The organism is Enterococcus sp. 9E7_DIV0242, assembly GCF_002140975.2.
Taxonomy (GTDB): domain Bacteria; phylum Bacillota; class Bacilli; order Lactobacillales; family Enterococcaceae; genus Enterococcus_L; species Enterococcus_L clewellii.
Genome location: NZ_CP147247.1, coordinates 4,565,001 through 4,608,232 on the forward strand (window position 1 = coordinate 4,565,001; position 43,232 = coordinate 4,608,232).

A 43,232-nucleotide genomic window follows, 5' to 3' on the forward strand; every position below is an offset into this window, starting at 1 on the left:
GCATGCTGATATGGAAGTAATTGAATACTTGGGTGATACATTTGATTTTGGCATTTCTTCACCGCGGAAAGAATTTATGGATGAAAAGATCGATTCAAGAAAACCAGGAGCTGTTCAGCACATTGCTTTTAAAGCTGAAAGCAAAGAAGAGATTGATGAAATATTCCCTAAAGTAAAAGCATTAGATGTAAAGATTCTTCATGGAAAACCCAAAGAATACAAAGAACGGATTGCGCCTAATTATTATGCGTTGTTTTTTGAAAGTCCGGAAGGTATCCGTTTTGAGCTATTTTATTACCCAGAATAAATGGAAAATTTACTAAGAATGTGAAGTCAATGCAAGAGTAGAAAAATTGTTTTAGATACTCCTTATAAAGTAGACACTAGACAAAATTTAGTGTCCACTATAAGGAGTATTTTTTTAACGATTCAACGTACATTGCTCGCCCTATTTTTAGACTGATAGATGTTATCGGAATAAATAGTTTCATTCTCTACGGAAGAAGGTGACTCCTCATTTATGACTAACAATTTTGACTGAAGAAAAATGAAGAGTCGTTTGAATTTCATCCTTTTGGTTGATATTGTTTCTATTCTCCTTTGTCTATACTTAAGGCAGAGGAGATGAGAACTATGACAAACTTAATCGAAGTTAAGCATTTAGAAAAAAGTTATCAAAAAAAGGTGATTCATGATATCAGTTTTTCAATTAAAAAAGGAGAAATTTTGTGTCTTCTTGGCCCGAATGGGGCAGCGAAGAGTACAACAATCAACATTTTGTGTGGAGCATTAAACTATGATCAGGGAGAAATTTTATATCATGATGAAAAAATAGAGAAAAATCTTTCAAATTACAAAGAACACTTAGGAATCGTACCTCAGGAATTAGCTCTTTATGAAGATCTATCTGCAGAAAATAATATTCAATTCTTTGCTTCTTTATACGGGCTAAAAGGACAACGTTTAAAAGAAGGAGTTGATTTTGCCTTAAAATCAGTAGGCTTAATAGGACATCGTAAAGAAAAGGTAGCAACTTTTTCTGGAGGCATGAAACGTCGCTTGAATATTGCTTGTGCCATTGCTCATGAACCGGAACTTTTAATCATGGATGAACCAACTGTCGGTATAGATCCTCAATCGCGTAACCACATTTTAGAAGCTATACAGAAGATGCGGCAACAGGGAATGACTATTTTATATACCACGCATTATATGGAAGAGGTTGAAGAAATCTCTACTCGTATTATCATTATGGATCACGGTAAAATCATCGCAGAAGGGACGAAGGAGAGCCTAAAAGATCGAAAGGAAGAAAAGGAAATTACCATTCAACTTGCCGACAGTTCAACGCTATCTCTGAGCGAACTCTATCAAGTTGAAGGAATAACGAAGATTCGATGCGAGGAGAAAGAATTAGTGATAACTGTAATTAAGGGTGTTGAGAATTTAGATGCTGTGATTACTAAACTTATACAACAAGATCAGAAAATCCAAAATGTGATGATCGAAGCAGACAACTTGGAAACAGTATTTCTTGATTTGACTGGTCGTTCTTTGAGAGATGTGAGGTGAGGACATGTATCGTTTTATGAGTATACTAAAAAGAGATACGCTTAATTTGTTTCTCAATCCCATGTGGGTCATTTTATGTATTGCCTTTCCTTTTTTATTCGCTACTATCTTAGGTATACTTACGGAAGGGCTTTATGGGTCGAGCGTTTCTAGCTATGATTATTATGGTATTACGATGTTAGTATTTAGCTCGCTTTACGCTGGGACCTATTCAGCCAATAGTTTTCTTGAGGAGCGAATCAAACAACCCAATTTGCGAATCATTTTTTCTCCTATCCCATCTTTGTTTATTCCTATAGCCAAAATAATCGCTACGTTTCTTTTCACTGGTATTTTCTTTACCTTTTCAGGTGGGTTAGCCTATTTGTTTTTCAATGTGAATTTTGGCGGGGAAATGGTGCTATATGTGTGGGTATTGATTTTAGCATTAGATTTTCTCTTTAGCTGTGTGGGTGTGTTAATGTGCTGCCTTTTTAAAAGTGAAGGAGTAGCCAATCAAGTATTGAGCATTCTAACTGCTTTTTTGGGCTTACTTTCAGGCTTATTCTTTCCGGTAGCAAGCCTAGGTAAAGCAATGGTTACTATCAGTAACTTTTCTCCCGTAACAAAAGTGTTAGATGCTGTTCTTATGCTGATTTATGATCAGAATTCCACTCAGTTTTTCCCTATGCTAGTCCTATTATTGACCCTATCGCTAGCAACTATAGTACTGATTGGATTTCTATTTAATGGGGAGGACTATGTATGATTGCTTTATTAAAAAATAATGGACGAAGACTTATTCAAAAACGTCAAAGAGTGATAATGATGCTTGTGCTTATGACTGTTTCTGTAATAGTTGCTGTGTATGTGAGTGGTCAAGAAAAGGCGCCTCTACGTGTTGCTATTGTTGGAGATGTGCAACATGAATTGATTTCCAATCAAAGGGTAACAGTTTCTCATGTAACGGAAGAGCCATCTATGCTTCAACTGCTCAAAGGAGAGTACGATGCAGCTATAACAAAAGAAAAAAATCATTTAACTGTATCCTCTATAAAAAATGAAGCGTTTGAAGAAGAAGTAAAACAAGCTCTACTAGACCCTCAAGATGTTTCCTTGTTACAACGTGATTCAAAAACTGGAAGTCGAATTATTGGATTTTTGTTAATGTTTTTATTGATGTCAGCAGTTGTAAATATGTATATTTTCAGTGAAGACAAAGAAAAACGAATCATGGAACGGATTGTTGCTGCGCCTTTATCTTTTTGGAAGTTACTACTTTCGTATAGTCTGGTCACTTTTGGATTACTAGTGTGTCCGGCATTAATAATACTAGCTGCAGTGAACACGATCGTTGGTGTTTCGATTGGTTTCTCATTTTTGCAGTACTTGTTTTTACTTTGTTTGATTTCATTATTTGGCACAGCGTATTCTCTGTTTATCGCTGCATTCATTTCAAATGGGGATCAAGCAAATATGGTCGGTTCGATGCTAATCATGCTTACAACGATTTTATCAGGAAGCTTCTTTTCTTTTGAAGGAGGGAATCGTTGGATAGATGGACTAATCAAATGGTTGCCACAAAAAAACTATTTGAAAATCGTTGAAGCAATTGAATCAGGCAGCAACTTGAGAGGAGTCTCTTTTGAATTGTTTTATCTTTTGGCGTTCACGGTGCTGTTTTTCTTTTTGGCTGTAGTAAAAACGAGAAAAGAGTATATCCGTAAGTAATTAACCTGATATACTAGAGAAAGAAACTCTTAAGGGGGAGCAAAATGTGGAAAAGAACATTGCTAGTATAAGACTTCGCTTACCAGAAATTCGAAGAGATGTTATAGAGAGAAAAGACTTATTACAAAAAATAGAATACGGCAGCTCAAAGAAAATCATGGTTTTAGAAGCAGGTGCTGGTAAGGGAAAAACGACAGCAATTTGTACTTTTTTAGCAAAAAAATCTCCCGAAAAAGTAAAATGGATTAGCTTAGCTTCAGACTGCAATAGTTTATCTGCTTTCTGGAGCTATTTAATCGAAGCTTTTCAAGACAAATTAGGTAGTATAAAACAAGAGTTTTTGGCTTTTTTTCAAACTACTTGTAATAGAGAAACGATAGAGAGTCTGATCACTTATTTTGTAAATAGTTTAATTGAAGAGACAAATGAAGAGCTTTTTTTGATTTTGGATGATATCCATTTAGTAGAAGACCCTGTTGTTATCCATTCCTTAGAACAGTTTTTAAAGCAATTACCTAGTTTTATCCACGTTGTTTTATTGACTAGGTATACATTACCTCTGTATTTAAGTCAATTTGAGATGGACAATGAGTTAGCCTATATCGATGAATCCTCATTTGTTTTATCTGATGAAGAAGCGAAAACATTCATTCAACGCACGACAGGTGAACAATTAGCTTCAACAGAGATGGAAGAAATGCTAGAGATTGCTAAGGGGTGGATAGGTGGGTTACAAATGTTGACGGCGGCAAAGCTGAGGAATAATTTATCTGCGGTAAAGCTCATGCAACAGGAGAATCAATTGTTATCGGACTATTTGACACAGGAAATCTTTCAACAGCTTACAGAAGAAGAGCGGTCATTCTTAATTGAAACATCGTATTTTCCTTATGCGACAGAAAACTTGACGAGGGCATTGGAGATAACGGTTGATTTTAGGTCAATATTACCAAGACTAGTCCAAAAGAATCTATTGATCACCTGTATGGATAATCAGCAACAGGTGTACCAATACCATCCGATTTTTAAAGAATATTTAGTGAGACGTTTTCAGCAATTATCCATTGAAAAGCAAGTAAATTTAAAGCGAAAAGCAGCAAACTTTTATATTGAGGAAGAGGATCTGTCTCAGGGTTTTTCCTTGTTGTTAGAGTTGGAGGATTATGAGCAGTTGATGAACTTACTTTTGCAGCATCAAGAATCACTTCGAACGCTCTATTTCATTGAAAAAATACCCATAGAAATAGCTATAAGTAATATAGATTTTTCTTACCAAAAACTCTTTTATCATTACTCAAATTTGGACTATAAAAGTTGTTTACTTCTTCTTGATGAATTAGGTGAAAAATATCCACGATCTGAAGAAGTTCAAGCTCTCGAGGGGGTTCGCCTGCTTTTCGATGATACCTTTTCACCATTTCATCAAAAGATCACTCATTTAGAAGAAATTCAAAAGTTGAAATTGAATGATTCTTCTAAAGCATTTATTTTATTGAAAAATGCTCTTTTTTATTTTTATCAAGATGATTTTCATGCAGCTGCTGAGTTTGCCTTGGCTGCTTTGAAACTGAATAAAAATTGGAATAATCCGTTTCTGCAATTTTTTGGACGAACACTACTTGCTCAGAATTTTGAGGAACTTGGGGAATTAAACAAGAGCATTCAAATGATGGAAGAAGCAAATCATACATTGGAGTCGCTTAAGATAAGCTCTGAAATGAGGCAAGGCTACCTGTTGACCTTTTATATGACGATTACAGGTGTTTATCTAAAACAATTCAAATTACTAGAAGCAAAACAAATGTTAACAGCAATCAAAGACAACAATCAGCATCTCAATAATCCTTCTTATTATTATAATTATGCTGAATACTTGTATTTATCAGATGAAATTGAGTTAGCCTATGCTGCCGTGAAACAGTTAGAACAGAACTCATCTTCAAGTTCAATTGGACCATTGACCAAAGCTGGTATTTTGAGATATAGCTTAAAGTATCAGCAATTGACTGAGGTAGAAAAAGATAATTTTCTTGTTCAATTTCATCAGTATCCTGACTACCAAAATCTCAGCAATCGATTGTTTTATGCCATGATTTTATTAGATAAAAAGAATTACGAGGAGACGCTTTCTATGGTGGACGAAATTTTGGCAGAAAGTAGAGAACACAAAATATATTTTAAAATAATTGATGCTAGTTTACTAAAAATCAAACTTTTTTGCCATTGGGGGAATGGCAACCCACGTACTTTAAAAAATCTGTATCACGAAAGTCTCTATTATGCAGCAACAAATGAAGTATTGGGTATTTTCTATTATTATAAAGAAGAGCTTTCTCAACTCTTTGAGAAATATTCAGAGATTATAACTGCTGATTTGGGAGCAAAAGAACAAAAATTTCATAAGCAGGTTTTAAAGATATGCTTAAAGAATAGTAATAGTGAACTTTTAACTGAGCGAGAATTAGATGTGCTTAGAGAAATCGCTAATGGCAGAAGCAACAAAGAAATCGGGGAAACACTTTTCATTTCATTAGCAACGGTAAAGACACATGTGTTGAATATCTATCGGAAGTTAGAAGTAAATTCACGAATTTTAGCAGTTGAAAAAGCGCGAGAACTCACAATTTTATAAGTAGCTCTATTCAGATTATTTGGATAAAGGGCTTCAAATTAGAGTGGAGCAAGAATAGACCAAAGGAGGAACAAACAATGAGCAAGTATGGAGATTTATGGAAAGCATTAGAAGCTGATGGAAGAAAAAATTTATATTTAAGTTTTCAAGAGATAGAAGCTATTTTAAGGTTCCCAATCGATCATTCTTTCCTGACGTATAAAAAAGAAGCGAAGAATTATGGCTATGAAGTTGGTAAAATTTCAATGAAAGAGAGAAGGATAAACTTTAAAAAAATATAAGCCAATTTATTCTCAAATAAGGATCAAGGGAATCTCTTAAAAGAGAAATAGGCAATAAGTGAAGAACATTATCAACTAATTATAAATAGAATCTTTACCCGGGGATGAATAGCAGGCACCTATGACACATAGTATGCTTATTAGTAGGAATTAATGCTGTTTTTCGAGAAAATAATATTCTTGAATACCTGATACATACCAATAGAATAGGCAATAACTACTCTGAAAATCAAGTAATCTATCCTCCACAGGAATACTCGATGAATTCTTGTAGGGAATAGATTGTGATAAAGATGGTTCAGTAATTAACGTTTATGAGAATGTGTGAGTGCAACAGGAGAATGTAATTTCGCAATAATTATCGGAGCATTTATCTAAATTCACCGACTCAATAAAATGTCCATCCCAATAGATGCCATTATCTGTAAACCAATTACCAATAACCTGTGACATCAAAATTCTAATACGAGTTACACCTGAATCATTCAAAGGATGTAAACCAATGTATTCAAAGTTGGCCCACTGACCACTTGCAAACTGCCAATCAACAAGAGTGCAGTTATTCGCTTTCTTCTGTACAAGATAGTGCTGGCTAAATTCCCCCGGCGATAAATTTCTACATGCAGCTGTGTATGTTGTAGATGTACAACCCTCAATGCCTTCCAGTAAACTTTTGCCAAATAATAAATTTTCAAGGGTATGGTAGCATTTTAACTCACCAGATAGGGTAAACGCCGGACGAACCAACAGTTTTGCTTCGCCAACCATTCCGTCTGCTGAAACAGTAAAACGCTCTAAGGTTGGAACTTCAACAATCTCTATGCTGACACCATGTTTACGAAAGCGTGCGGGAGTAATGCCATAGCAATCCTTGAAAGCACGAATATAAGACTGTTCATATTGAAAGCCGCAATCTAATGCTACTGAAAGGATACTCTCCCCTGCCAACAACTGAGGCAGATTGCTCGCTAATCTGCGTGCGCGAATATAGGCTTTAGGTGTCATACCTATAAAGCGGTCAAATAAGCGAATCAACTGAAAAACGCTTAAATTGGTAGTTAAGGATAACTGTTCGAGCGAAATAGGATTTTGTAGGTTTTCTTCTATATATTCAAATGTCTTATTGATTTGGCTGACTATGGACAATGAAATACCCCGCAATCTGGATTCATTTTTTTGTTTTTATTTCTGTTAAAATTGTATCATATTTTTAAGAAAGATAGATAAGTCTTGGTGGAAAGGTCGAGGAATGATGATGAGTTATCCTGTAAATAATAGTATCTTTTTTAATGGCTCAGTAGACCGTTCGCAGGCTCCGCTTGTTCCTCATAGAAATGCTTTTCCAGCAGCTATGATGTCACTAGGCGTATTAATGGGATTAACACATGATACGAGTTTGATCGATGCTCATGGAAGAATGTGGCGAATGGATCACGATCACAACCTGCATATGGGGATTTCCGGTGAGGCATTTCGATTTATGTTTGACACGGCAGAGTACTTCAGCTTCTCTATGTCAGACGGTGCAATGCCAGTGAGAGATTGTTTTTCAGCGATTGGGTTATCTTGTGAATTATATGCCACAAAAACTGTTAATGGGATCGATGGTGTATATACGGACGATACTGAGATAAAGAAACTTATTTTGAAGAACCTGTGTGCTGGCTTTCCTGTGTTGCTTGTGGGAGATAGGAGAATGGATAGGGTAATTTTGGCTATAGGTTATGAAGAAGCTGGAGAGACATTGATTGGATGGACGTTTTCAACTGGAAATGATATTCCCAATAAATGTTTTTCACCCCAAGATTGTCAGTATATTACAAAATGGTATCAAGATATTGGCGCTGCTGTACTTGTTAAAGGGAAATCTACACGTCCTTCAAATGAACAGTTAGTCACTATTTGTCGACGGGCTCTTGAGCGAAATGAACGATTTTTACGCGGGGCCCGTAATGCATCTTACGGTTTAGATATCAATTACTATGATAACTGGATTGAAGTTTTAAAAGATGATAGCTTTTGGGCGCCAACTATAAATGGTTTTCCTTATATATATCCTGAAATTTTTGATTTGGCCGAACGCCGTATGTATGGTGCTGAATTCCTAAAAAGGGTTGGCTATATGCTTGATACGGATAAACTTCTACCGGCTGTAGATGCAGGTAATGAAATTCACAGCTTAATGTGGTCTGTTCATTCAATTATCAATGAAACTGAAAAGGGAAACAACGCGTTGTATGATCGGTTAGTGCGAAAAAAAATAGGTGAAACGCTTCATAAATGTCGTGCATTGGACAAGATAATAGCCGATTGTATAGTTGAGGTATTGAAATGATACGATTCAACTGACTACAAATAATATCTTTAAGGAGAGTATAGCTTATGTATGAAAGATTATTGGAAAAAGCACTTTCTCCAACATTTACTGACTTACTTAAGTATAGCGGAGCTTGTAGTGATTTATGGCTAGTATTGGATGATTATTTACAAAAGGAGTTCTCAGCAGAACGGCAAATACGTTTTCCATATGGAAACAATTATGGCTGGAGTACAAAGTATAGTTTGAAGAATAGGCATATTTGTGATGTATTTGCAGAGAATGGTGCATTTGCTGTACATTTTCGTGTGAGTAACGATTGTCTGAATACTATTTATACCGATCTTTCAGATTATGCTAAGGAAATATGTGATGCAAAGTATCCTTGTGGTGAAGGCGGCTGGTTGACCTACAGGGTATTGTCGCAAGAGCATCTTGTTAAACGCAACTGAAAAAGGGGCCACTGGATGATTCAAAAAGGGGCCAAAAATTAGTTTAGCCATTTCTTTGTATCTTCTACACGAAAAGATGGACCACTGAGATCCAACACATGAGCCCGATGGGCCAAACGGTCCACCATTGCTGCTGTAAGCATTGGATCTTTAAAGGTTTCTTCCCAGCGATCGAAGGACAGGTTCGTCGTGATGATCATCGAGCCGGCAGTCGTTCGATTCGAGAGAAGATTAAAGAGAATCTCGCTTCCTATTTGATCAAATGACACATAACCTAATTCATCTAGAATAACTAAGTCGTATTTGCCAAACCGGCGCTTATAAAAATTCAACTGGTTCGCACTCATGGATTCTTTTAGTTCGATGACCAAGTTAGGGATATTCGTAAAGAGGACACTTTTTCCGGAAAGACAGGCTTCCATTCCGAGAACAGTTGCTAAATGGGTTTTCCCAACGCCAGGATTGCCCATTAAAATAAGATTCTCTTTTTGATCGATGAATCGTAATGTTTTCAACTCTTTGATTTGTTTCTTCATTTTCACTTCTAAATGACTGTCCATGTAGTCATCGAACGTCACTTTACTTGGCAATTTTGATTGACGAATCAGTGTTTGAATCCGATTGTTTTGCCGCTGTTCAATCTCTAACGTAAGCAGCTGTGTAAGAAACTCCTCAAAATTTTGATCCAGGTCGATCGCTTGCTGGAGTAAAGTGGAATAGTTTTTCTTCAGATAAGGTAATTTTAATTGCTTGGCATATGCTTCGATCATTTATTGGCCGCCTTTCTCACTTGGTGGATCAGATTATATTCCTGCAGTTGGTTTCTCGCTTCATTTACCGCTCGACTAGGTGGTGTTTTAGAGACCTTATGGTCTTTCAACGCTTCTTCTTCTAACTGGATGATCAATTGATCCAAAGAGATACTTAAATGATTTTCAATAAATTGAAGAAATCTACGCGGGGTCTTTTGATAATACTGAAGAAAACAATGCCGCAACTTAGGTGTCTTCTTCAAAACAAGCGAGTGTTCCAATGACTTAGGCTTCCGTAAAAAAGTCGTTAAATAATGACGAATATCGATCGAGTATTGCTTTTCTCCCTTCTGAATAAGGTGTGTCGCGATAATCTGGCTGGAACCGACAATTTTCAGTTCATTGAGATAACGTTTCACGATGACTTTCTGACCAACCAGATAATCTGGAACGGAATAGTAGTTGCCATTCACATGGACAAAACTATATTTATCTACGGTTTGCTTTGTAGTGATACCGTAGTCATAAAATCCTCGGAGCGGCTGTAATTGTGCCTGTTCCACAGCGATCGTCGAGTCTAAGTTTAATTCAAGTATAGCTTGATCTAAATGTTTTTGGGCATGTCCAATCGATTCAAACTCATACTGTTTTGTGAACGCTTTTCGGCGTAAAACCTGCACACTTTTCTCTACGTGTCCCTTTTCATGGCCGCTGAAGGGATTGGTCACCACTGGCTCAAAGCGATAATAAAGAGCCATTTTCACTAACTCGTCATTGAGTTCCTTCTCATGTCGGCCGACAAAGCGTTTCACTACGTTTCGCATATTGTCATAAACAACCGTAGAGTAAACACCCTGAAGCTGTTCAAAGAAACAAATATGGGCATCCAAGAAAACCTGTTGGTTGGCAGATTCATAGAGCTTTCCCCAGCGGTAACCAGAAGCTGGGCAAGAGAATACCGCGATCGTCAATGTTCTCTTTTGTTGGTTGATCAGACATTTTACTTCACCAAAATCAAACTCGGTTCGATAACCCAATGGGTAAAGCTGCTTGATATACGCCTCTTTTTTTGCTTGAAGTTTTTCTCGAATATATGGACGTAATGTACTCTGTCCAATATCAAACCCTTCTGATACCAACATTTCGTGAATCGCTACAGTGGTCAATCGTTGTTTATGAGGACCAAGCTGTTTGGCTTTTAATTGATCAAATGCGAGAATTTCTTCGACCCGTTGGTCGATTTCAGGTGTATATTTTCTAGGTTGCCTATTCTCTGTTTGATAAGTTGGTGGAGCCGTTAACTGCTCTTTTTTTATCGGATTGGCAGGATCTTGTTCCAATGATCGTTGTGCTGCTTGATACTGCCGCCAGTAACGACCAACAGTTTTTCGATTGAGACCCAGTTCTTTCGCAACAGAACGTTGAGAACGGCCACCTTCCAGCAGACGAATGATTGTTAATTTATCCATAAAAGTTATCACTCCAAGACCTCCAATAAGTAAATTGATTCTTTACTTATTGTGAGTTAGTAGTGGTCCCTTTTTCAACCATCGTTTCTATGAAAAGTGGCCCCTTTTTAAACTAGCATAAACACATCTTACTGATGTGAAAAAAATACTCTGTGCAAAAATAAGTTTATCGATACTTAAAGGCCGGAAGGAATAAGAATACTTTGAGGTATCCAACATGATATTTAGTGGGTTAAGGTGGATAGTGGATTTTTGTACAATCGTCAGGAAATAAACAATTATTGGAGGGGACTTATGGAGATTCAGTCAATCACTAAACTATTTCCTTTCGAGAACCGTCTGCGTTTTTTTTCATTACCTGAAGTGCGTTTAATTGGAAAATCTTTACGACATATCAATGGACCCAGTTACATCCATTCCTCTTTTTTGGTAGGAGTATTTCGCTCGCTATTACAAGAGTATCGAGGCTTTACCACAGGTGATTCCCACTACCGTAGCGTGGTTTGGTGAGCATGCTTACAGGGACTTACACGTATATGATCGGTTCTATTTGTCCTGTGTCCTGTAGGTACACCAGCCCCATCAGGGCTTGAATACTGGGATATACCTTCTCAGTTATTGGCCCACGGACAAACTAGTGATTTTCCACCAGCAGCTCATAACATTAGCCGATTTGCGAAAGTAGTTGATGACTGTGGATTTGTTCAAGGACAGGTGCGCAGTGAGTTCTATCCTTATGATGCTAAAAATTCTGATATATGTTGTACACTTTTTAGCGTACATCCTAAAAGTGAAGAGGGTGATTAAACTGGGACGCTGTTTATCAGTCAGTTCCACAATTCTAATAAAGATGTGTTGGAGGATAAGTAATAGAGGATACGTCCCTAGTAGTATTGGTATGTCTATGTTAAAAAAGGATGGTGAATAGAATGTTTACATTTGATACAAATAAACTGGCATGGATTAGAGAGCCTAAAACGATGGTTGTACAACCAGAAAAAATAGCAATCACTACGGAGCCGTATACTGATTTATGGCAACAAACTTATTATGGTTTTCAAAATGATAATGCACCTATTCTGTACTTGGAAACAGATGAAGAGTTTTTTTCCTTTTCTGTCAAAACTGCTTTTGACAGTCAACATAGGTTTGATCAATGCGGGATTGTGGTCTATCAAAACAGTGAAAATTGGTTAAAGGCTTCTGTTGAGTATGAAAATGAAAGCTATCAGCGGCTTGGCAGTGTGGTTACGAATAGCGGTTATTCTGACTGGGCAACGACAGATGTTTCGGTTGACATAAAGGTTTTATATTACCGCTTGAGCCGTAGGAAGGCTGACTTTCTTATCGAGAGTTCAGTAGATGGAATCGAATACAAGCAGATGCGCATTTGCCACCTGAGTAGTGCGGAAAACAATATTCGTTTTGGCATTTACGCTTGTAGTCCTGAAGCGTCTTCATTTGAAGCGGTGTTTACAGAAATGGCTGTCACACCTTGTCAGTGGCCAAGTCACTCAATTGAGTAATTGAACTTATGAGGGGGAGGAAGAGATGAATAATAATCCGATCATTTCAAACTATTCTAGCTTTGATGAAGATCAAAGAGCCTTTGAAAGTAGAGCTGCTCAGATAGAATTTATCTACACTAAACGGCTCCTTGATCAATACATTGATTCAGAAAAAACAGTTATTGAATTGGGATGTGGGACAGGATACTACGGTCTTTATTTATCCGATAAGTGTAAGTATTATCATGGCATTGACCTTGTTCCCAAGCACATAGAACAGTTTCAGTCTAAAATTATCGAACAGGATTTACACCATATTAGTGCATCGCTAGGAGATGCAACGCATTTACCTGAAATACAAGATAATTCTTATGATGTTGTTTTGGTTTTAGGACCTATGTATCACTTGCCGCATGATGAGCGTCAAAAAGTTATCATGGAGAGCAGGCGGATTTGTAAAATTGGTGGTGTAATCATGTTTGCCTATATAAATAAAATTGGCGCTTATCTACGAGCATGTATTGATGAAAACTTAAAAGCGGATTACCCAAATGAAGCTGCGAATAATTCTGTTTTCGTAAACGGAGTTGACGATAAACTGTCAGAAGTCTTTTATTTTACTATGCCGGAAGAAATGGAGCATGATGTGACGCAAAAGGGGCTGTCAATCGTTCGAAATGCTGGCGTAGACTTTTCATTTAGTCCCACTGATATAAACCGAATGAGCGATGAGCAATATGTAGCTTGGACAGAGATTATGGATTATATGTTCGCTAGTCCATCCTGTACGGGTACCAGTAGCCATGCTGTTTTAGTATGCTGTAAGTAGCATTTATAGATATTTTTTTATGAAGTAATGAAAGGGAATGATGCAAAAAAGTAATTCTAAATATGCCAGTATTAATATAGTCTTTTTCATGGACTTTCTTGAAGCATCTGGCTTACAGTTGCATGATATAAACATATCTAAATTACTAGAGAACTTCGAAACATAGTAACAACAACTTATAGAATTTTTTCAGGAGTAGAACATGCGCTTGAAATATGAAATTGTCTACACAAGGAGGGAATAATTATATGGATTTTTGTGTGGAATCGATGGATGCATTTCAGCTTTTAGGTAAAGCAGAACGACAATTTATCAATATTGTTCAAGCAAATAAATTTTGGGATTTATGCAAACAAGATGGTACATTAGAAAGATTAACGAGGTATTCAACTTCATTAGACAAAGAGTATATTGGTATAGCAGATTCTTCGTCCTACGATGGAAAAAGTTATTTGTATTACATTGCCACTCCTTTTGATGGGAACGCCATTCCCGATGGTTTTATGACGATCCATCTCCCAGCATCTCTGTGGATCAAATTTACGTGTTCAAGTTTTGTTTTGGATACTGCAAACAAGGATATTTGGGCATACATTTATTCAGAGTTTTTCCCTGCATCAGAATATAAACCAACCGAATATCAGTTGGAAGTGTATCCTTGCGGTGATGGAAGCTATTCAGAAAACAAAGCAGAGATTTGGATTTCTGTAAAAACTAAAGCGTAAAAATGTTTGTTATGTCTAAAGTGAAACTATAAAATGAATGAAAACGCATGTCCATAAATTAGACATGCGTTTTCATTCATTTTGAAGAATTATTCCAAGTTTTAAAGGACTCGGATATATAGATTTTTTAGAAATGTTTTAGGAAACGCTTTGAACAATCGCCCTTCTGACTACTTCTACACAAGCGGTCGATAAAGCGAGGAAATTACTTTCTAGCTCACCACTTGCTAATGCAAAAATAGTGTCACCGTCGAATGCTGTATGGACGGGATTGATTGCTAAGGCAAGGCCATCATGCGCAATATCAGCCAGCTTATTTGTTTGTTCTTTTGTAAGAGCTGCATTTGTTAGAATACAGCCAATTGTTGTGTTTTGACCAGACATATCAGTGTGTGTTCCAGCCAGTAACAGCTCCTTCGCTGTTTTCTTTTCAGGGTGTTGAATACCGGCAATCCATTCATTTTTTTCATTATAAATGTCGCCAAAGGCATTTACAGCAATGACCGCAGTAATTTCTACGCCATTATCCAGTCGGATCGTTGAAACACCTAATCCGCCTTTAGACGATGAGGAAGGTCCCAATAGTTTACCGATGGTTGCACCAGTTCCGGCACCGATATTTCCATGCAAAGTATTGTTAGGAATTGCTGACTGACAGGCTTGATAGCCAAGTGCTTTGTCTGGGAATGCAAACTCCTTATAGTCTAAGTCAAACAATACTGCGCCTGCAACTATGGGCACTCGATGTTTTCCTGCTTGATACCCGATATTTTTCTCATGAAGATAGTCCATAACGCCACAGCTAGCTTCAAGGCCAAAGGCACTACCGCCACTTAATATAATTGCGTTCGCTTTTTGCACACTATTCATCGGTCGCAATAAGTCGGTTTCACGAGTCCCTGGTGCAGCACCTCGAATCGATACTCCGCCAACTGCTCCTTCTGGTGATAAGATGACAGTCACTCCAGTTCCCTTCGTTTCATCCTGTGCATGTCCAATTAAAAATTTATTTGTCATAGTCAAATCCTTTCTTGATTTTTGTCAGTATGACAAGAAATAGCTATAAATAGAATTTTAGCGTGCATTTCAGGCAACTGCAATCTTTCTTTTGCTTTCTTTTTCCTAATTTTTCTTTGTGGGATAGAATATCTGATTGGATAAAGAAAGAGTGAATAGTGAAACATAAGGGGCAAGAGATAATTTTGTTGTCGTCTTCGTGTATAATAGAAGTAAGAGTATAGATTCAAGGAAGGGGCGAGCTGTATGGAATTGAGAGTACTGAGGTATTTTTGGACAATTGCTGAGGAAGGTAGTATTTCTAAAGCTGCAAGCCTTCTACATATCACTCAACCTACATTGAGTCGGCAATTGATGAACCTTGAAGAGGAGTTAGGTGTACAGCTGTTTATTCGTGAAAAAAAACGGTTGATCCTGACTGAAGCGGGGATGTATTTGAAGGATCGAGCACAGGAAATCATATCTTTGACGGATAAAACTGAACAAGATTTTGAAGATCAAAAGAAACAACTGTTTAGTGGCACGCTATCGATTGGCTGTGTCGAGGCAAATAATTCCAAGGTACTGGCAGATTTTTTAAAGAAGTTTCTTTTGGCGTACCCTCAAGTCAATTTTAATTTGTTTAGCGGTACAGGGGATGACATTTCCGAAAAGCTGGATAAGGGCTTGCTAGACATAGGGATTTTAGTAGAGCCAGTTCAGACTGAGAAGTATGAATGTTTAGTATTTCCCGAAAAAGAACGGTGGGGTATCCTAGTAGAAAAGAGTTTTCCGCTTGCACAAAAACAGGCAGTCAGTCCCAAAGAATTGCGAGAGCTTCCTTTAATGTGTTCGGCTAGACCTGAGGTTCAACGATTGCTGGAACAATGGTCGGGCGTTCCTAGCGGTGACATGACGATTGTTGGCACGTATAATTTGATTTTTAATGTGATTTCATTAGTGGAGAATCGAGTCGGCGCTGCATTGATGATCGAGGGAGCTGCTTCTTATTTGAAAAGTGAACACACCCGATTCATTCCTCTTTCTCCTGAGGTCAGTACAAGTTGTGTGGTTGTTTGGAAACGAAATCGTACGCTGTCTCCTGTAACACACGAATTTATAAGGAAATTAACTCATGCTTTTCAGGCATGAATGTTATTGATGTAAGTATTAGACGAATAGAATATTCTGCTGTACTATGTAGGTGTAAAAGACATAGTACAGCTTTTTTGTGATGAGTATCATACTCTTTCATATCAAAGGAGGCTTTTGAAGGCAATAGGAAGTTAGCTTAGGCATAGCATCTCGTTTTTTTGCCAAAAGTTCGTGAAAGATAAACAAGGAATGGGAGGAAACAGTTATGGTAAAACATGAAGAACTAAAGGACAGTATAATTTTTCCACTAGGGGAAAGTGTAGAAGAGTTTAAACCGTATTTTACTGGGACGAGCTACCTGAATATGCTGGTAACTGATCCACAATTCAATTGTCCGATAGGCAATGTGACCTTTGAACCAGGCTGTCGAAATAATTGGCATAGCCATGATGGAGGGCAGATTCTTTTGGTGACAGGAGGAGAAGGCTGGTATCAGGAAGAGAATAAGGCGCCTAGAAAATTAAAAGCGGGTGATGTTGTTACTATCCCTGCTCACGTGAAGCATTGGCACGGCGCGACCGCGGACAGCTGGTTTGTCCATCTGGCAATTACGACCAACCCACAGGCGGGTGGTACAGATTGGTTGGAGCCTGTGACCGATGAAGAGTATGCAAAGCTGGAAAAGTAGATAAGGATACAAAAAATAATTGGATTGATTTCAATAAAAAGAGGGAGCGGTATTGAAATGGCTAAGAAGCAAACAGCAGGAAGAGATGTATTAGGTGAGTTTGCACCAAAATTTGCAGAGCTGAATGATGATGTGTTGTTTGGTGAAGTATGGTCGAGAGAAACAGAGCTTTCACCAAGGGATCGTAGCCTGATCACATGTTCCAGTCTGATGACACAAGGTGCACCTCAATTAGAAGCCCATTTAAATATTGCTAAAGAGAACGGCGTTACCAAAGAGGAGATTGTTGAACTGATTACTCATCTGGCTTTTTATGCAGGCTGGCCGAAAGCATGGACGGCGTTTACTTTAGCGAAAGAAATTTATGGAGAATCAAATGAAGCGTAATAACAGCAACAATTAGTTCATTGCTCTCAATGATTAGAATAAGAGGGAAGGGGCCTGAGAAAATTCAGGGTCCTTTTTTATTGGGGAGAATGCAATTTATGAAGAATTTTTCATCATAAAATAGTTGACCGATCTTGTTTTAATGGGTAGGCTAATAATCAGGAGGGGATCAATAATGGCAGAAATCCGCATTTTATTAGTAGAGGATGAAGAAGGCTTGGCAAGCTTCATTTTCGAAGAGCTGACGTTTGAAGGGTATCAAGTGGTTCATGCGAAAGATGGTGCAGAAGCACTAAAGATATTTGACGAGCAGCAAGAACAATTAACGATGATTTTACTGGATTGGATGCTCCCAGAATACGATGGCATCACTGTTGCCAGAAGAATTCGTAGAAATAGCACGATCCCGATTATTATGATGACTGCCAGAGATCAGTTGACAGACAAAGTCACTGGTTTGGATGTAGGGGCAGATGACTATATTACGAAACCCTTTGATATAGAAGAGTTACTTGCGCGAATTCGAGTGATTTTGCGCAGAGTAGAGCAGTTGGAGCAGATGAAGGAAAAACCGTTGATCTATAAATATCAGGATCTTTCATTAGATGTGCCAAAGCAGATGGTAGAGCGGTTTGGCGAGCCGATCCAGCTGACTCAAAAGGAGTTCGGACTTCTTTTAGAGTTGATGAAACGACCGGAAGAGGTATTGACCAGAGATGAGTTACTGAATGTGGTGTGGGGGTATGATTATTTCGGTCAAACGAACGTAGTTGATGTCTACATTCGTTCATTGAGAAACAAGATGGATACTGATCCTGACAAGCGTCTGATTCAAACTGTCCGTGGGGCTGGCTATACTTTAAGGAGTAATTATGAAAGCAAATGAGGAGTCAAAAACTCAGTGGCGGAACAGCACACATTATCGTTTGTCGGTTCGTTTCATACTTATTCTTGCCTGTTCGATTTTAATATTGAGTCTTTCGATCATCAGCATTACGATTGTGGAACTATATGATTCGACAAAGGAACAAAGTCGCTTGCTTGTGGAAACTATGCAAAAAGCAGATACAGAATCACAGGAAGAATGGATCGATTTTCTGGAGACCTATACTTCCGGAGAAAGCTCCCCATATTATGTCCGTACAGCACTTGATTCAGGAGAGGTCATTTATTCGCATGAGGCCAAAGCGTTGTTTGCCGATTTTTCACAATTTAGACAGTTCTTTCTTTTTAATGACATTCTTTGGACGGAAGATTTTGAACCCTATTATTATATGACGGCTGACAAAGGAGAGGCGAAAGTCGCCATATTAGTTGAGATGGACGAAAAGTTTGAGCTTGTGGAAGGTATCATTTCACTTACAGGGACATTGACAGTGCTAATTTTAATTTTGGGCTCAGTAATCATCTATCGCTTTGCTCGAAACTTCAGTAAGCCATTGGTACAGATGGATCAGGAAATCAGTTTGTTGAGTCTGGAGGATAGTCAAAGTGGTCAATTGTCTGTGCCGGAAAGTCCTCAAGAAGTACGAACAGTGTCCAAATCGTTCAATCAGCTACTTGAAAAACAGCAGGAATCCTTAGAAAGAGAGAAACAATTTGTGACAGATGCGTCTCATGAATTGAGAACACCTTTGGCAGCAATCAGAGGGCATGTTAATCTGATCAATCGTAGAGGGGAGCAGCATCCGGAGGTCATCCCAACTTCTATTGCATTTATTGACAGAGAGTCCAAACGAATGGAAATTATGGTGGAGCAGTTGTTGACTTTGGGTAGAACTGAAAATGAGCGAACGAAAATCGATTTTTCTCGGCTGGTTGTTCAGACGATCGAAGAGTTTCAAGTGATGATGCCGCAGAAACTTGATCTGGAAATAGAGGAAGGGCAGTCTATTCTAGCTAACCAGGAGCACGTCTATCAGATCGTTCGAAATTTGATTGAAAATACAGTGAAGTATACAGAAAAGGACGGAACGATCACTATTCGTTTGAAGAAGCAGGATGCCCATGTATATTTTGAAGTGGCGGATACTGGAATAGGGATAGCTGATACTGAAAAACAACGGGTATTTGATCGCTTTTATCGGGCGGATCAGTCACGTTCCAGCAAAATAGCTGGTTCAGGTATTGGTCTTTCTATCGTTCGAACCTTGACGCTTCTCTATGATGGAACGATTCGTGTGGAAGACAACAAACCAAAAGGAACCCGTTTTATCCTCCATTTTCCATTAGTCAAATAAGTTAAATGAAAATTTCTTCATGTTGTTTTTAAAAGAATTTGGTCTTTGATTTTTATCCGTTTGGTATGATTGGTTTATCGGAACAGCAGAGACAATAAATAAAAAGATCTGCAGATAAAAATTGAGAGGATGAATGACAAATGAAAAAAGCAGGATTAGTAGGATTGATACTTACAGGGATTATTCTGACAGGATGTACAAGCAATCAAAATGAATTGCCGCAGCAAAACAGCAACCAAAAGAGCAGTGAAACAACTGCTACTTCTACAATAGAAGAAAGTAAACAATCAGGAAGCTCTGCAGAAACAAAGAGCTCAAGTCAAGATAGTACTACGACAACCACAGCAGGTGTTAAGATTTCAGCAGAGGAAGCAATCAAAGCTTTTCAAGAGACGTATCCTGATGCTTCGATTACCTCATTGGACTTAGATCCTTCGTTTGGAACCTACTATTATGAAATAAAGGGTGTTGACGATTCTGTAGAATATGAAGTGAAGATTCATGGTGAGACTGGGGAACTTACAAAGGAACGAGAAGAAAAACTTGATGCGGATGAACGTAATGGAATCGAAAGAGAGAATGAATCTTTATCACTGGACGGTATTTTAACGATTGAAGAGGCGGCAGACACCGCGTTAAAGGCAGTTGGCAAAGGAGAAGCAATAGAATGGTCACTTGAACGTGAGCTGTCAACGACTTATTGGGAAGTTAAGATCGTCAATGGTCGCTCAGAAACTTCAGTGAAGCTGGATGCTAAAAGTGGAGATATTCTTGAAACGGAATTAGATGATTAAATTGAAGAGCAATTGAAATAAAAAGTAAAGAAAAAGGAGCAGTCGATACAATCGTCGTCTGTTCCTTTTTTCGTTTGCTAGTGAAAAAGATAATAGAGGATACCATAGTGGATGCTTTAAGTGATCACTCTTCTTTCAGAATGCCAGTTTGAAGAATTGCTTGTTTTCTTTTCAGGTCGATTAGATTATTTTCATAGTTTTTTGCGTATATTACGGAGAACAGTGTATCCAGTATATATTCAAACGCAACTTGAGAAGAGAAGGTTCCAACCTTTACGAAGTCATATTCATCTTGAGTAGCAATGATGGACAAAGTGGCCAGTTTAGCTAAGCCTGATCGATCATTTCCAGTAATAAGAATTGTCGGAATTTTTTCTTCCTTGAAATAACGTAAGAAATTTTGATATTGTGCATTTCTCCCTGCATAAGAAATAAAAAGAGCGCAGTCTTTTTTTGTTAAACGAACAGTATTCCAAGCGGCATCTCGGTATTCATCAGCGATAATGACCGACTTATCGATTTTTATCAGCTTGTTTTGAAAGCTTCTACCTCTTATTTGAGAGTCCCCTGTAGAGAAAAGGAATATTCGTTCAGCAGTTAAAAGGAAGTCAGCAGCTTTTGTTAGTAAGTCATCATTTAGTTGTGCGTGGGTCCTATTGATTGTATTTATAGTTAAATCAGCCATTTTTTTTGCAATTTCCATAGGCGAATCCTGAGCACCAAATGGGAAATTTGCATTTACAGATCCAAGCACATGCTGTTCAAGATGTACTGCCTCGGCAATCGCCAATTTAAATGTACGAAAGCCGGAGTACCCGACTTTTTTACATAAGCGAATGACCGCGGAATGAGATGTATAAACGGATTTAGCTAAATCCTCAATGTAAATATGTGGAATATCCGTGATATTTTCCACTATATAATTAGCAATGCGTTTTTCTGTTTCTGTAAAAGCCTCTTGATTTTTCAGCTTATCGATTATTAGCAAAGATACTACCTCCTCAACGTTTTTATTTTACCTTATTTTTTATTTTCTGGCGACAGGTAGCGGTTGAGCGCTAGTTAAACATCATGTTCAGGGAATAACTAATTTTTGGAGGAATATTGAACGTGATAATCTAGTTGGTATGATTTTTTTTATTAAAACAAAAATTAGACTATAATAAGAAGAGCAACCAATAAGTGGAGGGATATAAATGTTGACTATTGCCTATATAGGAAATGGTAAGAGTGCCAATCGTTATCATCTGCCGTTTTCGACAAAATTAAAAGATAAAATTAACGTAAAGACAATTTATTCACGGAGAGCTGAAAGTGATTGGGATAAACTGGAAGGTGTGAAATACACAACGAATATCGATGATGTGTTGAACGATCCGGAGATCCAATTGGTCGTTGTCTCGACACCCAGTCATCTTCATTATCGTTATGGAAAGATGATTTTGGAGCATGGTAAAAATGCATTGGTAGAAAAACCATTTACAGAAACAGCTGAGGAAGCAAAGGAATTGTTTAAACTAGCCAAAGAAAAAGGGTTGTTGATTCAATGCTATCAAAATCGTCGTTTTGATTCTGATTTTTTGACTGTCCAAAAGGTCATTGAAAGTGGTGTACTAGGTGATATTCTTGAAGTAGAGATGCACTATGATTATTTCCGCCCAGAAGTTCCGGAAAATGTCCATGAGTTTTCAAAAGATACTAGCTATTTATATGGGCATGGCTGCCATACGATCGATCAAGTTCTTTCCTATTTTGGTTCTCCGGACACGATCCATTATGATGTTCGTCAATTATTAGGAAAGAATAGGATGAATGATTACTTTGATTTAGACCTTTATTACGGAATAATGAAAGTTTCTGTAAAATCCAGTTATTTTCGTTTAAAGGAGCGTCCAAGCTTTGTTGTTTACGGTAAAAAGGGCATTTTTGTCAAACAGACAAAAGATCGTCAGGAGGAGCATTTGAAAATGTTCTATATGCCGGATAATGAGGATTTTGGTATTGATTTACCGGAGCATTACGGTGTGTTGACTTACGTGGATGATGATGGAATCTATCATGAAGAAAAGGTTGTATCAGAAATTGGCGATTACAGCCGTGTGTATGATAGATTGTATGAAACGATTATCAATGGAAAAGAAAAGCTTGTTAAGGATGAAGAAACGATTCAGCAAATGGAGATACTTGAAGAGGGAATAAAGAACATTTAACATGATCCATAGCTGAAAATCTATTAGAATGAATAAAAAGTAGCCGAGAAACTCTAAGTATAGCGTTGAGTTTTTCGGCTGCTTTTTAAAAGAGAGTTTCAATAATCAACTGAATGTTCAGACCAGTCAAAACAATTGCGCACGCCCATCCTAAGATACTGACCCATAATGGATTTTTAAAGCGCTCACCCATTATTTTTTTTGAACTGGTGAAATAAACGAGTGGAATCATTGAAATGGGTAAAGCAATGCTCAGAAAGACCTGAGAGTAAATCAGCAAATTATCTAAAGCTGCTTCATTTCCGCCGAAATAGATTGTACATAATAGAACCGGAACAACAGAAAGCATACGAGTAATCACGCGACGTGCCCAGGTAGGTATTTTCATATGAATAAAGCCTTCCATAACGATTTGACCCGTTAAGGTTCCTGTAATTGTCGAATTTTGCCCGGAAGCAAGTAGGGCAACAGCGAATAAGGTACTCAACAAAGGACTGGCAACTGCACCGGCAATGCTTGAATCTTGTAATGCATCATAAAGGGAGGTCAAGGTTCCAAGCTCTTCCCCATGTCCAAAGAACAGAGCACTACCAAGAATAAGAAGCAAGCAATTAATGATAAAGGCTGCTGATAATTGAATATTGGAATCCCATGTTGCAAAACGAACAGCTTTCGCTGTGGTTTCTTCATCATTGTGGTCATATTTTCTAGTCTGTGAGATAGATGAATGCAAGTATAAATTGTGAGGCATGACAGTAGCACCTACGATTCCTAACGCCATAGTCAGTTGGCCGTGATTCAAGATTTGTTTTTGTGGAATAAAGCCTTTTAGTACCTCTGGGATATTTGGTTGGGAAATCGCCACCTCGTATACGAATACAGCCATGATGACCGTAATCAATGTGATGACAATAGCTTCTATTTTTCTAAAACCAAGCTTCATCAGAACCAATAGCAACAAGACATCAAAGACAGTTAGAATAACCCCTACAATTAGTGGCATTCCAAAAAGGAGATTCAGTGCAATAGCGCCACCAATGACTTCAGCAATATCTGTTGCCATAATTGCTAACTCAGTAATGATCCAAAGAGTAATACCAAGTTTTTTTCCTGTGTGAATTCGTGTTGCCTGTGCCAAATCCATGTGAGTGACAATACCGAGCTTTGCTGCCATGTATTGCAGCAGCATAGCAATCAGACTAGACACGAGAATAACAGATAGTAAGAGATACCCGTATTTAGCACCACCACTGATTGACGTTACCCAGTTTCCCGGGTCCATATAGCCGACAGCGACCAATGCTCCGGGGCCAGAAAAGGCCAGAAGATTTTTCCAAAAGCTATTTGAGGCTGGAATAGCTACAGTATTATTTATTTCAGACAGACTAGGTCCGTTGACGGATGTAAGGAATTTACTTTTTTCTTTTTCTGTTCCATTTTCCATAAATTATCCTTCTCTCTTTTTTAGGATAGCCTAAATTCATTTAAATGATAGTCCTTAAAATCTGAAATTTCAAGTAAAAGCAACTGATCGACTGAGGGAATTTACCTCAATATAAGAATGAATATTTTTATCCTAACACTTGACCTGAAGTTAACTTCAGGTGTTATAGTAAAATCAGCATAAAACGAAAGGGGTTTCACTAATGGAATATACAAAACTAGGAAATACAGGAATGGATGTCTCGAGAATCTGTTTAGGAGCAATGAGCTTTGGCGATCCGAAGAGCTGGATTCATAAATGGGTGTTGGAAGAGGAAGAAAGTCGTAAAATTATTAAGCGTGCACTTGATTTAGGCATCAATTTTTTTGATACAGCCAATGTCTATTCAGTTGGGAGAAGTGAAGAAATTCTTGGACGTGCGCTGAAAGATTATGCGAATCGCGATGAAATCGTTCTTGCAACAAAAATTCATGGTCGCATGCATGATGGCCCAAATGGCGCAGGACTTTCCAGAAAAGCAATCCTTTCAGAGATCGATCATAGTCTGAAGCGTCTGGGAACAGATTATGTCGACCTGTACATTATCCATCGTTGGGATTATGATACACCAATCGAGGAGACCATGGAGGCTCTCCATGATATTGTCAAAGCTGGAAAAGTACGTTATATCGGTGCCTCAGCAATGTACGCTTGGCAATTTCAGAAAGCACAAAACATTGCAGAAAAAAATGGTTGGACAAAATTTATTTCAATGCAAGACCATCTGAATTTGATTTATCGTGAAGAAGAACGAGAAATGATTCCTTATTGTAAATCAGAAGGAATTTCTTTAACTCCGTATAGTCCATTAGCATCTGGGAGATTAACGCGAGATTTATCGGTTCAAACGAAGCGTAGTGAAACAGATGACATCGCTCGCTCAAAATATGATGAAACAGCAAATCAAGATCGACTAATTATCGAACGAACAGCTGAGCTCGCAGAAAAATATCAAGTTAGCAGGGTGCACATCGCTTTAGCATGGCTCCTGCAGAAAGAACCCGTGGCAGCGCCAATCATAGGTGCGACAAAAATCAGCCATGTCGAAACAGCTGTCTCCGCTGTCGATTTTAAACTGACAGAAGAAGATGTCGCCTATTTGGAAGAGCCCTATATTCCACATGGAATTGTTGGCTTCTCGTAAGATTTAAAAGAGAGAGTTAAGGGACCAAAAGCAACTTGCTTTTGGTCCTTTTCTAATAGAAGGTCTGAATAGTGACCAATCAATTTAGGCAGAGTGGCTCGATTATTCGTCAGTACGAACAATTTTGTTGCTATGCCTTGAATGCACACGTGTTCCTTGTTATAATTTTCTTAGAAACTATACCTTTGATAGAGAGTGAATTCTTGCTTTTTTAATCATTTATGAAAGCGATTAATTTTATTATCTAATGGGTGTAAAAAGTGAAGTGAGGGAAATAGATGGAGCAGGTAAAAGCTTTTTTTGACGAGATATTGAGGAATACAGCACCAGAAAGTCCGCCTTGGAATAAGGAAGTTACCTCAGGTAGTTCACCTAAATGGAGTTATATTGACGGATGTATGGCGATGGCGATGTTTAAAATGTATGAAGCAACAAATGACTCATACTACTTAAATTTTTTAGATACATTTATCGATTATTATGTTGATGATGAAGGGTGCATTTTGGGGTTTGACGTAGAAGAGCATAATTGTGATAACATCAATGAAGGGAAAATTCTTTTTCCACTGTTAAAGGCAACTTCGAAAATAAAATATGAGCGAGCGTTGAAAAATTTATATGCGCAGTTGCTTGAGCAGCCGAGAACACCAGGGGGGAATTTCTGGCATAAGGAAATTTATCCGAATCAAATTTGGTTGGATGGTTTATATATGGTGCAACCTTTTTATGCTCAATATGATGCTATATTCAATAAAGGCAAAAATCAATCAGATATCTTCAATCAATTTCAACATGCGTATCGTTTGATGCGTGATTCCAAAACCGGGTTATTGTATCATGGAGTGGATGAGACGAAGACGGCTTTTTGGGCCGATTCAGAAACAGGCTGCAGTAAAAATTTCTGGACGCGTTCTCATGGCTGGTATGCGATGGCGTTGGTTGATAGCTTGGAACATTTTGATGAAGGGCACCAAGATGAGCAGAATATCTTGATCAATCAATTAAAAGAATTAGTAGATACACTGTTGACCTTTGCTGATCCTGATACAAAAATGTTTTATCAAGTGACCGATCAAGGAGAGCGTGCTGGGAACTATTTAGAGACAAGTGGGACCTGTGCTATTGCTTATGCGTTGATGAAAGGTACTAGACTGGGTTATCTTGCTGAAGATTATTTTGATTTAGGTACTGAGATATTGAAGTCAGTGGTCGAGCATAAGTTGGTGAAGTCTGAGGATGGGTTTATTCTGAAGGACATTTGTTTGGTTGCCGGATTAGGTGGGATGCCCGGACACGGCAGCTATAAGGTAAGAGATGGAAGCTATGACTATTACATTTCGGAACCAATTGTAAGCAATGATGCAAAAGGGATTGCCCCGTTGGTATTTGCTTACACAGAGCTACTACAAAAATAAATAGGCACACAAAGCTAGGGTTCCATAAAACACTATTTCATAACACTATTTAAATAGAAGAACTTGAGAACTTTACGGCTAACCTAATAAAAATGAAAGCCTACAATCGTTGAAATTGTAGGCTTTTTCTATACCTTCTTTTAGTCATTCCCTCCATTTCGTTTTACCATATATATGTAAGACAAAATAATATATATGGAGGTTTCCAACATGGAAAAACAGCAGAAAAAGAAAGTAAAGGAACTGGAGAAATTAGACAAGGTGAAAATCGGCTATGCTCGTGTTTCATCTCAGGACGATCGGCAAAAATTAGGTTTGGAAGTTCAGACGGAAGCACTAAAGAATTGCGATATCATCTTTTCAGAAAAACAAAGTGGAGATAACGACAACCGCCCCGAACTAGCAAATGCTATTTCACTTGCCAAACAACTAGCTAAACAAGACAAAATCATTACTCTACAAATTTACAAGCTAGACCGCTTAACTAGAAAAATGCTGACGCTCGCAAACATTATCGACGAACTAAACCAGCACAACATCAAGCTCATTTCCTTGCAAGAAAACATTGAAACCGACTCACTCACAGGACGTTTACTCTGCCTTGTTCTTGGATATGTGGCAGAGATTGAGCTAGATAATATACGTTTTAGAACAAAAGAAGGACTAAGGAAAGCTAAAGAAAATGGCGTTAAGCTTGGCAATCAGGGGCTACCAGAAAAAACAGAAGCAAAAATAGTAGACCTATACCAATTAAATAGTCTTACTGTAAAAGAAATAGCTAAAAGATGTAAAGTAAGTGAAATGACCGTCTACAATGTCGCCCGTCGCAACAACTTAACCCGTAGAAATCCTGTAAAACTCCTTCAAAAATGAGTTGGTATGTGCTATCATTTTAACTAACCAATGACAAATCGAACGAACGTTTGGTTTAGTCCTAAATAATATATTATTCTAAAAACTCTCAACGCTGATTTACAGGGCTTTATGCTTTGTATGATCGGCGTTTTTTGTATGCAGTTTAGAAGAAAATTAGACGTTCGTCTGATTTAGGCTTTGGAATAGGTATAAAGGAGGGTTTTTAAAGATATTTACACTTTAAAATTCAAAACAAGGAGATGAAATGACTAAGTGAAAAATACAAGAATTTCAAGGCTTAAAAGAAACAAGAAGTTTAAACAGGCCACAAAACTACTCACAGTTGGTTTACTAATTTGTCCGCTAGCCATTAACACAATTAAAGCACTAGCTGACGAAGCAGAAACTACGCCACCAGTGGAACAAGTAGAAGAAACGCCAGCAACAATTGAGGAAACTGCACCAGTAGAAGAAACTGAGACAAGCGAGCCAGTCCAGCCAGAAGTTGTTGAAGAAGCTCAACCACCAGTTATAGAGCAACCGACCGAAACAACTCAACCATCAAGCAATTTACAAACTAGCACAACACAAGAAATAGCACCTCAAAGTAATCCAGTTAACGCTTGGTATGAAACGGAAGGGCAAACAACCATAACGAGTGGAGACACGGCAAGCTATAAGTTTTATATCTGTGTATTTTACGATGACGGAACGGAAACACGAACAGAACAAACACTGGAAGAGACCGGAGGTTCTTTAATAAGTTCCGACCCATCAGACGTTATTTCAGGAAATACTATTACATTTGGTAGTTCTGGAACTCGCACTATACAGTTGAGTTTGGGCACTGGGCATTTGGATATAACGGTGACTGATGGAAGTTTTACAGTTTCATATAATACTCGTGGTAATGGTTCGCTTTCAAGCTATCCAACTGTTTCAAAAGGAGATGGCGTTTGGGTTTCGTTATCTGAAATGCCTATTCCTACAGCTGGAGCTGGTTCACACTTCAAAGGCTGGGAGGTCAACGGCTTGCTAAATGGGGACATGGGTTGGAGCAGTTCAATTTTCTCTGGGTTTTATGTTGCAAAAGATACAGTAGTGACTGCTGTATTTGAAGATGGTGATTTAGACTGGTCAAGTTATGATAATTTCTTAAATCAGTATCTAGGATATATCAATCTAAAATCCGCATATGACGAGTTTGGTTTTACGGAAGAATATGATAATCTCTTGAGTTTATATAACTATTATAAAGATATCAAAGCTGGTTATGTAAACGACCCTTCTTTTTCTCAAGAAGAATTAGACCGTATTAGTTGGGGGTTGTCTGGAATAGCTTTAAATTTAGTAGATCGACATTTTTTCTTTGATGACAATATCACGCCACAAATTACAGATTATTTCAACTCATTAAAGCCTATCTATGACGATTCAACCACTTACACACCAGAATCTAAACAAGTCTTTAATGAAGCATGGGAAAATTTGCAAAATGCTTTAAATTCGAGCGCTGGAGGGTGGATGCATGAAATAGACGGTGCTAAATATACCGCCTACCAAGCCCTAAAAACTGCCGAGCAAAATTTAGTCAAAGCTGAAACACCAGCCCCAGACAAAACCAGACTAGAACAAGCCATTAAGGACGCAGAAGCCAAACTAGCTGAGGGAGGTTGGAAAGATACAACAGAACTTGAAACAGCCCTAGCAACTGCTAAAGAGGTTTTAGCAAACACCGCTAGCACTCAGGTAGAAATTGACAGTGCATTATCTTCTTTAAATACTGCCACGTCTGCTTTAGAAAAAGAAAATACCAAAGCACCAAACACTACCAAACTAGAAAGCTCAATTAAGAACGCAGAAGCCAAACTAGCAGAATCAGGCTACACCGCAGAATCAATGAACGCACTAAAACAAGCCTTACAAAATGCTAAAGACGTATTAACTAACGCAAACAGCACCCAAGCAGAAATTGACGAAGCTCAAAAAGCCTTAGATTTAGCTATTGCTAACTTAGTTAAGGAAGATAACTCAAACGGTGGTAATACTGGAAACAACAGCTCAAATGGCACAGGAAACAGCACTAACAACACAAATAACCAAACTAGCAACGACAACCAAAACAGCAATGCCACAACAATTAAATCAGCTGGCAACAACACGAACAAAGATGGCTTACCACAAACTGGAGAACAGCCTACAGCTAATATCGTTATAGCTGGTTTATCTCTAACAATGCTTTCTATACTTGCATGGTTTAAGAGAAAGAAAGTATAATTAAACTACCAACCCCATTAAGACCTTACAAATAGCACTAAACAAAAGAAACAACCTTGTCTAAAGACCAGACAAGGTTGTTTTGCTACGCACTCATTACTAATTTAAGGGAAAAAGAAAAAGCCCTCGCTGAACTTTTTAGGTTCAGGGTGAGGGCTGGAAGGTGCTAGTTAAAATCTTGAAAGGGTTCGGTATTTGCCAAAAATTCTATTTCTTCTCTAGTCAAGTCGAAGGTAGGACAAAGAATATCGTCGATAACGTTCAGGTTGAAGAAGTCATATGTTTCTTTTTGCCGAACAATATATTCCTTAACAACTCTGTGAGTTTCGTTGATATCTTCTATGTTCTTTTCAATAAGTCTTTCTGTCGCTTCAAAATCATTATGGGTGTATATTTCGTCTAATGTAGCTCCTATTGAACCATTTTGAAGTAACCGGCGCATTACATCTTCTTGACTTCCTCCACCAGTTTTTCCATGGATAATCTTTTTGTAAATACTAGCTTGTAAATCATCTTTTAGCATATTCAATCACACTTTCTCGATAAATTAACCCACTTGCCACTAAGTAGGTTTTTCTGAAACCTATCCCAGTGGCGGGAAATTAAAGATAATATGAAATTTACAACATAGCTAAAACTTTTTCATTATATCATAAAATGAGATTGAAGTCAATGTTTTGTCATTCGGAAATTAATAACCAGCAGATTAATCCATCCTCTAGCTCTCCATTTGTCCAAGATCTAAAAAAAATATTTTCGTTCTCTGTAAACTCTGTAATTTTTCTTAAGGCTCTTCCAAAACGCGCAGTTTTCAAATTTTCATTTTCAAAGTTCTCATTTTTTAAGTCATAAGGTTCCAAAGACTCCTCCTTGATGGAATTTTCAAGCGATATAAACACAGAACTGTCACTCCCTATCTCTACAACGTCTTCTATTCTCTCAATACATCTATAAAAAGTGTCAAAATATCCAACTAAAAGTTTAGGTAAACTATTGGTTTTATAAAATACTGTCTCTATTTTTCTATCAATAGTTCTATCAATTCTTGAATTTGAGGCAATAAAACCTCTCTGTATGATTCTCGAGTCACAAATTGATGTGGTTAAAAGAATATGAAGATAATCATAATGTGTCAGTAAACTCAAAAGATATTCATTTTTGTTCTTTTCTGAAAATGGTTGAAATTTATCATTCGGAACAAAAATTATTTTGATAAAGTCATTTTCAAATTTTTCTGAAAACAGAGTGTTATTGTGAATTATAGTAGATAAGCCATATGTTCTTATATCATTGAAAACTATCTCTTGTTCAAGCAAATCGATAAGAAAAGAAATTTTATTTCCCCGGTTTGATTCTTTTACTTCTTCTAAAAGATTATCGCGAAAATTCGGTATATAGTGGATTGTATAAATAAGCAAGAGTGCAAGGACATCTGGTATAGCTACTTCTTTTTCATCTAATAATGCTAACAGCTCTTTAAAATCGTTTTCTGACAGGTATTTTTTTAGTTCTGTTTTATTACTAGAAATAGATTTTTTTATATCTTTAAAAGCCCCTATTGTATCAATTTTAAAATTACAAATTTTAGGTAACTCAGAGAATGCTCTTGAAAGTCTTTTTACTTCTTTTTGTTTTTTATCTTCATTAGAAATGTCAATCAATTCCAAGTAATCACTTCTAATTTCCTTCTTTTTAATATCTCTTGTTGGATTTGTCGTCTCAGGATAGTCTGTCAATTTTGTTAATTTTTCATAACTTAAGATTGGATGGATTACTTCGTTTAAGAAATTAACTATTTGAACTTTCTTACTTTTTCCTGAAAACTTTTTTAATTGCATACAAAACCAATAAAAACATACCCTTTCCATGAATTGCACCTCTTTTACAGTAAATTCCACAAAATTACTAGACTAACTCAAATTTTACCAAAATAATTAGTAATAAACTCGATAATGATGGTAATAGTTTCTTTTGATAAAGTGGATTTATTAAAAGAACTACCATCAAATCCTTGTTGCATAAACATATACACATTTACTTTTAATAATATCACAAGAATAAGCGCTTATCTATCAAATTAGGAGGTATGCCATATGCTCAAATTTTTAGTATTCACCCCATACTTTATAGGTGTGTTTGTCGTCATTCTATATCTATATAAGACAAGCAAGAAACTTTAATTAAGTAATCACTCTTAGAAACTAACTATATATAAACGACGTCGGTGGCTAGTTTCTGAGTAGATTAATAAATCATCAAAAATCATATCAGGAGGAAAACAAAATGCCAAACCAACAAAATCAAAACAACCCAGTCTCCCATTTCTCAGAAATATTCTCGCCACAAAATTTTTCAATGGATAACCTCTCACCAGCAATGAAAAGAAAAATTTCTCAAGACACAGCTTTAATTGTCCGTTCCACCGTTTTACACAATGCTGTAATCAAGGGGCAAGGTATTGTTGCTCATTCTGCGTTGACAGAAACGGCACTGCTTGCCTCAGATGTTGCAACCTTGTCTCATTTGAATCCAGAAGCTCAAGCTTGTTTTAATCGGATACTTCATGATTTTACAATTTCTGCATCAGAACGAGTGACTAAATTTGGAGGAGGAATTTAATATGTTTAGCCTAATTCTTGCAATCTGTTTTATTTACTCAATGTATAAGCTCGGTAAGTGGGTTTTAAATTGGATAAATGATGATCTAAATGGACAACCGCAATTTACACCAGAAGAAATTGTCCAAGCTGAGACAATTCTTACTCAAATTCAGATTGAGATGGACGCCATGGAAGCTCGGAGAAAGCTATATGACGAAGCTTTACGCAAAAACCGAAACTAAGATAAAGGGGCTAAACCGTCCCTTTATCTAAAAAGAAATGGAGGAAATCAGAATGGAAGAATACACCTTTAACGATCTATACGAAGAAATCCTCAACGAAGCAAACGAAAAACTGAAAGAAGAATTTTATTTTCACTGGGGTAGGCCGTTCCCCGAAATTATCGGACTAGACGAAAAATAACCAAACAAATTCCATGAAGGAGGTGAACTCAAATGCTTGAAAATATTATTGCTTTATTAGCCCTTGTTATGTTGCTAATGATTCCACCTCCAGAAGAACCAGAAAACGACAGTGGACGGAAGAATCCAGAGTTATACAGAAAATTAAAAAACGCATCTAAAAAAAGACAGTGGCAAGACAGACGAGAAAATAGATTCGATAATCCGCCAGTTAAAGATGACAAGAATCCGAAAAAACCGCCATGATCGCTAAAAACCGTCTTCATAGTAATTAAAACAACACCGTCTTTTCATGTCGTAAAACTCTATTTTTGCCGTAGTCGCACCTGTCTTACCGCTCGAAAAGTTGCCGAATATTACCATTTTCATTTTACCTTTTGTGTGGTGAAATGGGGAAAGTTATTCTAAACGAAAAGGAGGAAAAATGAATGACAAAACAAAATCAAGACAAAGAAAAGGACGTGAACCCAGTGAAAAAGTTGTTTTCATACGTGGTAATGTTCGCGGTCGGTTGCTGGCTTCTAAACTATGGAATCTGCTTATTATCCGCCGTGTGGTTGCCACTACTATTCTTAGGAATTTTCGTAATTCTGCTAGTCATTGGCTGGCGAGTTCACAAAGCAAGGAAAGACTGGGGGTAATCAGATGAAACGTAAATTTGAGGAACTAACCTTTAAGCAAGTGTTCTGGCAACGTGAAATTGATTTTAAATCAGTGTTGGAACTGGTCGGACAAATTGCCACACAAGAACCACACAAACCGATTATCTGGGAAATTAGAAGCCCAAAAGACGGGGATTCTATCCGCTTTTTCCTCGGCGCTGAAAAGAGTGAATTTAATCGCCTTGAGAAGATTTTTAGAGGATATGGACGAATTGACTTTTCTAGTCCGCTAGTCGCTCATACCAGCAAAAGAACGCCCGTGAAGCTATGCAAAAAACTCTCCACCACTCGCCCGATGTTGTCGCTCAAAACATCGGATAATGAAGCCTTGTGCCGTGCCGTTCTGACAACACTTGCCCAAGTAGAAAAAGATGATGAATTAGTTTTACAGTTAGTAATCGGAGGCACACTTTCACCAAAGGCAGTTGCTAAAAATTTACCTGATCCCACACAAACATCTTGGTGGCATATTCTGTCTGGAGATATTCCAGTAGCGACCGCAGACATTAGAAATTCAATTAAAAGCAAAACAGAGAGCTTCCAGCTTAATTGCGTAATTCGTTTAGGTGTAAATGCAAAAGACCCAGCCAAACGACAAAGCTACATTTTAAGCCTGTTTTCTGCCCTCAAAACGCTGGAAGCAATCGGGGTGAAACTTTACTTGCAAAACGAAGAAGCTAACCGCTTAAACCAAGCTACAGCCCCATGGCACTATTCACAAAGGCTAAGTATAAAAGAAATGGCAAATTTGTTTCTATTGCCGACTGGTGAAAGTTCATTTTTAGGAATTAGAGATATTCACCCGAAAATTCTTTTACCACCAAGAACAAGCAAGAAGCTAACGAGAGATAAAGTTTTACGCCCTTTTGCTGAGACAATGCACGAAAATCCAGAAGAACGTCAACCGCTGTATTTAAGCGACGAAGCCGGAAGTAGACACTGCCACATCGTTGGACCCACAGGAAGTGGTAAATCAGTAGTTATGGAAAATATGATTCTTTCAGATATAGAGGCTGGAGGAACAGACAAAAACAAGCAAAAAGGCATTATCGTCATAGACCCAAAATACAGCCTAATTGAATCACTGGTGCAGAAGATTCCTGAACACCGCCTTGATGATGTTGTGATACTCAACTTAGCAGATATGAACAATCCAGTAGGTTTAAATCCATTTAACACTAGCGACAATCACGCAGAGCGCACGAGTGAGGCGATTTTATCTTCAATAAAGGGATTATTCGCTGAGACATGGGGAGTGTATACGGAAGATATTCTACAGTCCGCAATCCTTACCCTTGCAAAAAATAAGGATAAAAATGTTACTTTAGCTCACCTTCAAATCTTACTAAATAATCCGAGCTTCAGGAAACGTATGACTACAAATTTGAACGACAAACTAGGACTTGAGGCATACTGGGAATATTTCAATAGTCTTTCAGACGGTGAACGTAATAAACAGCTTGCACCTGTCATGAATAAAATGCGAGTTCTCATGCGTCCAGCACTTCGACAAGTATTATTTCAACCAAAACCACTATTCGACCTAGAGAGTGTGTTTAAAGAGAATAAAATCTTGTTGGTGCCTCTAAATACGTCAATCGTGGGAGATACAGTCGCAGAAATTGTGGGTAGCTTACTTATCGGGATGATCTGGAATATCGCTTTAAAGCAAGCTGAGACACCTGAGAATCAACGTCAGAATAATTCCGTTAGCCTCTATATTGACGAGTTTCAAGCCTACGTGAAAAAGAGTGGTGAATCTATGGAACAAATGCTTTCAATGGCGCGTTCTCTAGGCTTGAAATTCATATTCTGCCATCAACACCTAGGACAATTAAGCACCAGTTTAAAAGAGTCAGTTATGGCAAATGCCAGAAACAAAATATTTTTCGCAACATCAAATAAAGCGGACGCTAAAGAGTTTGCCGCCCTTTCGCCCGCTTTATCATCTGAGGACTACCTAAAGTTAGCCCCATACTCAATATACGCTTTTTTACTAAACAATCCAAGCTTAAGTTCGTTCGTTTCTGGAAAAACTTTTCCGCCACGTCCGAGCTTGAGAGATCCCGCCGAAGTTTTCGCCAGAAGTGCTGAGAAATATGGTGCAAAAAATCTGGAAGAAATCGAAAAAAGTTATATTGATTTAATTGAAAAAGATAAAACTGAGGTAGATTTAAACCCATTAGATAACATTGATTCGACAATAAACGTTGGCATGATACGCCAAAAACCAGCTAAAAAAGAAGAATAAAAGCGTCTTATCGCTTGTCTTGTCATGCAAGTAATCGCTTGGCTTGATTAAGTGTGAACGCTAATCGCTAATATTAACAGTGGAGACGACTGACACCGCACTTCTTTCTCTTTTTAGCTGTTGCGGTGCCACCTCCCAAGGAGGAGAACCAACATGACCAAAAAACAAAACGAACGCATAACAAAACATGAACTTCGACGCCTGTCGGCGCTACTTGGCGAAACCGAGATGGGTTGCATAAAACACATTTTTATGGTGAAATATGCAACTTCTAACCAACTACAACGTTTATTTTTCACCAAAAATTCTAGCCGTTTAAGCAATATTAGGGCGTGTAATCGTATGACCGCCAGACTAAAAAAACATGGCTTAATTGATTGCTTAGAAAGAAGAATCGGCGGTGAACGTGCTGGAAGTGGTGCGACCATCTGGACGATAACCAGCGCTGGCTACCAGTTTTTAAAACTTGATGATTTAGACTTAAAAGCCACCAGAAAAAGACTGTATGAACCAAACATTTTATTTTTAGAACACTCGCTTGGAATTGGTGAAGTCTATGTTCGTTTAAAGGAGATGGAGCAACAAAATAAAATTTCACTGATTAACGTAGAGTTTGAAAGTAAATGCTGGCGGGTATATTCTGAAAATAATGTCGCAAGGTTTTTGAAGCCTGATTTATATGTAAACTTGCATATCACGGAATGGGAACAATTTTACTGGTTTGAAGTAGATAATAATACGGAGAACCCCAAGCGAATAATTCGCAAGGCCAAAGAATATATCAAATTTATTAACTCTGGTGTGATTCAAAGACAAATCGGCGTAATTCCGTTTACGGTCTGGATCGTGCCAAATATCAAACGGCGTGAACAGCTTTTAAGATATATCCATGAGGCTATTCCAAAGGCTGAAATGCTTTTCAGAGTAATAACCTTAGATGAATTAGAAATGCTGATTGCTGGAGCTGAAAAAAAGGAGGCTGATGACAAACAAAACCTATAAAAAGCACTCAACCAAAGTAGTTAAGGACGGTAAAAAAACATATATTATCAATTCATTTTTAGAAGATGATTCAAATAGAAGCATTGCTAATATACTGTTTACTTTAATGCTAAGAGAGCTTGAAAAAGATAAATAAATAACAATGAAACTTACGGCTACTGCTATAAATCAGACCTCAAAAATGGTATAATAGTAGGTAGCCGTAGGGTTTTCATGAGTTCTTCGAAAGGAGAAAAACATCATGAATTTAGACACCTTACAACGTACATTGACAACTCAAAATCATAATCTTTCTAGGAGAAATAAGGGCAAGCAAGAAATAACTGTGCTTTATGTTCGATTATCACAGGACGACGGAACAAACGGCGATAGCGATTCAATTACTAATCAAAAAGCCATGCTAGAAAAGTTTGCTCGTGAGAATAAACTTTATAACACACGCTTTTTCGTAGATGATGGCTATACAGGAACAAACTTTAATCGCCCAGGCTTTCAAGAAGCGTTAGAACTTGTGAATAGTGGCGAGGTAAAGAACTTTATTGTCAAAGACCTTTCAAGGTTTGGGCGCAATTATGCCGAGGTAGCACTTTACACGGAAATTCTATTTCCAAAGCTAGATATTCGCTTTATTGCAGTCAATGACGGTGTAGATTCTGAAACCCAAGATTCTAACGAAATTGATTTTGCACCATTTAGAAACGTCTTCAATGAATTTTACGCTAAGGACACAAGCAAGAAAATTCGTGCCGTAAAACGTGCAAAAGGTTTAGCTGGCGAACGTCTTTCAAGTCATGCGCCATTTGGCTACAGAAAAGACCCGAATAACAAGAATCATCTTCTAGTAGATGAAGAAGCTGCTAAAGTCGTGCGAAAAATATTTAATTACTGTATAAATGGTTTTGGACCATTGCAAATCGCTAAGAAACTAGAGAAAGAACGAATCCCAACCACAATGGAATATAAGAATAAAATTGAGAATCCTACCTGTATTTGGCATTCCAAAGCGGTTGTTTGGATTTTAGAACGCCCCGACTATTTAGGGCATACTGTGAATTTTAAAACAACCACTAAATCATATCGGGACAAACGGAAAATTCAAAATAACCCAAAAGATTGGGCGGTTTTTAAAAACACCCATGAGCCGATTATTGACCAAGCAACTTTTGACCTAGTCCAGAAGATGAGACAAAAGCGCCGTCGCAATACTAAATCCAACCGAGTAGGTTTATTTTCTGGTTTAGTCTATTGTGCGGATTGTAAAAATCGACACTATTTTAATACTGGTAAAAGTGTTTCTCCAAACCAAGAAAGATACACTTGTTCTGGCTTTCCAAGTCGTTTTATTGATTGCGATAACGCTCACTATATCCGTGAAATGAAACTAACTGAAATTGTCTTAAATGATGTAAATGATAAAATTAATTTTCTAAAGCAACATGAAAAGCAATTTACAGAAAGTCTAGCCAAGCGAGCTAAAACCGACCAGCAGAAAGAACTAAAGAAAGCCGAAAAGCGTGTTATTGAAGCCAAGAAACGAGCGAACGAACTTGATAACATTATTAAACGATTGTATGAAGATAATGTTTTAGGCAAGCTCTCAGATGAGCGCTTTACTATTCTTTCTAAAGATTATGAGTTTGAACAGTCCGAACTAAAACAAGAAATTGACGAACTCGAAATCCGACTTTCTAAACAAAAGGAAGATGTAAAGAACGTCCAGAAATTTCTTGAGATTGTCCGAAAATATACCACGCTTGAAAGCTTAACACCTAGTATTGTGAATGAACTCATTGACCGAATCGAAATTCACAAACCAGATAAAAGCACCGGCAAGCGAATCCAACAAATAGATATTTACTACAGATTTGTTGGAAAGCTAGACGAAATTTAAAGCTAACAAAAGACCCGACAAGCTTTCACTTGTCGGGTAGTATCTCAATTTAGTAGGTTATGGGCGCCTAGCTAAGACAGCAACGTTTTTCATGTTTCCTAAAAAACGTTGCTGTCTTTCTGTTTAACGATAGCGTTCCAAAAAATGTTCGTAGCTACTTAATTCTGCTTGAAGTGCTGATAGACGCTGATTGATGATCTGCCAATCCACAGACTGGGCAGGAGAAACATAGAACTCGCTTAAGCCGGCTTTTGGGAAGTAGAGCCCTTTGAGACAATGATAAACCTCTGAATTCTTTTTTGAATTATCTTCTTCATATAGAATGGCTAGGATGTTTTCAACTTGTTTGATTGTTGATGTTGGAGCGCCGTAGCTTGTTACTATCTGAAACAGTTCTTTCAACAATAAGGCAAGTTCTGCCAATTGGATGTCATTCATCTTCTAAACAGCCCCATCTTATTATTTCATAAAGCCTTGAACAGTTCCAACGATCATAGGAATGAATGTACCTATGAAAACCAATAGGATTGCTGATTTTTGAATAAATGTAAGTTCTTTGAATTGTTTGGCAAATCCAACTATCAGGAGGATAGCACCAAAAAAACTGATAAAACTTGCGATAATGTAGATTTGATTCATAATACAACCCTCATTTTCTTTTTTAGATAAATCCTATTAAATAGCCTATTGCGCGAAAGAATTTTTATTCTCACTTAAGCCTATTCTATTCGTGGCGTGATCGCAATAGTGAAAATTATCTAAAGACATTCGTTTGCACTTTAATAGACGACAGGTAGCTTTTGTCTATAGTGCAGGAAAACGTCAACGAGCTTTTTCATTTAAGTTAGTAGGATTCATCTATTATTATACACATAACTGAAAGTGGCTGACTATTGGTTTTTAGGTCAAATTAAAAAGAGCATTCAAAGTCGATTCGAATGCTCTAATTTATAACCACTATTACAGGAGTTTAAAAAAATTTTATCAGTTTTTTATATTTTTTGCAGAAACAATCAACATCATAGGTCTGCGCATCTCATCCACCATTCCCGGAATAGTCATCATATGTTTCGGTGGCATAGGCTCAACAACTCGCTGCACCTGAAATCCATTTGTCAGTAATCCATCGATGTAAGTTGTCAGCGTTTTATGGTATTTCGTTACTTCTTCTCCTAGAAACTCTGCTGTTCGTTTTCCTTCATAGAAGTAATTATCTACAGGGAAATGAAGAATGGTTCCATCTTCAGCATAGGTCCATTGCTGTGTTCCTTCAGCTGTAAACACAGGATGTTCGACAGAGAAGATGAATATTCCATTGGGTTTCAAGGCTTTGTGTAGATGTGCCGCAACTTTTTCGAATGAAGGGACATAGTGCAACGCAAGGGAACTTAGAACAATATCAAAGTTATTTTCTGGAAAATCGATGTCTTCAATTCCAGCTTGAATGTAGTTGACCTGCGGGAAGGATGTCTTTGATCGAGCGGTTTCCAGCATTTTCTCAGATAAGTCTACTCCGATTACTGAAGCGGCTCCATGTTCAGCAGCATAAATGCAGTGCCAGCCATATCCGCAGCCAAGGTCTAAGACCGCTTTATTTTTAAAGTCAGGAAGTAGCTGCTTAAGTGTTTGCCATTCACCGGCGCCATCCAATCCTTTCTGTGAGCGTTCCATCTGGCTATATTTTTCAAAAAAAGTCTGGTTATCATAAGTGTTTTCTTTCATGTTGTTTTCCTCCATGTAAATTTATTTGTCTTCTCTATTCACATGGAGATATTCTCTTTTATGGGCAATCATCTCATCACCTACATTTCTGGTTTGATAGTCTTATCTTACCACATTAGTGCAGCAATCGTCACAATAGAAAATTTTGAAATAGTACTCTGAAAATTCCAAGTAGTGCGCACAATCTTTTCTTATATACATTTTCCTAGCTACTAAGGATTTCTGATATTTCGTAGTATACTAAGTGGAGTGAAGCAATATACAGGAGGCTAAAAATGAATGAAGTGACCTATGCACATATGCTAATGAATGAAATGGACAACTTTTTTGATGCGAAAAGCTTTTGGTCAGAAGCTTATCAGGAACATGCCTATGATGTGGTGAAAATTTTTAAGAATTTTGATTATCCGGAAGCAGCAGTTGTCCCTATATTACAGGGAATAGAAAGACAAACGACAATGAACATTGATTGGTTTACAGAATTTCAAGTGTTTTTGGAACAGTTTGATAAAGAGCAAATGACATACGAGTACATTCAATCCATAAAAAGAAAACCAACAGAAATGTGCAAAGTATTGTTGCAAAGAACTGGTGTGGATAGGAATGAGATCAATGAAATAATCGCTGCTAGAGAAAAACAGCGAGCAGAAGTTTTTAGTGCAGGAGTACAAAGTAACGAGTAACTATTTATACTGAATAGAAAAAACATTCGATTGACTGCTTGATGGAAACAGGCAGAATCGAATGTTTTTGTTTTGAAATAGATGAGGGTTAACCAATCATGATCGTTTCATCTGGGTATTTGAAATTGGCAGATGGCTTAGCTCCCTTGGTCAACAGAGAAAAGCCGACAGTAAAGATCCCTACACGACCAATATACATCAGCAGCATAATAATAATTTTTCCGGCAATCGACAGCTCAGGCGTCAAGCCCATGGTCAATCCAACAGTTCCAAACGCAGAAAATACCTCAAAAGCAATATACTCTATCCCGTAGTAGTCAGGAATGTGTTCTGTCACAGAAAGAACCATGATCGACACGACACAAAGCGATAAAGTAATGAAAAATAAAGTCAATGCACGAAAGACGGTAGCACTTGGAATGGTGCGTTCATGAAATTCTGCACGCTGTCTACCCTTGAAAATGGAAATGATTTGAATGATCAGGACAGCGAAGGTCGTTGTCTTTAGTCCACCCGCGGTTGATCCAGACGTTCCCCCAACATACATCAAGAACATTGTAGCAATCAGTCCGGCATTGGTCATATTTAAGTAGTTGATCGAATAATAGCCAGCTGTTCGGGGCGTGACTGACATAAAAAACGTATTGGCAAGTCGGTCAAAAAAGTTTGTTTGTTCGGTAAGGTTTCCAGCATTTTGCTCTGTGAAATAAAAGACGATGAATCCGCCAACTAAGAGCACAAGTGTAGTAGTCAAAGCGAGTTTAGAATGTAGGGAAACGCGCTTTCTTTTTTTGAAAAGTAAAATATCTTGCCAGACAATAAAACCTAACCCACCGGAAATAATCAATAAGCCGATCACGATCAAAACATACGGATTTGTTTGATAGGGCACCAGACTATCGCCTAATAGGTCAAATCCAGCATTACAAAAGCTTGAAATAGAGTGGAACACGCCAAAGAAAAGTCCCTTTTTCCATCCAAATTCAGGAACAAATTGAAAGGACAGTAGAACAGCACCGATTACCTGAATGACTACTGCGAGCTTGATGATATACATCATCAGACGGAAGGTACCGGACATATCATCCAGATTCAGCGCTTCTCTCAACAGCATTCTAGTACTCAAGGTAATTTTTTTGCGCATAACGAAATAGAGAACAACAGGTAAGGTCATAAAGCCGAGTCCGCCTAGTTCGATTAAAAGCATAATTAGCAGTTGACCAGCTGGATTCCAATGCATCGCTGTATTCAATGTGGTTAAGCCAGTGACGCAGACAGCTGAGGTAGCTGTGAAAAGAGAATCAATAAAGGGCGTTGCTTCCCCGCTGTTTGAAAAGAAAGGCAATGAAAGCAAACTGCCTCCAATGAAGATGATGAGCAGAAACCCCAATGCCAGGATTTGTACAGCTGAAAAATGTTTTTTTGATTTCATGGTTTGTTATTTTCCTTTAGTCATAAGAATGAATTTCTTTCAGTGTATCATTTTCCTGTAAAAAAGCTAGTAAAATCCTAAGTGAGAGCACCGTCTGATGAACTAGCTCTTCCTGTCAAAAAGAACAGTTTTTAAGAGAAAATAAGAGAGGTAGTTTCTGGAATAATGTTTTGATTTTTTTTCTGATTTCCTGTAGACTAAATAAGGTTTGACTGAAAGAGAATCCCTGTCTTTGTCGGTCTGGTCGATGAGGTGAAAGATTAGGCTAAGTGAGCGATTAGAAAGAAGTGGTTGCGAGATCACTGAGTGAACGCTAACTGACAGACAAGGGAAAACCGCTGTCTGATACGTTGTACTGTTTGAACTAGGATAACAGGAATGATGCGTTTCTAATGAGGAACAAAGGACGGCTGACCCGTTAAAGAGAAGGAGATTGGCAAATGGACATTTATTTAAAAAAAGCGGTCATGCATATCATTGATCGAGAAACAGGAACCCCTGTATTTTCTGAACATGAATTGGATTTAACAACAGAATATATTCGCATTTACTTGACGAATAAGATCAATAAACTATCAACAGCACAGACTAAAACCGGCGTTTTGCTGCAAGAAAGTGATTTTGTAGAGAAAATGTCAGGGATTGCTGCCGAATTTATACCGAAAAGTCAGCAACTTGTGCAATACTGGTATGATATTTATTCTGGCAGTGAGGATGGACCAAGTGCAGATTTGCT

General features: G+C 37.7%; 45 protein-coding genes (1 of these 45 only partly in view). 33 read left to right on the plus strand and 12 right to left on the minus strand.

The window, feature by feature from the left end:
* The 6 genes from A5888_RS21235 to A5888_RS21260 form a co-directional block, all read left to right on the plus strand.
* Nucleotides 1-307: the 3' portion of a VOC family protein gene (locus A5888_RS21235; protein ID WP_086347217.1), read on the plus strand. Its footprint begins 125 nt before the window's first position; only the last 307 of its 432 coding nucleotides appear in the window; its start codon lies beyond the left edge, outside the window; its stop codon occupies nucleotides 305-307.
* A 326-nt stretch (nucleotides 308-633) separates the two neighbouring features.
* On the plus strand, nucleotides 634-1,572 hold the full coding sequence (locus tag A5888_RS21240) for an ABC transporter ATP-binding protein (RefSeq protein ID WP_086347218.1): 939 nt from the start codon (nucleotides 634-636) through the stop codon (nucleotides 1,570-1,572).
* Between the two features lie 4 nt (nucleotides 1,573-1,576).
* On the plus strand, nucleotides 1,577-2,320 hold the full coding sequence (locus A5888_RS21245) for an ABC transporter permease (RefSeq protein ID WP_086347219.1): 744 nt from the start codon (nucleotides 1,577-1,579) through the stop codon (nucleotides 2,318-2,320).
* The gene (locus A5888_RS21250; protein WP_086347220.1) at nucleotides 2,317-3,282 is read left to right on the plus strand and encodes an ABC transporter permease; all 966 of its coding nucleotides are present in this window, start codon (nucleotides 2,317-2,319) and stop codon (nucleotides 3,280-3,282) included. Before A5888_RS21245 ends, A5888_RS21250 begins: the two co-directional genes overlap by 4 nt.
* A 46-nt stretch (nucleotides 3,283-3,328) precedes the next feature.
* Nucleotides 3,329-5,914, plus strand: coding sequence for a LuxR C-terminal-related transcriptional regulator (locus A5888_RS21530; protein ID WP_422389728.1), 2,586 nt, complete (start codon nucleotides 3,329-3,331; stop codon nucleotides 5,912-5,914).
* Nucleotides 5,915-5,991: 77 nt separating this feature from the next.
* Entirely contained in the window at nucleotides 5,992-6,195 is a 204-nt protein-coding gene (locus A5888_RS21260) for a hypothetical protein (RefSeq protein ID WP_086347223.1), read from the plus strand.
* Nucleotides 6,196-6,507: 312 nt separating this feature from the next.
* Here the strand turns inward: A5888_RS21260 and A5888_RS21265 are convergent, their stop codons facing one another.
* Nucleotides 6,508-7,341: a helix-turn-helix domain-containing protein gene (locus A5888_RS21265; RefSeq protein WP_170924661.1), complete on the minus strand. Its 834-nt coding sequence runs from the start codon at nucleotides 7,339-7,341 to the stop codon at nucleotides 6,508-6,510.
* A 109-nt stretch (nucleotides 7,342-7,450) separates the two neighbouring features.
* On the opposite strand from A5888_RS21265, the gene A5888_RS21270 reads away from it, so the two are divergent.
* Both A5888_RS21270 and A5888_RS21275 read left to right on the plus strand, forming a co-directional pair.
* Entirely contained in the window at nucleotides 7,451-8,530 is a 1,080-nt protein-coding gene (locus tag A5888_RS21270) for a hypothetical protein (RefSeq protein WP_139843785.1), read from the plus strand.
* A gap of 47 nt (nucleotides 8,531-8,577) precedes the next feature.
* Complete coding sequence (locus A5888_RS21275; RefSeq protein ID WP_086347226.1) at nucleotides 8,578-8,964, plus strand: DUF3788 family protein; 387 nt, start codon at nucleotides 8,578-8,580, stop codon at nucleotides 8,962-8,964.
* A gap of 38 nt (nucleotides 8,965-9,002) precedes the next feature.
* Here A5888_RS21275 and istB read toward each other — a convergent pair whose 3' ends face one another.
* Both istB and istA read right to left on the minus strand, forming a co-directional pair.
* Nucleotides 9,003-9,734 (minus strand): IS21-like element helper ATPase IstB, encoded by a 732-nt coding sequence (istB, locus tag A5888_RS21280; RefSeq protein ID WP_086347227.1) that lies wholly within the window; start codon nucleotides 9,732-9,734, stop codon nucleotides 9,003-9,005.
* Nucleotides 9,731-11,185, minus strand: coding sequence for an IS21 family transposase (gene istA / locus A5888_RS21285; RefSeq protein WP_086348506.1), 1,455 nt, complete (start codon nucleotides 11,183-11,185; stop codon nucleotides 9,731-9,733). The genes istB and istA overlap by 4 nt, the downstream gene beginning before the upstream one ends.
* Nucleotides 11,186-12,114: 929 nt before the next feature.
* Between istA and A5888_RS21290 the strand changes: the two genes are divergently transcribed.
* The 3 genes from A5888_RS21290 to A5888_RS21300 all read left to right on the plus strand — a co-directional run bounded on the left by A5888_RS21290 (nucleotide 12,115) and on the right by A5888_RS21300 (nucleotide 14,247).
* Entirely contained in the window at nucleotides 12,115-12,711 is a 597-nt protein-coding gene (locus A5888_RS21290) for a DUF1349 domain-containing protein (RefSeq protein WP_086347230.1), read from the plus strand.
* A gap of 25 nt (nucleotides 12,712-12,736) precedes the next feature.
* Nucleotides 12,737-13,522 carry a class I SAM-dependent methyltransferase gene (locus A5888_RS21295; RefSeq protein ID WP_086347231.1) on the plus strand — a complete coding sequence of 262 codons (786 nt, stop codon included), beginning with the start codon at nucleotides 12,737-12,739 and terminating at the stop codon, nucleotides 13,520-13,522.
* A gap of 248 nt (nucleotides 13,523-13,770) precedes the next feature.
* Nucleotides 13,771-14,247, plus strand: coding sequence for a GyrI-like domain-containing protein (locus A5888_RS21300; RefSeq protein ID WP_086347232.1), 477 nt, complete (start codon nucleotides 13,771-13,773; stop codon nucleotides 14,245-14,247).
* A gap of 138 nt (nucleotides 14,248-14,385) precedes the next feature.
* Here the strand turns inward: A5888_RS21300 and A5888_RS21305 are convergent, their stop codons facing one another.
* Nucleotides 14,386-15,264, minus strand: a complete 879-nt coding sequence (locus tag A5888_RS21305) for a P1 family peptidase (RefSeq protein ID WP_086347233.1) — start codon at nucleotides 15,262-15,264, stop codon at nucleotides 14,386-14,388.
* Between the two features lie 246 nt (nucleotides 15,265-15,510).
* Here A5888_RS21305 and A5888_RS21310 point away from each other — a divergent pair, with 246 nt between their 5' ends.
* The 6 genes from A5888_RS21310 (at nucleotide 15,511) to A5888_RS21335 (ending at nucleotide 20,447) form a co-directional block, all read left to right on the plus strand.
* Nucleotides 15,511-16,395 carry a LysR family transcriptional regulator gene (locus A5888_RS21310; protein ID WP_086347234.1) on the plus strand — a complete coding sequence of 295 codons (885 nt, stop codon included), beginning with the start codon at nucleotides 15,511-15,513 and terminating at the stop codon, nucleotides 16,393-16,395.
* 208 nt (nucleotides 16,396-16,603) lie between these two features.
* Nucleotides 16,604-17,026 (plus strand): cupin domain-containing protein, encoded by a 423-nt coding sequence (locus A5888_RS21315; protein WP_086347235.1) that lies wholly within the window; start codon nucleotides 16,604-16,606, stop codon nucleotides 17,024-17,026.
* 57 nt (nucleotides 17,027-17,083) lie between these two features.
* Nucleotides 17,084-17,413, plus strand: coding sequence for a carboxymuconolactone decarboxylase family protein (locus A5888_RS21320; RefSeq protein ID WP_086347236.1), 330 nt, complete (start codon nucleotides 17,084-17,086; stop codon nucleotides 17,411-17,413).
* 175 nt (nucleotides 17,414-17,588) lie between these two features.
* Nucleotides 17,589-18,299 carry a response regulator transcription factor gene (locus A5888_RS21325; RefSeq protein ID WP_086347237.1) on the plus strand — a complete coding sequence of 237 codons (711 nt, stop codon included), beginning with the start codon at nucleotides 17,589-17,591 and terminating at the stop codon, nucleotides 18,297-18,299.
* Nucleotides 18,286-19,653: a sensor histidine kinase gene (locus tag A5888_RS21330; protein WP_086347238.1), complete on the plus strand. Its 1,368-nt coding sequence runs from the start codon at nucleotides 18,286-18,288 to the stop codon at nucleotides 19,651-19,653. Before A5888_RS21325 ends, A5888_RS21330 begins: the two co-directional genes overlap by 14 nt.
* 140 nt (nucleotides 19,654-19,793) lie before the next feature.
* The gene (locus tag A5888_RS21335; protein WP_086347239.1) at nucleotides 19,794-20,447 is read left to right on the plus strand and encodes a PepSY domain-containing protein; all 654 of its coding nucleotides are present in this window, start codon (nucleotides 19,794-19,796) and stop codon (nucleotides 20,445-20,447) included.
* A gap of 124 nt (nucleotides 20,448-20,571) precedes the next feature.
* On the opposite strand, the gene A5888_RS21340 is transcribed toward A5888_RS21335, so the two are convergent.
* Nucleotides 20,572-21,435 carry a MurR/RpiR family transcriptional regulator gene (locus A5888_RS21340; protein ID WP_086347240.1) on the minus strand — a complete coding sequence of 288 codons (864 nt, stop codon included), beginning with the start codon at nucleotides 21,433-21,435 and terminating at the stop codon, nucleotides 20,572-20,574.
* A gap of 208 nt (nucleotides 21,436-21,643) precedes the next feature.
* Here A5888_RS21340 and A5888_RS21345 point away from each other — a divergent pair, with 208 nt between their 5' ends.
* Nucleotides 21,644-22,657: an oxidoreductase gene (locus A5888_RS21345; RefSeq protein WP_086347241.1), complete on the plus strand. Its 1,014-nt coding sequence runs from the start codon at nucleotides 21,644-21,646 to the stop codon at nucleotides 22,655-22,657.
* 85 nt (nucleotides 22,658-22,742) lie between these two features.
* On the opposite strand, the gene A5888_RS21350 is transcribed toward A5888_RS21345, so the two are convergent.
* A complete protein-coding gene (locus A5888_RS21350) occupies nucleotides 22,743-24,101 on the minus strand; it encodes an Nramp family divalent metal transporter (protein ID WP_086347242.1) in 1,359 nt (452 codons plus the stop codon).
* Between the two features lie 202 nt (nucleotides 24,102-24,303).
* On the opposite strand from A5888_RS21350, the gene A5888_RS21355 reads away from it, so the two are divergent.
* The 4 genes from A5888_RS21355 (at nucleotide 24,304) to A5888_RS21370 (ending at nucleotide 29,831) form a co-directional block, all read left to right on the plus strand.
* On the plus strand, nucleotides 24,304-25,284 hold the full coding sequence (locus tag A5888_RS21355) for an aldo/keto reductase (RefSeq protein ID WP_086347243.1): 981 nt from the start codon (nucleotides 24,304-24,306) through the stop codon (nucleotides 25,282-25,284).
* A gap of 278 nt (nucleotides 25,285-25,562) precedes the next feature.
* Complete coding sequence (locus A5888_RS21360) at nucleotides 25,563-26,699, plus strand: glycoside hydrolase family 88/105 protein (RefSeq protein WP_339101829.1); 1,137 nt, start codon at nucleotides 25,563-25,565, stop codon at nucleotides 26,697-26,699.
* Nucleotides 26,700-26,909: 210 nt separating this feature from the next.
* Nucleotides 26,910-27,572 carry a recombinase family protein gene (locus A5888_RS21365; protein ID WP_339101830.1) on the plus strand — a complete coding sequence of 221 codons (663 nt, stop codon included), beginning with the start codon at nucleotides 26,910-26,912 and terminating at the stop codon, nucleotides 27,570-27,572.
* Nucleotides 27,573-27,827: 255 nt separating this feature from the next.
* Nucleotides 27,828-29,831, plus strand: a complete 2,004-nt coding sequence (locus A5888_RS21370) for an LPXTG cell wall anchor domain-containing protein (RefSeq protein WP_339101831.1) — start codon at nucleotides 27,828-27,830, stop codon at nucleotides 29,829-29,831.
* A 166-nt stretch (nucleotides 29,832-29,997) separates the two neighbouring features.
* Here A5888_RS21370 and A5888_RS21375 read toward each other — a convergent pair whose 3' ends face one another.
* Nucleotides 29,998-30,354, minus strand: a complete 357-nt coding sequence (locus A5888_RS21375) for a hypothetical protein (RefSeq protein WP_339101832.1) — start codon at nucleotides 30,352-30,354, stop codon at nucleotides 29,998-30,000.
* A 157-nt stretch (nucleotides 30,355-30,511) separates the two neighbouring features.
* Complete coding sequence (locus A5888_RS21380; RefSeq protein WP_339101833.1) at nucleotides 30,512-31,699, minus strand: hypothetical protein; 1,188 nt, start codon at nucleotides 31,697-31,699, stop codon at nucleotides 30,512-30,514.
* A gap of 415 nt (nucleotides 31,700-32,114) precedes the next feature.
* Here A5888_RS21380 and A5888_RS21385 point away from each other — a divergent pair, with 415 nt between their 5' ends.
* The 9 genes from A5888_RS21385 to A5888_RS21425 all read left to right on the plus strand — a co-directional run bounded on the left by A5888_RS21385 (nucleotide 32,115) and on the right by A5888_RS21425 (nucleotide 38,659).
* A complete protein-coding gene (locus tag A5888_RS21385; RefSeq protein WP_339101834.1) occupies nucleotides 32,115-32,450 on the plus strand; it encodes a hypothetical protein in 336 nt (111 codons plus the stop codon).
* Between the two features lies 1 nt (nucleotide 32,451).
* The gene (locus A5888_RS21390; protein ID WP_339101835.1) at nucleotides 32,452-32,673 is read left to right on the plus strand and encodes a hypothetical protein; all 222 of its coding nucleotides are present in this window, start codon (nucleotides 32,452-32,454) and stop codon (nucleotides 32,671-32,673) included.
* Nucleotides 32,674-32,725: 52 nt separating this feature from the next.
* Complete coding sequence (locus tag A5888_RS21395; RefSeq protein ID WP_339101836.1) at nucleotides 32,726-32,854, plus strand: hypothetical protein; 129 nt, start codon at nucleotides 32,726-32,728, stop codon at nucleotides 32,852-32,854.
* 32 nt (nucleotides 32,855-32,886) lie between these two features.
* Entirely contained in the window at nucleotides 32,887-33,099 is a 213-nt protein-coding gene (locus A5888_RS21400) for a hypothetical protein (protein WP_339101837.1), read from the plus strand.
* Nucleotides 33,100-33,277: 178 nt separating this feature from the next.
* On the plus strand, nucleotides 33,278-33,502 hold the full coding sequence (locus tag A5888_RS21405; RefSeq protein ID WP_139843786.1) for a hypothetical protein: 225 nt from the start codon (nucleotides 33,278-33,280) through the stop codon (nucleotides 33,500-33,502).
* On the plus strand, nucleotides 33,499-35,766 hold the full coding sequence (locus A5888_RS21410) for a type IV secretory system conjugative DNA transfer family protein (RefSeq protein ID WP_339101838.1): 2,268 nt from the start codon (nucleotides 33,499-33,501) through the stop codon (nucleotides 35,764-35,766). The genes A5888_RS21405 and A5888_RS21410 overlap by 4 nt, the downstream gene beginning before the upstream one ends.
* A gap of 153 nt (nucleotides 35,767-35,919) precedes the next feature.
* Nucleotides 35,920-36,768: a replication-relaxation family protein gene (locus A5888_RS21415; protein ID WP_339101839.1), complete on the plus strand. Its 849-nt coding sequence runs from the start codon at nucleotides 35,920-35,922 to the stop codon at nucleotides 36,766-36,768.
* Nucleotides 36,749-36,904 (plus strand): hypothetical protein, encoded by a 156-nt coding sequence (locus tag A5888_RS21420; protein WP_339101840.1) that lies wholly within the window; start codon nucleotides 36,749-36,751, stop codon nucleotides 36,902-36,904. The genes A5888_RS21415 and A5888_RS21420 overlap by 20 nt, the downstream gene beginning before the upstream one ends.
* Before the next feature lie 105 nt (nucleotides 36,905-37,009).
* Complete coding sequence (locus tag A5888_RS21425; RefSeq protein WP_086347247.1) at nucleotides 37,010-38,659, plus strand: recombinase family protein; 1,650 nt, start codon at nucleotides 37,010-37,012, stop codon at nucleotides 38,657-38,659.
* Nucleotides 38,660-38,782: 123 nt separating this feature from the next.
* Here A5888_RS21425 and A5888_RS21430 read toward each other — a convergent pair whose 3' ends face one another.
* From A5888_RS21430 to A5888_RS21440, 3 genes are all read right to left on the minus strand, one after another.
* On the minus strand, nucleotides 38,783-39,097 hold the full coding sequence (locus A5888_RS21430; RefSeq protein ID WP_086347248.1) for a hypothetical protein: 315 nt from the start codon (nucleotides 39,095-39,097) through the stop codon (nucleotides 38,783-38,785).
* Between the two features lie 21 nt (nucleotides 39,098-39,118).
* The gene (locus A5888_RS21435; protein WP_086347249.1) at nucleotides 39,119-39,298 is read right to left on the minus strand and encodes a hypothetical protein; all 180 of its coding nucleotides are present in this window, start codon (nucleotides 39,296-39,298) and stop codon (nucleotides 39,119-39,121) included.
* A gap of 345 nt (nucleotides 39,299-39,643) precedes the next feature.
* Nucleotides 39,644-40,381 (minus strand): class I SAM-dependent methyltransferase, encoded by a 738-nt coding sequence (locus tag A5888_RS21440; RefSeq protein WP_339101841.1) that lies wholly within the window; start codon nucleotides 40,379-40,381, stop codon nucleotides 39,644-39,646.
* A 275-nt stretch (nucleotides 40,382-40,656) separates the two neighbouring features.
* On the opposite strand from A5888_RS21440, the gene A5888_RS21445 reads away from it, so the two are divergent.
* Entirely contained in the window at nucleotides 40,657-41,064 is a 408-nt protein-coding gene (locus A5888_RS21445; protein WP_086347250.1) for a hypothetical protein, read from the plus strand.
* An 88-nt stretch (nucleotides 41,065-41,152) separates the two neighbouring features.
* Here A5888_RS21445 and A5888_RS21450 read toward each other — a convergent pair whose 3' ends face one another.
* Nucleotides 41,153-42,496, minus strand: coding sequence for a TrkH family potassium uptake protein (locus A5888_RS21450; protein ID WP_086347251.1), 1,344 nt, complete (start codon nucleotides 42,494-42,496; stop codon nucleotides 41,153-41,155).
* A gap of 440 nt (nucleotides 42,497-42,936) precedes the next feature.
* Here A5888_RS21450 and A5888_RS21455 point away from each other — a divergent pair.
* Nucleotides 42,937-43,232 (plus strand): nucleoid-associated protein (locus A5888_RS21455; protein WP_339101842.1); only part of this gene is annotated, 296 nt, incomplete at its 3' end.

Coding starts and splice junctions, on each gene's coding strand:
- A5888_RS21270 (WP_139843785.1), top strand. CDS start 7,451: ATGAGTTATCCTGTAAATAATAGTATCTTTTTTAATGGCTCAGTAGAC.
- A5888_RS21445 (WP_086347250.1), top strand. CDS start 40,657: ATGAATGAAGTGACCTATGCACATATGCTAATGAATGAAATGGACAAC.
- A5888_RS21245 (WP_086347219.1), top strand. CDS start 1,577: ATGTATCGTTTTATGAGTATACTAAAAAGAGATACGCTTAATTTGTTT.
- A5888_RS21390 (WP_339101835.1), top strand. CDS start 32,452: ATGTTTAGCCTAATTCTTGCAATCTGTTTTATTTACTCAATGTATAAG.
- A5888_RS21400 (WP_339101837.1), top strand. CDS start 32,887: ATGCTTGAAAATATTATTGCTTTATTAGCCCTTGTTATGTTGCTAATG.
- A5888_RS21410 (WP_339101838.1), top strand. CDS start 33,499: ATGAAACGTAAATTTGAGGAACTAACCTTTAAGCAAGTGTTCTGGCAA.
- A5888_RS21360 (WP_339101829.1), top strand. CDS start 25,563: ATGGAGCAGGTAAAAGCTTTTTTTGACGAGATATTGAGGAATACAGCA.
- A5888_RS21350 (WP_086347242.1), bottom strand. CDS start 24,101: ATGGAAAATGGAACAGAAAAAGAAAAAAGTAAATTCCTTACATCCGTC.
- A5888_RS21300 (WP_086347232.1), top strand. CDS start 13,771: ATGGATTTTTGTGTGGAATCGATGGATGCATTTCAGCTTTTAGGTAAA.
- A5888_RS21320 (WP_086347236.1), top strand. CDS start 17,084: ATGGCTAAGAAGCAAACAGCAGGAAGAGATGTATTAGGTGAGTTTGCA.
- A5888_RS21275 (WP_086347226.1), top strand. CDS start 8,578: ATGTATGAAAGATTATTGGAAAAAGCACTTTCTCCAACATTTACTGAC.
- A5888_RS21430 (WP_086347248.1), bottom strand. CDS start 39,097: ATGAATGACATCCAATTGGCAGAACTTGCCTTATTGTTGAAAGAACTG.
- A5888_RS21420 (WP_339101840.1), top strand. CDS start 36,749: ATGACAAACAAAACCTATAAAAAGCACTCAACCAAAGTAGTTAAGGAC.
- A5888_RS21250 (WP_086347220.1), top strand. CDS start 2,317: ATGATTGCTTTATTAAAAAATAATGGACGAAGACTTATTCAAAAACGT.
- A5888_RS21415 (WP_339101839.1), top strand. CDS start 35,920: ATGACCAAAAAACAAAACGAACGCATAACAAAACATGAACTTCGACGC.
- A5888_RS21335 (WP_086347239.1), top strand. CDS start 19,794: ATGAAAAAAGCAGGATTAGTAGGATTGATACTTACAGGGATTATTCTG.
- A5888_RS21305 (WP_086347233.1), bottom strand. CDS start 15,264: ATGACAAATAAATTTTTAATTGGACATGCACAGGATGAAACGAAGGGA.
- A5888_RS21295 (WP_086347231.1), top strand. CDS start 12,737: ATGAATAATAATCCGATCATTTCAAACTATTCTAGCTTTGATGAAGAT.
- A5888_RS21260 (WP_086347223.1), top strand. CDS start 5,992: ATGAGCAAGTATGGAGATTTATGGAAAGCATTAGAAGCTGATGGAAGA.
- A5888_RS21385 (WP_339101834.1), top strand. CDS start 32,115: ATGCCAAACCAACAAAATCAAAACAACCCAGTCTCCCATTTCTCAGAA.
- istA (WP_086348506.1), bottom strand. CDS start 11,185: ATGGATAAATTAACAATCATTCGTCTGCTGGAAGGTGGCCGTTCTCAA.
- A5888_RS21425 (WP_086347247.1), top strand. CDS start 37,010: ATGAATTTAGACACCTTACAACGTACATTGACAACTCAAAATCATAAT.
- A5888_RS21290 (WP_086347230.1), top strand. CDS start 12,115: ATGTTTACATTTGATACAAATAAACTGGCATGGATTAGAGAGCCTAAA.
- A5888_RS21330 (WP_086347238.1), top strand. CDS start 18,286: ATGAAAGCAAATGAGGAGTCAAAAACTCAGTGGCGGAACAGCACACAT.
- A5888_RS21355 (WP_086347243.1), top strand. CDS start 24,304: ATGGAATATACAAAACTAGGAAATACAGGAATGGATGTCTCGAGAATC.
- A5888_RS21440 (WP_339101841.1), bottom strand. CDS start 40,381: ATGAAAGAAAACACTTATGATAACCAGACTTTTTTTGAAAAATATAGC.
- A5888_RS21435 (WP_086347249.1), bottom strand. CDS start 39,298: ATGAATCAAATCTACATTATCGCAAGTTTTATCAGTTTTTTTGGTGCT.
- A5888_RS21310 (WP_086347234.1), top strand. CDS start 15,511: ATGGAATTGAGAGTACTGAGGTATTTTTGGACAATTGCTGAGGAAGGT.
- A5888_RS21325 (WP_086347237.1), top strand. CDS start 17,589: ATGGCAGAAATCCGCATTTTATTAGTAGAGGATGAAGAAGGCTTGGCA.
- A5888_RS21345 (WP_086347241.1), top strand. CDS start 21,644: ATGTTGACTATTGCCTATATAGGAAATGGTAAGAGTGCCAATCGTTAT.
- A5888_RS21365 (WP_339101830.1), top strand. CDS start 26,910: ATGGAAAAACAGCAGAAAAAGAAAGTAAAGGAACTGGAGAAATTAGAC.
- A5888_RS21395 (WP_339101836.1), top strand. CDS start 32,726: ATGGAAGAATACACCTTTAACGATCTATACGAAGAAATCCTCAACGAA.
- A5888_RS21240 (WP_086347218.1), top strand. CDS start 634: ATGACAAACTTAATCGAAGTTAAGCATTTAGAAAAAAGTTATCAAAAA.
- A5888_RS21315 (WP_086347235.1), top strand. CDS start 16,604: ATGGTAAAACATGAAGAACTAAAGGACAGTATAATTTTTCCACTAGGG.
- A5888_RS21450 (WP_086347251.1), bottom strand. CDS start 42,496: ATGAAATCAAAAAAACATTTTTCAGCTGTACAAATCCTGGCATTGGGG.
- istB (WP_086347227.1), bottom strand. CDS start 9,734: ATGATCGAAGCATATGCCAAGCAATTAAAATTACCTTATCTGAAGAAA.
- A5888_RS21380 (WP_339101833.1), bottom strand. CDS start 31,699: ATGGAAAGGGTATGTTTTTATTGGTTTTGTATGCAATTAAAAAAGTTT.
- A5888_RS21405 (WP_139843786.1), top strand. CDS start 33,278: ATGAATGACAAAACAAAATCAAGACAAAGAAAAGGACGTGAACCCAGT.
- A5888_RS21375 (WP_339101832.1), bottom strand. CDS start 30,354: ATGCTAAAAGATGATTTACAAGCTAGTATTTACAAAAAGATTATCCAT.